Source organism: Paenibacillus hubeiensis (assembly GCF_032334105.1).
Lineage (GTDB): Bacteria > Bacillota > Bacilli > Paenibacillales > Paenibacillaceae > Paenibacillus > Paenibacillus hubeiensis.
In genome coordinates this window covers 57,672-115,342 of record NZ_JAVYAE020000004.1, presented here as the reverse complement: position 1 = coordinate 115,342, position 57,671 = coordinate 57,672, and the positions used below count along the sequence as shown (strand labels likewise).

48 protein-coding genes and 1 other annotated feature (2 of these 49 cut by a window edge) are annotated in these 57,671 nt (G+C 52.1%); of the genes, 33 read left to right on the top strand and 15 right to left on the bottom strand.

What is annotated here, in order from left to right; all coding sequences use genetic code 11:
* Positions 1 to 962: the 3' portion of a multi-tm2 domain protein gene (locus tag RSX24_RS13765; protein WP_343260943.1), read on the top strand. 289 nt of this gene lie to the left of the window's left edge; 962 of the gene's 1,251 nt are visible here — the last part of the coding sequence; its start codon lies beyond the left edge, outside the window; its stop codon occupies positions 960 to 962.
* A gap of 97 nt (positions 963 to 1,059) precedes the next feature.
* Here the strand turns inward: RSX24_RS13765 and RSX24_RS13760 are convergent, their stop codons facing one another.
* The 7 genes from RSX24_RS13760 to RSX24_RS13730 form a co-directional block, all read right to left on the bottom strand.
* Positions 1,060 to 1,713, bottom strand: coding sequence for a methylthioribulose 1-phosphate dehydratase (locus RSX24_RS13760; protein WP_236419695.1), 654 nt, complete (start codon positions 1,711 to 1,713; stop codon positions 1,060 to 1,062).
* Positions 1,714 to 1,715: 2 nt separating this feature from the next.
* Positions 1,716 to 2,393 (bottom strand): 2-hydroxy-3-keto-5-methylthiopentenyl-1-phosphate phosphatase, encoded by a 678-nt coding sequence (locus RSX24_RS13755; protein WP_339273191.1) that lies wholly within the window; start codon positions 2,391 to 2,393, stop codon positions 1,716 to 1,718.
* The gene (locus RSX24_RS13750) at positions 2,390 to 3,613 is read right to left on the bottom strand and encodes a 2,3-diketo-5-methylthiopentyl-1-phosphate enolase (protein ID WP_343260942.1); all 1,224 of its coding nucleotides are present in this window, start codon (positions 3,611 to 3,613) and stop codon (positions 2,390 to 2,392) included. The genes RSX24_RS13755 and RSX24_RS13750 overlap by 4 nt, the downstream gene beginning before the upstream one ends.
* Positions 3,610 to 4,470, bottom strand: coding sequence for a pyrroline-5-carboxylate reductase (proC, locus tag RSX24_RS13745; RefSeq protein ID WP_236419689.1), 861 nt, complete (start codon positions 4,468 to 4,470; stop codon positions 3,610 to 3,612). The genes RSX24_RS13750 and proC overlap by 4 nt, the downstream gene beginning before the upstream one ends.
* A 37-nt stretch (positions 4,471 to 4,507) precedes the next feature.
* Positions 4,508 to 5,755, bottom strand: coding sequence for a glutamate-5-semialdehyde dehydrogenase (locus RSX24_RS13740; RefSeq protein ID WP_236419687.1), 1,248 nt, complete (start codon positions 5,753 to 5,755; stop codon positions 4,508 to 4,510).
* A gap of 258 nt (positions 5,756 to 6,013) precedes the next feature.
* Positions 6,014 to 7,117, bottom strand: a complete 1,104-nt coding sequence (gene proB / locus RSX24_RS13735) for a glutamate 5-kinase (RefSeq protein ID WP_236419685.1) — start codon at positions 7,115 to 7,117, stop codon at positions 6,014 to 6,016.
* 99 nt (positions 7,118 to 7,216) lie between these two features.
* Positions 7,217 to 7,429: a binding site (T-box leader), on the bottom strand.
* Positions 7,430 to 7,538: 109 nt separating this feature from the next.
* Positions 7,539 to 8,747, bottom strand: coding sequence for a pyridoxal phosphate-dependent aminotransferase (locus RSX24_RS13730; RefSeq protein WP_343260941.1), 1,209 nt, complete (start codon positions 8,745 to 8,747; stop codon positions 7,539 to 7,541).
* Positions 8,748 to 8,996: 249 nt separating this feature from the next.
* Between RSX24_RS13730 and RSX24_RS13725 the strand changes: the two genes are divergently transcribed.
* The 4 genes from RSX24_RS13725 to RSX24_RS13710 all read left to right on the top strand — a co-directional run bounded on the left by RSX24_RS13725 (position 8,997) and on the right by RSX24_RS13710 (position 13,087).
* Positions 8,997 to 10,019, top strand: a complete 1,023-nt coding sequence (locus RSX24_RS13725; protein WP_343260940.1) for an ABC transporter substrate-binding protein — start codon at positions 8,997 to 8,999, stop codon at positions 10,017 to 10,019.
* A 223-nt stretch (positions 10,020 to 10,242) separates the two neighbouring features.
* A complete protein-coding gene (locus RSX24_RS13720) occupies positions 10,243 to 11,874 on the top strand; it encodes an ABC transporter substrate-binding protein (protein WP_343260939.1) in 1,632 nt (543 codons plus the stop codon).
* A 110-nt stretch (positions 11,875 to 11,984) separates the two neighbouring features.
* Positions 11,985 to 12,803 (top strand): carbon-nitrogen family hydrolase, encoded by an 819-nt coding sequence (locus RSX24_RS13715; RefSeq protein ID WP_236419676.1) that lies wholly within the window; start codon positions 11,985 to 11,987, stop codon positions 12,801 to 12,803.
* 59 nt (positions 12,804 to 12,862) lie between these two features.
* Positions 12,863 to 13,087 (top strand): hypothetical protein, encoded by a 225-nt coding sequence (locus RSX24_RS13710; RefSeq protein WP_343260938.1) that lies wholly within the window; start codon positions 12,863 to 12,865, stop codon positions 13,085 to 13,087.
* 345 nt (positions 13,088 to 13,432) lie between these two features.
* Here the strand turns inward: RSX24_RS13710 and RSX24_RS13705 are convergent, their stop codons facing one another.
* The gene (locus tag RSX24_RS13705; protein WP_236419672.1) at positions 13,433 to 14,350 is read right to left on the bottom strand and encodes a LysR family transcriptional regulator; all 918 of its coding nucleotides are present in this window, start codon (positions 14,348 to 14,350) and stop codon (positions 13,433 to 13,435) included.
* A 440-nt stretch (positions 14,351 to 14,790) separates the two neighbouring features.
* Between RSX24_RS13705 and leuC the strand changes: the two genes are divergently transcribed.
* The 22 genes from leuC (at position 14,791) to RSX24_RS13595 (ending at position 45,930) form a co-directional block, all read left to right on the top strand.
* Entirely contained in the window at positions 14,791 to 16,212 is a 1,422-nt protein-coding gene (gene leuC / locus RSX24_RS13700) for a 3-isopropylmalate dehydratase large subunit (RefSeq protein WP_236420093.1), read from the top strand.
* Between the two features lie 29 nt (positions 16,213 to 16,241).
* Positions 16,242 to 16,844 carry a 3-isopropylmalate dehydratase small subunit gene (gene leuD, locus RSX24_RS13695; protein WP_236419670.1) on the top strand — a complete coding sequence of 201 codons (603 nt, stop codon included), beginning with the start codon at positions 16,242 to 16,244 and terminating at the stop codon, positions 16,842 to 16,844.
* Between the two features lie 210 nt (positions 16,845 to 17,054).
* The gene (locus RSX24_RS13690) at positions 17,055 to 18,458 is read left to right on the top strand and encodes an N-acetylmuramoyl-L-alanine amidase family protein (RefSeq protein WP_343260937.1); all 1,404 of its coding nucleotides are present in this window, start codon (positions 17,055 to 17,057) and stop codon (positions 18,456 to 18,458) included.
* A 259-nt stretch (positions 18,459 to 18,717) separates the two neighbouring features.
* Complete coding sequence (locus RSX24_RS13685) at positions 18,718 to 20,127, top strand: N-acetylmuramoyl-L-alanine amidase family protein (RefSeq protein ID WP_343260936.1); 1,410 nt, start codon at positions 18,718 to 18,720, stop codon at positions 20,125 to 20,127.
* 33 nt (positions 20,128 to 20,160) lie between these two features.
* Positions 20,161 to 20,880 carry a GerMN domain-containing protein gene (locus RSX24_RS13680; protein WP_343260935.1) on the top strand — a complete coding sequence of 240 codons (720 nt, stop codon included), beginning with the start codon at positions 20,161 to 20,163 and terminating at the stop codon, positions 20,878 to 20,880.
* 80 nt (positions 20,881 to 20,960) lie between these two features.
* On the top strand, positions 20,961 to 23,702 hold the full coding sequence (locus tag RSX24_RS13675; protein ID WP_343260934.1) for an S-layer homology domain-containing protein: 2,742 nt from the start codon (positions 20,961 to 20,963) through the stop codon (positions 23,700 to 23,702).
* A 166-nt stretch (positions 23,703 to 23,868) separates the two neighbouring features.
* Entirely contained in the window at positions 23,869 to 24,567 is a 699-nt protein-coding gene (nth, locus tag RSX24_RS13670) for an endonuclease III (RefSeq protein WP_339273167.1), read from the top strand.
* A 20-nt stretch (positions 24,568 to 24,587) separates the two neighbouring features.
* On the top strand, positions 24,588 to 24,860 hold the full coding sequence (locus RSX24_RS13665; RefSeq protein ID WP_236420091.1) for an NAD/NADP transhydrogenase alpha subunit: 273 nt from the start codon (positions 24,588 to 24,590) through the stop codon (positions 24,858 to 24,860).
* A gap of 355 nt (positions 24,861 to 25,215) precedes the next feature.
* Entirely contained in the window at positions 25,216 to 28,890 is a 3,675-nt protein-coding gene (locus tag RSX24_RS13660) for a dynamin family protein (protein ID WP_343260933.1), read from the top strand.
* A gap of 273 nt (positions 28,891 to 29,163) precedes the next feature.
* Positions 29,164 to 30,936: an ABC transporter ATP-binding protein gene (locus tag RSX24_RS13655; RefSeq protein ID WP_236411859.1), complete on the top strand. Its 1,773-nt coding sequence runs from the start codon at positions 29,164 to 29,166 to the stop codon at positions 30,934 to 30,936.
* Positions 30,933 to 32,783, top strand: coding sequence for an ABC transporter ATP-binding protein (locus tag RSX24_RS13650; protein WP_236411861.1), 1,851 nt, complete (start codon positions 30,933 to 30,935; stop codon positions 32,781 to 32,783). The genes RSX24_RS13655 and RSX24_RS13650 overlap by 4 nt, the downstream gene beginning before the upstream one ends.
* 137 nt (positions 32,784 to 32,920) lie before the next feature.
* On the top strand, positions 32,921 to 34,108 hold the full coding sequence (purT, locus tag RSX24_RS13645) for a formate-dependent phosphoribosylglycinamide formyltransferase (RefSeq protein ID WP_236412896.1): 1,188 nt from the start codon (positions 32,921 to 32,923) through the stop codon (positions 34,106 to 34,108).
* Positions 34,098 to 34,556 carry a GNAT family N-acetyltransferase gene (locus RSX24_RS13640; protein ID WP_236411862.1) on the top strand — a complete coding sequence of 153 codons (459 nt, stop codon included), beginning with the start codon at positions 34,098 to 34,100 and terminating at the stop codon, positions 34,554 to 34,556. Before purT ends, RSX24_RS13640 begins: the two co-directional genes overlap by 11 nt.
* A 180-nt stretch (positions 34,557 to 34,736) precedes the next feature.
* A complete protein-coding gene (locus tag RSX24_RS13635; protein WP_343260932.1) occupies positions 34,737 to 35,492 on the top strand; it encodes a CAP domain-containing protein in 756 nt (251 codons plus the stop codon).
* 224 nt (positions 35,493 to 35,716) lie between these two features.
* Entirely contained in the window at positions 35,717 to 36,574 is an 858-nt protein-coding gene (locus RSX24_RS13630; RefSeq protein ID WP_339273160.1) for a GDSL-type esterase/lipase family protein, read from the top strand.
* Complete coding sequence (locus RSX24_RS13625) at positions 36,574 to 37,539, top strand: ABC transporter ATP-binding protein (RefSeq protein ID WP_343260931.1); 966 nt, start codon at positions 36,574 to 36,576, stop codon at positions 37,537 to 37,539. Before RSX24_RS13630 ends, RSX24_RS13625 begins: the two co-directional genes overlap by 1 nt.
* Positions 37,532 to 38,521 (top strand): ABC transporter permease, encoded by a 990-nt coding sequence (locus RSX24_RS13620; protein ID WP_339273157.1) that lies wholly within the window; start codon positions 37,532 to 37,534, stop codon positions 38,519 to 38,521. The genes RSX24_RS13625 and RSX24_RS13620 overlap by 8 nt, the downstream gene beginning before the upstream one ends.
* A gap of 75 nt (positions 38,522 to 38,596) precedes the next feature.
* A complete protein-coding gene (gene parE, locus RSX24_RS13615; protein WP_236411883.1) occupies positions 38,597 to 40,576 on the top strand; it encodes a DNA topoisomerase IV subunit B in 1,980 nt (659 codons plus the stop codon).
* Between the two features lie 12 nt (positions 40,577 to 40,588).
* Positions 40,589 to 43,054 (top strand): DNA gyrase subunit A, encoded by a 2,466-nt coding sequence (gyrA, locus tag RSX24_RS13610; protein WP_343260930.1) that lies wholly within the window; start codon positions 40,589 to 40,591, stop codon positions 43,052 to 43,054.
* A gap of 240 nt (positions 43,055 to 43,294) precedes the next feature.
* Positions 43,295 to 43,732 (top strand): MarR family winged helix-turn-helix transcriptional regulator, encoded by a 438-nt coding sequence (locus RSX24_RS13605; RefSeq protein ID WP_236411887.1) that lies wholly within the window; start codon positions 43,295 to 43,297, stop codon positions 43,730 to 43,732.
* A 231-nt stretch (positions 43,733 to 43,963) separates the two neighbouring features.
* Complete coding sequence (locus RSX24_RS13600) at positions 43,964 to 44,419, top strand: MarR family winged helix-turn-helix transcriptional regulator (RefSeq protein WP_236411889.1); 456 nt, start codon at positions 43,964 to 43,966, stop codon at positions 44,417 to 44,419.
* A complete protein-coding gene (locus tag RSX24_RS13595) occupies positions 44,416 to 45,930 on the top strand; it encodes a DHA2 family efflux MFS transporter permease subunit (protein WP_236411891.1) in 1,515 nt (504 codons plus the stop codon). The genes RSX24_RS13600 and RSX24_RS13595 overlap by 4 nt, the downstream gene beginning before the upstream one ends.
* 136 nt (positions 45,931 to 46,066) lie before the next feature.
* On the opposite strand, the gene RSX24_RS13590 is transcribed toward RSX24_RS13595, so the two are convergent.
* The 3 genes from RSX24_RS13590 to RSX24_RS13580 form a co-directional block, all read right to left on the bottom strand.
* A complete protein-coding gene (locus RSX24_RS13590) occupies positions 46,067 to 46,411 on the bottom strand; it encodes an MGMT family protein (protein WP_236411893.1) in 345 nt (114 codons plus the stop codon).
* Positions 46,412 to 46,568: 157 nt separating this feature from the next.
* Positions 46,569 to 47,297, bottom strand: coding sequence for an RluA family pseudouridine synthase (locus RSX24_RS13585; protein ID WP_339273146.1), 729 nt, complete (start codon positions 47,295 to 47,297; stop codon positions 46,569 to 46,571).
* Between the two features lie 3 nt (positions 47,298 to 47,300).
* Positions 47,301 to 48,164: a class I SAM-dependent methyltransferase gene (locus RSX24_RS13580; protein WP_236411899.1), complete on the bottom strand. Its 864-nt coding sequence runs from the start codon at positions 48,162 to 48,164 to the stop codon at positions 47,301 to 47,303.
* A 227-nt stretch (positions 48,165 to 48,391) separates the two neighbouring features.
* On the opposite strand from RSX24_RS13580, the gene RSX24_RS13575 reads away from it, so the two are divergent.
* The 3 genes from RSX24_RS13575 to RSX24_RS13565 all read left to right on the top strand — a co-directional run bounded on the left by RSX24_RS13575 (position 48,392) and on the right by RSX24_RS13565 (position 50,311).
* Positions 48,392 to 48,844 (top strand): flavodoxin, encoded by a 453-nt coding sequence (locus tag RSX24_RS13575; RefSeq protein ID WP_339273143.1) that lies wholly within the window; start codon positions 48,392 to 48,394, stop codon positions 48,842 to 48,844.
* A gap of 5 nt (positions 48,845 to 48,849) precedes the next feature.
* Positions 48,850 to 49,659, top strand: coding sequence for a hypothetical protein (locus RSX24_RS13570; RefSeq protein WP_343260929.1), 810 nt, complete (start codon positions 48,850 to 48,852; stop codon positions 49,657 to 49,659).
* Positions 49,660 to 49,744: 85 nt separating this feature from the next.
* Entirely contained in the window at positions 49,745 to 50,311 is a 567-nt protein-coding gene (locus tag RSX24_RS13565) for a nitroreductase family protein (protein WP_236411905.1), read from the top strand.
* 22 nt (positions 50,312 to 50,333) lie between these two features.
* Here the strand turns inward: RSX24_RS13565 and RSX24_RS13560 are convergent, their stop codons facing one another.
* Both RSX24_RS13560 and RSX24_RS13555 read right to left on the bottom strand, forming a co-directional pair.
* Positions 50,334 to 51,791: a 4-hydroxyphenylacetate 3-hydroxylase family protein gene (locus RSX24_RS13560; protein WP_343260928.1), complete on the bottom strand. Its 1,458-nt coding sequence runs from the start codon at positions 51,789 to 51,791 to the stop codon at positions 50,334 to 50,336.
* A gap of 198 nt (positions 51,792 to 51,989) precedes the next feature.
* Positions 51,990 to 52,142, bottom strand: a complete 153-nt coding sequence (locus RSX24_RS13555) for a DUF1540 domain-containing protein (protein WP_236412898.1) — start codon at positions 52,140 to 52,142, stop codon at positions 51,990 to 51,992.
* A 296-nt stretch (positions 52,143 to 52,438) separates the two neighbouring features.
* Here RSX24_RS13555 and RSX24_RS13550 point away from each other — a divergent pair, with 296 nt between their 5' ends.
* A complete protein-coding gene (locus RSX24_RS13550) occupies positions 52,439 to 53,251 on the top strand; it encodes an AAA family ATPase (protein ID WP_343260927.1) in 813 nt (270 codons plus the stop codon).
* Between the two features lie 82 nt (positions 53,252 to 53,333).
* Here the strand turns inward: RSX24_RS13550 and RSX24_RS13545 are convergent, their stop codons facing one another.
* Together RSX24_RS13545 and RSX24_RS13540 are read right to left on the bottom strand one after the other, a co-directional pair.
* Complete coding sequence (locus tag RSX24_RS13545) at positions 53,334 to 54,797, bottom strand: HAMP domain-containing sensor histidine kinase (protein WP_343260926.1); 1,464 nt, start codon at positions 54,795 to 54,797, stop codon at positions 53,334 to 53,336.
* A complete protein-coding gene (locus tag RSX24_RS13540; RefSeq protein WP_236411913.1) occupies positions 54,782 to 55,468 on the bottom strand; it encodes a response regulator transcription factor in 687 nt (228 codons plus the stop codon). The genes RSX24_RS13545 and RSX24_RS13540 overlap by 16 nt, the downstream gene beginning before the upstream one ends.
* 212 nt (positions 55,469 to 55,680) lie before the next feature.
* Between RSX24_RS13540 and RSX24_RS13535 the strand changes: the two genes are divergently transcribed.
* On the top strand, positions 55,681 to 56,397 hold the full coding sequence (locus tag RSX24_RS13535) for a YceI family protein (protein ID WP_343260925.1): 717 nt from the start codon (positions 55,681 to 55,683) through the stop codon (positions 56,395 to 56,397).
* A gap of 283 nt (positions 56,398 to 56,680) precedes the next feature.
* Positions 56,681 to 57,671 carry the 5' end (the start) of a glycosyl hydrolase 53 family protein gene (locus RSX24_RS13530; protein ID WP_343260924.1) on the top strand. 3,383 nt of this gene lie beyond the right edge of the window, so only the first 991 of its 4,374 coding nucleotides appear in the window; the start codon lies at positions 56,681 to 56,683; its stop codon lies beyond the right edge, outside the window.

Sequence of the window (57,671 nt, the reverse complement as noted above, 5' to 3'; positions counted from 1 at the left end):
ATCCCGGAGCTTATGCGGGAAACATGGGGGGCATGGATCCTGACGGAATGTACCACCAGCATGAGGGTGAAGCGGATTACCTTCATGCGGAAGCCCTGTACACACAACAGCCTATGTATCGCAAAGGCAGCGAGGGAGAGCGTTTTTTCACGATTCTGCTCTCGTTTATCCCGGGATTGGGCCATCTGCACCTGGGACTGCTGCACCGCGGTCTATCGTTCCTGATCGCCTTTTTCGGATCGTTCGCGATGATGGTTTTCGTCGCCTCGATCATCGACGAATCCATTTTAATGTTCCTGCTTGTCTTGCCTGTTATTTGGGTGTATTGCATGTTCGATGCCGTGCAGCACGTGCACCGCAAACAGGCCGGAGAGGTGCTGCAGGACCGCACATTGTTCGAGGAGCTCGAAATGGGACGGGATTCCGGGCGGCGCAGCAAGGTGCTGGCAACGCTGCTATCGGCTTTTCCCGGCGCAGGGCATTTGTACCTTGGCTTGCAAAAAAGAGGCATACAGCTGATGTTCCTGTTCCTTGGAAGCATTTATGTCCTGGACCTGCTCAGGCTCTCGGTTTTCCTGTTCATGATTCCGCTGATCTGGTTCTACAGCTTCTTCGACGGACTTCAGTGTTCCAGCCGTTATGGGCGTGAGCCTTTGAATGATCAGCCGATATTGAAGGATTGGGTGCGGCACCAGCGGCTGATTGGATTTGGAATCGTGCTGATGGGAGCCTATTACCTTACGATCCGGTTAATTATTCCACAGCTGAATGAACTGTTCCCCGATTTCTTCGTAACCTATGAGATCAATTCCTACATTAACACGATTATCGTCTCTTTGCTTCTGATTGGAGGAGGGCTGAAGCTTTTGTTCGGCAAGCAGCGTTCCTCCAGTGGATCAAGCGCAGGGGATCATGATTCGGATTCCTTGTTCTTGTTCAAGGATCGGCAGGATCGGTATTAAGCAAAAACACGCCTCGCGCTGGGTAAATCCAGCCGCAGGCGTGTTTTTTCATCGATCAGAAGAGTACAGCGTTCAAGGATAAGCAAAAATCATGATTTCAGTTCGCAGCATTTTTTAACAACAGTTGGCGATACAATACCTCGAACAAAAATTCAAAGGCTTCCAGATGACGTTTGGCTTCAAAGGCGTCCTTGCCCCAGGCATAAATGCCGTGATTGCGCAGCAGAATGCCCGGAACGTTGGCATCCAGCACGCCGGGCACCAGCTCCGCAATGGATGGAATATGCGCATGGTTAGGCAAAATCGGCACGCGTACTTCCGCATTTTCTTCCCAGATGTTAAATGCTTTGATCAACTCGATGCCTTGAATCGGCACTTGGCCCTGCGCCCCGAAAAATTCGCTGATGAGGTTGTTGAACACGGTATGCACATGAAATACGGCGCCGCAACCCGTCAGGCGATAAATTTCGCAATGAATGAGCGTTTCGGCACTCGGTTTAAGCTCGGTCGCTTCAATCGCTTTGCCGTGTTTGTCCACGAACAGGAAATCCTCCGGTGTGCGCAGGGATTTGTCTTTACCCGAAGCAGTTACCGCGAAGTAAAATTGCTCGGGGTCGAATTCGCCCACGCGCATCGAAAGGTTGCCGCTCGTTCCGGGGAACCAATTGCGGCTGGCGAACAGTGCCTTGATATCCGCGAGTTCCTCAAGCACCCGGCGTTTCTGTTCGGTCGTTATTTTCTCAAAGCCCATCTTTACAGCACTCCTTGTGTTTGCTTCTGTTTCATGTCTTCCATAATATCGTGGAACGTGGTGAACGGGACATGATCGACCCCAAGTTCGATGCACTTGTCCGTCAAAATGGAGCGGGAGTAGACCAGATCGGCGATTTTGGCGCCTTCGAAGTCGGTCAGGCTGTCCCCGATCAGAATGCGGTTATATTGGTCGGCTGCATAGGAGCGAATGACGGTCGTTTTGCACATGCCGCAACCATTTTCGCATGGAGGCTGACAGGGATGCGGCCATTCGATTCGGATGCGATCGCCCGAGAAATCCGCGCCGTTGCAGTATACATGATCCTGCGGAATATCAAATGGCGCAAGCAGAGGTTCAATGAAAAAATCCATGCCGCCGCTCGTTACGTTAAATTCGATGCCTTCATTGCGCACGTATGCCAGAAAGTCGCCGAACCCTTCACGAATGCCCGCTTGTCCAAGCACGAATTCGACGATTTCGTCTTTTTGCGAAGATGGCAGCAGGGCAAACATGGCACCTACGCCCTCACGCAGCGAAATTCGTTGCTCGACCGTATCTTTCATGATCGGTGCGATGCCTTCGGGGTTAAAATGTTTCATGATGGCGACGATATTGTCCGAAAGGGTGATCGTGCCATCAAAATCGCAAAAAATCACCGTTTTTTTGTCGCTTCTCATCGGCCTGCACCCCACAAATCAAGTGCGGTCTTCAATTCGGGATGCTCTGCGGCGTATTCGGTCAACGTGATGGAACGTCCTGCAGCCTCGATGGCCTGCAAAAAGGCTCGTCCTCCCGCTTCCGTGCCCATCGGGTGACCATGGATGCCGCCTCCGGCGTTGACGATGACATCGGTCCCGAAGTCGTTCAGGATGAGTGGAACCAGTCCCGGATGGATCCCGGCGGAAGGCACAGGCATGCTGGCGCGCACGGGCAATTCCGGGCTGAGCAGCTGTTCGGTAATGGCCATGTTTTCCTCTTTGGGCATCGTTACGGAGCCATAAGGGGATGGGAATAATACCAAGTCCGCTCCGGCCAGGCGCATCAGTTGCCCAAGCAGCACGGAAGCAGATATGCCATAATGCGGCGAAGGATACACTGCCCCGGCCAGAGCCGGATGGGCCATGATCGGTACGTTAATGTCAGGATCGCTGCTCAGCTCATGCAGCACGTCATAGCCGTAAGAGAGAACGTTAAAAAGCAATGCGTTTGCGCCGGCATGAATAGCCCGCTCGGCTTGCTGCTTCAGCCTGAACGTGGGTCCAGTCAAATTGGCGGCATAGAGCAGCTTTTTGCCGGTTTCCCGGCTCGCCTGCTCGGCAGCCTTCATGCAGACCTCGACTCTTTTCTCGATTGGCGTGAGCGGATTTTCGAACAAAATTTCGTCGTCCTTGATCAGATCGACGCCGCCGAGCGCTTGACGCAGAAACTGCTCGCGCAGTTCATCCGCGTTCAGTCCGATGACGGATTTGAAAATGCTCATCAAGAGCGGACGGTCATGCACGCCAAGCAGGTCACGCACGCCGTTTAATCCGAATTTTGGGCCCGGAAATGCCCGCAGGAAGTTGTCGGAGAACCCGAGACGCGTCAGCTTGATACGTCCATCCATCGAGATTTTGCCAAAGACCGTGACGAGCAAAGCCGGAATATCCCGGCTGAAATTGACGTCGGGGTACCCGATCGTGATGTCGGCATAACGCTCGCCAGGCGCCATGCCTTCGGCTTCATGAACGTGTACCTGAAGTACTTCGCCAAGATGTTTTTGCATTTCCTCGCGTTTGGCTTGAGGCAGCTCGGTCCAGCTTCCGACGGTCATGCCAACCGCGATCGATTCCGCTTTTTTGCGAAAATCGGCACGATCATCATGCAGACGATACGTGGCCGTACACATGTTACTCATTTCAAATCCCCTTCCAAAGCAGCCCCCATCTCCCGTGAGCGCTCTGCGCAGCGGTTCACGGCTGCAATTACATTTTCGAAAAAGTCGCCTTCATCCAGCGTTTTGAGCGCGGCTTGCGTCGCTCCGCCAGGAGAGGTCACGTCGCTGCGAAGCTTCATCGGTTCCATGCCGGTCTGCTGCACCATGCGGGCTGCGCCGAGCACGGTCTGAACGGTCAGGTCATGCGATTGCTGACTGGACAGTCCTCCGCGAATGCCCGCGGCGATCATGGCTTCCATCAAATAGTATACATAAGCCGGGCCGCTTCCGGAAATGCCGGTAAGGACCTCAAGTTTTTCTTCCGGAACAATCGTTACGATGCCTACGGCTTCAAACATGGTCATGACCGTGCTGCGCTGATCGTCCGTAATTTCCGCCGAGAACGCAATGCCGGTAGCCCCGAGTCCAATGGTGCTGGACGTGTTCGGCATGGTCCGGGCGATGGGTTGCTTCCGTCCAAGGATGCTTTGCATGGTGCGGATGGACAATCCGGCAATCACGGAAACAATCAGCTGATCCGGCTTCAGGATCGGGCCTAATTCACGCAAAGCCGCTGCTGCATCCTTCGGTTTCATGGCAAGCACGATGACAGGAGAATCCGCAAGGATATCCAAAGACTCCGATGCCGTTCCCGTATGCACCGCGTATTTGGCGCTCAGTTCTTCCTGGCGCTTTTTGTTGCTGCGGTTGAGCATCGTAATGTCTCTAGGCCGAACGACCAGGCGGGAAGTCAGTCCCCGGACGATGGCTTCCGCCATCGCGCCCGCGCCATGGAAAGTAATCTTTTGTTGCAGCAGTGTTTGTTGTTCTTGACTCATGGTTTATCGTTCCTCCTAGTCAGCTATCAGCTGTGTATTATTGCCGAATTTGGCCGTTTCCGGTAATGCGGTATTTCGTGGATGTCAGGGCAGGCAGGCCCATTGGACCGCGTGCGTGAAGTTTCTGGGTGCTGATGCCGATCTCGGCGCCATATCCGAATTCGAAACCATCCGTAAAGCGCGTGGACGCATTGTGGTACACGGCGGCAGCATCCACGTCTTGCAGAAACCGGGCCGCATGATCCGCGTTTTCGGTCACGATGCATTCGGAGTGCTTGGTGCCGTACTTCGCGATGTGACGAAGCGCTTCATCCAGGCTGTCCACGACACGAATATTCAAAATGTAATCATTATACTCGGTAGCGTAGTCCTCTTCCGTCGCTTCAAGTGCATCGGGCACCAGGCGGCGTACCGTTTCGCATCCTTTCATCGTTACGCTGGCTTCACGGAATTGTTCAGCCATTGCATTCAGATGCTGTTCGGCATAAGCGGAATGCAGCAGCAGGGTTTCCATGGAATTGCAGACAGACGGACGCTGCGCTTTCGCGTTCAAGGCGATCTCTGCAGCCATTTCAGGATTTGCCGTTTCATCGACATAGGTGTGACAGATGCCAGCACCGGTTTCGATGACGGGCACGGTGGCGTTGTTGACCACGTTGCGGATCAGGGAAGCTCCTCCGCGAGGGATGATGCAATCCAGCAGGCCGTTCAGCTTCAGCATTTCATCCACCGATGCGCGATCCGCATCTTCGACAAGCTGCAGCGCGTCCGGCGGCAGATCCGTCGCCGCCAGCGCCTTCGTCAGCACCTCAACGATCCGGCGGTTGGACGAAAGGGCGGAGGAGCCGCCGCGCAGCAGCACGGCATTCCCCGTTTTCAAGCACAATCCCGCCGCATCGACGGTCACGTTTGGACGAGCTTCGTAGATGATGCCGATCAGGCCGATCGGTACACGCAGCTTCTCGATGTGAAGGCCGTTTGGACGGGTGAACGATTCGAGGATTTCGCCGACAGGGTCAGGCAGGCCGACAATCTGGCGCAGGCCATCCGCGATGCCTTCGATGCGGCTTTTGTTCAGGGCAAGCCGGTCAAGCATGGATTCAGGCGTGCCTTGTTGTTTGCCGCGCTCCAGATCCTCCGCGTTTGCGGCAATGATGGAATCGGATTCGGCGATCAATGCGTCGGCCATGGCAAGCAGGGCCGTATTTTTTTGTTCCGTGGTCAGACGGTTGAGCTGCGTCAAGGCCGCTTGGGCTTTCGTTGCTTTTTCTCTTACTTCACTCATGATCAGTTCCCCCTTAATAGTAGTTCAATATAAGTTGCACCAATGATTTTTACACGGGACCGCTACGTAGTCAGAACCATCTTCCGATCGCTGTTATCTCCGGAATTTTTGGATCCCCTTTTTCATGGGGAAATCCGGTGATAAGCCTATGCTTCCGCTGCAGCTTTCTTTCAGAAAGCTTTTTAGAACGCTTCGCTTCTCCAGATTTTTTCTGCCCACTCCGTTATCGTATAAATGGTTGGTTCAACTGGATCTCATTTATTTTAATGTAATCCACTCGTCCCGATGAATCACTTCGAGGCGATGGATGCTGTTCAGCCGTTGGATCACTTCGCCGCTCGGCAGGCCGGCAATGAGGCGAAGCTGATCGTCGTCGTAGTTGACGATGCCCCGGCCGAGCAGCGTATCGTCAGGGCCGACGACCTCGACGACGTCTCCGGCATGGAACGAACCGAGCACACGCTTCACGCCGACCGGCAGCAGGCTATGGCCGCCATGCACCAGCGCTTCTTCGGCGCCTGCATCTACGACGACGGTGCCCAGAGGGGTGGACATGAAGCCGAGCCATTGCTTTTTGCGGGAGAGAGCCCCGAGTCGTGTTTCGAAATACGTTCCTTTACCCGTCCCGTTTACCGCATCCTGCATGTCGCCGGGTTCTTTGACGCTGCCTACGAAGACGGGAACGCCTCCGCGCGTGGCCACTTTGGCAGCATCCACCTTCGAACGCATGCCGCCTGTGCCAACGGATGATCCGGAGCCGCCTGCATATGCATAAATTTCCTCGGTAATCTCGCTGATGCGGTCATAGCGATAGGCGTTCGGATCTTTGCGCGGGTCAGCCGTGTAGAGGCCGTTGGTGTCCGTGATGATCACAAGATGCTGTGCTTTAACGAGATTGGCCACGAGTGCGGACAACAGGTCATTGTCGCCGAATTTGAGCTCGTCCACGGAGACGGTGTCATTTTCGTTAAAAATGGGCAAAACCCGCTGTTTGAGCAGCTCTTCCACGGTCATGCCCGCATTGCCCATTCGTTTGCGGCTGTGGAAGTCGGTACGGGTCAGCAAAATTTGCGCCGGGGTGACGCGGTGCGCCGCCAAAGCCTGCTGGTATGCCTGCATGAGCAGCGCCTGTCCGACAGCGGCGGCAGCCTGTTTCTCATGCAAAAGCTTCGGGCGCTGGGCATAGCCGATTTCGCGGAATCCGGCAGCGACCGCCCCGGAAGTCACCAGCAGCACTTCATGGCCTTGTTCCATAAGGGCGGCGATTTCTCGGGCAAAGAACGCGATGGCATCGCGGTTTAGTCCACCTTCATCCGATGTAAGGGAACTGCTGCCGATTTTAACGACAATACGTGAGGACATGCTTTCACTTCCTTAGACTGAATTGAATGCGTTGATTTCAGGCGATGGGCCCGGAACGAAAACGCTGATATAACAAAAAAACTCCCGACCCTTTGAATTCAAAAGGACGAAAGTTATCTTCCGCGGTACCACCTTTGTTGATGATGTTCCCATCATCCGGCTCGAGCCTTGTAACAGAAGGCACTGTCCTGCTTTCACAGGCCGTTCGGGGGTAGGATTCCAAAAGAAACCGCGGCAAATTTTTTCAGCCCGGCGAAATTTGCTCTCTGGGCGCGGTTTGTTCTTTTGTACTGGTCCCGTCATTACGTTTCATTTCATATGGATAAATGACAATTATCACAGTCATCACGATAAGGCAGACGTTTTTAATAACATACCACGGAAACTTGACAGATGCAAAGGGTACCGAGGCCTGTTTTGCTTATCGGAACAGGCCCAGTCTGCCGATTCGTTCAACCGCTTCGCATAACCGTGCTTCATCGCTGAGCAGTCCTGCCCGGACATAACCTTCGCCATGCTCGCCGAATCCGATACCTGGGGCGACGGCGACTTTGGCTTCCTTCAACAACAGGTCTGCGAAGGAGGCGGAGGTGAACCCTTCCGGAACAGGCAGCCAGGAGAAGAAGGAACCCCCGGGTTTGGACGCATGCCATCCGATGGAAGCGAGGGCATCGAAAAACGCGTTGCGCCGGGATTCATATCTGGCCACCAGATCGGTTACGCATTGCTGCGAGGAAGTCAGTGCCGCTGCAGCCGCTGCCTGGATGCCGCCAAACAGGCTGACGTAAATGTGATCCTGCAGCAGGTTGATTGTGGAGATGATCTCTGCATTGCCAAGCGCAAATCCGACCCGCCAACCGGCCATGTTGTACGTTTTGGACAACGTATAAAATTCGATACCGACTTCTTTGGCGCCTGGAGCTTGAAGGAAACTCACAGGTCGATGGCCATCGAACCCGATGGCCCCATACGCGAAATCGCTGGCAACGACGATTTGATTTTCCCTTGCAAACTTGACCGTATCTTCGTAAAAGGAGAGCGGTGCCGTTGCCGAAGTCGGATTGTTCGGATAGTTCAGGTACATAAGTTTGGCCTGCATGCGGTCCCCGGGGGAAATGGCCTCGTAATCGGGCAGAAATGCATTGGACTCCAGCAGCGGCATGAAGGACATGGGGGCTTTGGCCAGCGCAACGCCAGACCAGTAATCCGGATAACCCGGGTCAGGGACCAGGCAGACGTCCCCGGGATTCAGCAAAATTTGCGGCAGTTGAACAAGCCCGGTTTTGCCTCCGAACAAAATGGCAACTTCCGTTTCGGGGTCCAGATCCACCTTGTAATCTTCCTTATAACGCTGCGCGATGGCTTCCTTGAGGAAGGCGTAGCCGCTGAATGGGGAGTATTTGTGATAAAGCGGATTCTCTGCGGATTGCTGCAAAGTTTTGACGATATGGGAAGGGGTAGGCGTATCCGGATTGCCTTGCCCCAGGTTGATGACGTCATGCCCGTCGGCGATTTCCCGGTTTACGTTTTGCACAAGGGCAGCGAAAAATTGCGTCGGCAGCTGTCCCATGATATCGGCTGTAGGAATGGGGAAGGCAGAACGGCTTTGTATTTGCTCTTTTTGGCTCATGGTCAACATCACTCCGGTTCTTAGAATGGATCGTATCCCTTAATTTATCACGCCAATCCCGAGCTGTATAGAGGGGATAATGTATCATCTTTCTTTTCCGTACAGCATCGAAGCGGATTTGCACAAAATTCAAAGCTCAGCATTCAGGTTTGTCCATTGCTTTCGAGAATGCCATTATTTTATGATGATTTACGATAATGATAATCAATATCATTTAATTGAAGCGCATATTTATGGGGGGAAAGAAAAATGAAACAACAAGGCTTTCGCGCACTGAGCGCAACACTGATGATCGCGGCGTTATCCGCGCTGCTGGTTGCTTGCGGCAATCCGTCTTCCAATGGTTCAGGCGAAGGAGAAACAACGGCGGCCACGTCGAACGAGTCTCAGGCAACAACCGAAGCAGCCGGAAAAGAAGAGACTACTGCAGAAGCGGAAAACACAAGCGAGACCAGAATTTTTAAAGATTGGAGCGGTCATGAGGTAGAGGTTCCGACCCATCCGCAGCGTGTCATTTACCATGGCGAAGTTACGGGGGATCTGTTGGTCCTTGGCGTTGTTCCTGTAGGTATCCTCAAAAATGAAGGGACCGTGTTCGACGATCAAGTGGCTGAAGCGGAGGACGTCGGCTTTCCAATCAGCGTTGAAAAGTCGCTTGAGCTGAATCCCGACCTGATCATTTTCTCTAATGACGACGCAGCGCAGTATGACCGCATTTCAAAAGTTGCCCCGACCGTAACGTTTAATTCCTTCTGGCCGTTAGAGGAGAGAATTCGCTTTTTGGGCGATCTGTTGAACAAAAAGCAAGAGGCAGAGACCTGGCTGGCTGCCCATGCCAAAGCGACAGAGGACATGTGGAAGCAGCTGCGCGAGCACGGGCTTAACGAAGACGAAACCGCGTCGGTATTCACGATGTATCCGGGGAACCGATTGTTCGTGATGGCCGGTGCCGGATTGCCACAGCTGCTTTACGGAGAGGGCGGCATGAAACCGACTCCCGAGATTCAGAAGGTGTTGGACGAAGGGCTTGGTTTTATCGAGATTTCGCAGGAAAAATTGCCGGAAATCGCCGGAGACCGCATTTTCATTCTTAATGCTGTGGACCAGGAAGCGCAGCAATCGACGGAAGATTTGACCAAGAGCGAGGTATGGAACAACCTGCCCGCTGTGAAGGAGGGAAAGGTGTATCGCTTCGATATCGTCAAAGCATCGAGCGATGCCACTTCAAGAGAGTGGCTCTTAAAGGAGCTGCCGAAACAGATGCTTCAATAACAGACGTGTTAATCTGTATTGGAATAGAGGGCCTTCAACGTATTTTGTTGGACGGCTCTTTTTTCATTTCGAAACATGCGAATTTTACGCAGTCCTTCAGGTTCCTCTTCATGTATAGCTGTGTGAGCATATATGCTGGAATAATGACGGGTGCTGACGTATAATCAGAAGAAATAAATGGTTGATAACCATTCTCACTAGAAGATTCATGAGGTGAACGGCAATGCAAAAAATGAATGCAAACGGCGCTCCTTTATTTTTCGCGGCATTCCTGTTTCGATATCGTCATATCGAACGGTGCATCGAGCAATCCGGTCAAGTCATGCTTGAAGTGAGTTGTGACCGTCACACCCTCCTGTTCTGCGAGCAGGGAGAAGGCCGCATATATATTGGCCGAGAGTCTCATCCGTTTGTTTCAGGAAAAATCTATCCCTTGGCTCCGGGAGAAAACTATCAGCTGGAGCATGATCGCCCGAATGCCTTGAAATATATAGTGCTCCATTATGATGCTGTACATATGGTAACCGGTGATCCGGAACTGTACACACGTCCTCTTTTTGAAATGAGGGATCGGCTGAACGGATTTTCGCCGGCCCAGATCAGCGGCATGCTTGATTTGCTGCATTCGGGTCGACAGTATCGGACGGATGCGGAATATTGCCGACTGAACGTGCAATTTCATAAATTGATGGAACTGATCGTGACCCGGTACACGTTGCCCAAAACGGAACAAAGCCCGGAAGCCCGGGTACAAGGCACGATTCAATACGTGGACGAGCACTATGCGCAGGATATCAGCGTTCAAAAATTGGCCAGGCTTGCCAATCTGCGCCCCGCACAATTTACGGCATTGTTCAGGCAAATTACGGGCCGCAAGCCCCTTGAATACGTAAATTACGTACGCATTGAACAGGCCAAGGAATGGCTGGCGTTGTCCGATGAACCGCTGCGGGATATTGCAAGCCGGGTAGGTTTTCGGGATGAATATTATTTCAGCAGACGTTTCCGTAAGCACACCGGTTTGGCCCCCCGCCAATATGACAAATCCCTTCAACGGCAAACGCTTGTTCAGGATTGGGCAGGGCATGAATTGAACATTCCCCGGACCCCCGAGCGCATATTGTTTTACGGAGAGTCGGCAGGGGACCTGCTTGCGCTCGGCATTCCCGTCCTTGACCACGCATCGCACGACGCTTTGACGCCCCTCGATTTGGAGTGGACCGTACAGAAGCAGCCGGATTTGATTTTGTTCGACAGCAGCAACGAGCAGCTGTACCAGCGTCTTTCCCGCATTGCGCCTACGCTGATGTACAACTCCCATGCGGATTTGGAAGAACGTATGCGCAGAGTGGGCAGCTGGTTTGGCATGGGAGCGGAAGCAGAGGCGTGGCTGGGCGCTTACCATCGGAGATCGGAGGAGATGTGGGACAGCGTGCAGCCATGGATTCGGCCTGGGGAAACGGCATCGGTGCTGGTGCATCACCGGGGAGCTCGTTTGTTCGTCATGGGCAACATCGGACTGGCTCCATTTCTGTATCATCCAAAAGGATTTATTCCGGTGAGCAAGGTGCAGGATGCCATGTCCGCAGGCCGGGCATATAAGGAAATCTCAACGGAGTCGGTTAGCCAGTATGCCGGCGACCGCATCTTTGTCATGATGCCTGAGAGCGATACAGCGCGAATGGCGACGGAGCATTTGTTTGAAAGCGATGAATGGAAGGCGCTGCATGCGGTGAAAAGCGGGCAAGTATACAAACTGGAGGAGCGTGTTTGGAATATGGGAGATGCGCTGACGAGCTGCAGGCTGCAGTCCCTGCTGCCGGAGCTGCTGAACGGATTGGACGTGTCGGTCTAATCGCCCTGTTTGGCGCTTGACGCGATGGCCAGGCTTGTTCAAAAGGATGTTGCAGGCATTCCGGGAATCAAGCTATGATTACAAGTATTATGGTCGGAGGGGTGCTTGACATGACAGAACAACAACAGGCAGAAATGCGAGTGGCTTTGATTCAAGGCAATATCCAACTGGGGAACCCGGAAGCGAATCATGAACATATGCAAAGACGGCTCGAACAAGCGGTAGAGCAGTATCCAGATTTGGAGCTGGCCGTGCTGCCCGAGATGTGGAATACGGGCTACGCACTGGAGCAAATTCATGAACTGGCCGATCCGGAAGGAGAAAAGTCGAGAGCGTGGTTGTCGGCATTTGCGAAAAAACACCGCATTTCGATCGTGGGCGGCTCCATTGCCGAGAAACGGGGCGACCACATCTACAACGCGATGTATGCCTATAACAAAGAAGGGCAGGAGGTCCTTCGATATGACAAGCTGCATCTGTTTCGCCTGATGGATGAAGAAAAATATTTGCAGCCTGGCGCCGAACCGGAGCTGTTTGAATTGGAAGAGGGGCTGACGGCCGGTGCGTCCATCTGTTACGACATTCGTTTTCCCGAATTGGCCCGGACTCTTGCGCTGAATGGAGCAAAAGCATTGATTGTGCCTGCCGAGTGGCCTCATCCGAGATTGCATCACTGGCGCACGCTGCTGACTGCCCGCGCGATCGAGAACCAAATGTACGTGATTGCGTGCAACCGGGTAGGCAATGCAGGGGATACGTCCTTTTTCGGACATTCCCTCATTATCGACCCTTGGGGCGAAATTGTGGCCGAAGGCGGGGAAGAGGAAGAGATCGTGACCGGATTGATCCGGCCTTCGCTGGTGGATGAAGTGCGTGGGCGCATTCCTGTGTTCGAGGACCGCAGACCGGAAAAGTACTTTGGCAACTAAGAGTTCGAAACTTTGAAGACCAATCAGGTTAAAGCTTTGGGAGGATACCCAAATGTCCAATGTGCGATCACAAACCAAAGAAATTTTGCATCAAGCGTGCCATGACATGCGGGCTTGGACACAAAGAGATTGTGGGGCTGCTGCTTGAACGGGAGGTAGATTTTACCCAACCTGTCAGATTCAAAGGCAAGATGAGGTCATACGATGGAAGCCCGCTGGGTCGGGCAGTTGAAGTGGGAAATGACGAGATTGTCCGTATGATTCGGCAAGCCAACGGTGCATGAGAAAGCAACTGAGCTAGAAGATTGAAGAGAAGTGGGCGGAGCTAACGAACCCCAGCCACCTTATATGGTGGATTTCATGCTCCTTGACGGCTAACGAACTTTAGCCACCTTATTTGGCGCAAAAACAGCGGTGAGAGGGATGTTTTGCTTAAATAACGTGTGCTGAGTTCGTTAGCATTCTATATCCACGAAATTAGACTTCATATGGTGTCTCAGGTTCCTTACAGCTTCAGGAACATGTTGACGATACGCCTTTCAGTCGCTGTAGTGCCTCATTTGTTGCAAAATGGGCTGTAGTGCAGGGTAAATTCATTCGTTTGATGTTTGTATACTTCTTCACTTTTGTTACTCCTCCGATAACCCGGATACCGTGTCTTTGAACGTTTGGATAAACGCTTCCGCCGCCTTGGATAACACCCTGCCTTGGCGATAGGCAACCACGAGCGTGCGGCTGGGCACAGGTTCTGCGAGCGGAACGTAGACGGGCACGAATTCGCTCCGCGGGGCCCGCGCAATGAAACGCGGCACCAGGGTGATTCCCATGCCTGTGGCCACAAGGGATTGCACGGTTTCGATGTTGTTGCTTTCGAACACGACCTGTGGATCGAACCCAGCCTTTTCGCAAAGGTCAAAGGTCAATTTGCGGAATCCCTGTCCTTTTTTGAGCACGATAAAGGACTCATCGCGAAGCTCTTCCATCGTGACGGGAACCGGATGCTCGGGATCGGCGCGCTTCGCCAGCGGGTGATGAGGCGGAACGGCCAAATCGATGCGCTCTTCCCCGATCGCAACGTAAGACAGACTCGGTTCCTGGAGCGGCAGCGAGAGTAGGCTGAGATCGGCTTTGCCGCTCGCCGTCAGCTTTTCCAGCGCGCCGCCCGCATCCTCCAGCAGGGTGACTTCAATGTCGGGGTAAGCCTGTTTATATGCCGGAAGCACGTGAGGAAGCAGATGTGAGCCCGTGATCGGCATGCTGCCGACGACAACCTTGCCTTTGCGCAGCTGGGAGATGTCGGACATCTCCTGGCGGAGCAGCTCCACGGCATCGACGATTTTTTGCGCCTGCTCCACAAAAGTAACCCCTGCATGGGTCAATTCCACTGTGCTGGTATTGCGCTGAAAAAGCAGCACACCAAGCTCCTTCTCCAGCTTGGACAACTGCTGACTGAGGGATGGCTGCGCAATGTGCAGCTTCTCGGCGGCCCGGGAGAAATTGCGTTCGGCGGCGATCTGCAACGTATATTGAAGCTGTCTTAATTCCATCGTTCTTGTCATTCCTTTCGTTATGCCTACATTATAATCATTCCCCGCGAAGAAATCACTTGTCGGGATAAAACGCTCGCAGCTGCCCCGGCCGGGAACGGATTACGGAGCGCAGTCCCTTCAACATCTTTGGGGAAAATACGCAAAGGCCTGCCCCATAACGTTTATTTACACGATCAAATGTCTGGAAAAGCATTGACACACAAGCACCGACAGCGTACTATGTAATTATGATAATGATAATTGTTATCAATAAAACCGCTGCAGCTTGCAATGGTTTATTTGTGTTTCATCCTGTATAGGTAAAACCTATCGCATCTATAGTTTTTATATCTTGGAACAATGAAGAGACGAGTGATATATTTATGTCATTCAAGAGCCGAGCCAATTGAAGACGTCGAAGCTCTTCCAAGGACCGAACTTATGATGGGGTGAAAATGATGAGTAAAAAAACGATGTTTGAGAAAATCTGGGAAAACCACGTAATTCATCAGGAAGAAAACAAACCAAGCATTCTGTACATCGATCTGCATCTTGTACATGAAGTGACTTCGCCGCAGGCGTTTGAAGGTCTGCGCCTGAGCGGCCGCAAAGTCCGTCGCCCTGAGCTGACGTTTGCGACTATGGACCACAACGTACCGACGAAAGACCGTTACAACATTACAGATCCGATTTCCAAACAGCAAATCGATACCCTCTCCCAAAACTGCCGTGACTTTGGCGTGAAGCTGTATGACCTGGACACGCTTGATCAAGGGGTCGTGCACGTTATGGGTCCAGAGCTCGGCTTGACGCATCCGGGCAAAACGATCGTTTGCGGCGACAGCCATACTTCGACGCACGGAGCATTCGGTGCGCTGGCATTTGGGATCGGTACGAGCGAAGTGGAACACGTCATGGCCACGCAATGTTTGCAGCAGGCGAAAGCCAAAACGATGGAAGTGCGCTTCGTCGGCAAGCGCAACCCTGGCGTAACGGCCAAAGATATGATCCTTGCGGTCATCGCCAAATACGGCACGGACTTTGCGACAGGATATGTCATCGAATATACAGGCGAAGCGATTCGCGAACTGAGTATGGAAGAGCGCATGACGGTCTGCAACATGTCCATCGAAGGTGGAGCAAGAGCCGGCATGATCGCGCCGGATGAAACGACATTCGAATACCTGCGCGGACGCGAGTATGTGCCGCAAGGCGAGAAATTCGAAGAAGCTGTCGCATCTTGGAAACAGCTCGTAACCGATGAAGGCGCTGAATTTGACCGCGTCGTTGAAATCGACGTGGAAGCATTGATTCCGCAAGTTACATGGGGCACTAGCCCGGGCATGGGGACGGACATTTCTTCCCGAGTTCCCGTACCGGCTGAACTGCCGACCGAAAACGAACGCAAAGCAGCTGAAAAAGCGCTTGAATATATGGGACTTGAGCCGGGAACGGCCATCACTGACATCGAGATTGACTACGTATTTATCGGTTCCTGCACGAATGGACGGATCGAGGACCTGCGTGCGGCTGCGAAAGTGGCTAAAGGGCACAAAGTATCCAGCGGCGTTACAGCGATTGTGGTGCCGGGATCGGGCCGAGTTAAATTGCAAGCCGAGAAGGAAGGTCTCGATAAAGTATTTATCGAAGCAGGATTTGAATGGCGCGAAGCGGGATGCAGCATGTGTTTGGCGATGAATCCGGACGTACTGCAACCGGGCCAGCGTTGTGCGTCGACATCCAACCGGAACTTCGAAGGACGTCAGGGACGCGGTGGACGTACTCATCTGGTTTCCCCGGCGATGGCGGCAGCCGCAGCGGTCAAAGGCCGTTTCGTCGATGTGCGTGACTGGAATTTCAAAACGGAAGCAGTTATCTAAGAGCAGGGAACGAAGGGAGAACGGAAGATATGGAAGCATTCAAAACATTGCAAGGCATCGTGGCACCGGTTGACCGCGTAAACGTGGATACGGACGCAATCATTCCGAAACAGTTTTTGAAACGGATCGAGCGCACCGGATTTGGACAGTTTTTGTTCTACGAATGGCGCTTTGACGAAGAGGGAAACAACAATCCTTCTTTTGAATTGAACAAACCCCGTTATGAAGGGGCATCCATCCTCATTTCGCGCGCCAACTTCGGCTGCGGATCTTCTCGTGAGCATGCACCATGGGCGATCATGGATTATGGATTCCGCTGCGTCATTGCACCAACGTTTGCGGACATTTTCTACAATAACTGTTTCAAAAACGGCATTCTGCCGATCAAGCTGTCGGAAGAGCAGGTCGAGGACCTGTTCCAGCGCACCGCAGCGCATGAAGGTTATCAGCTGAACGTGGATCTGGAAAACAAAACGATTACGGATGCGCACGGCCTGCACATCGATTTCGATTTGGATGAACATCGCCGCCAGTTCCTGCTGCAAGGCTTGGACGACATTGGCCTGACGCTTCAGCATGATGATGCCATCACGGCTTACGAACAACGTCATGCCGCCAAACTTTTCGGCTAAACCAATGCTTTCCTCAAACTAAACCGTCGGACTGGACGGGGACATTCGTCTCTGATTCAGTCGGCGGTTTTTTTTTTCGATGCAGTCATTATGCCGTCGAAATATGACAACGTTGTAACCGGATTGCAGGACATTATCTGATAAACTGGTTAGTAGATTATGGAAAGATACATACGGACGTTCAAAAGAAAACAGATTGGTGGAGGATTTATGAAGAAATGGTCGACAGCTGTCTTTGCTTTGTTATTCCTCTGTTTGTTGCCTGTAGCGGCACATGCTGCTGACGTCACACCTTCCATTATCATCGATGGCGTCAGAGTGGAGCAAGCTGGAGCACCAGCCGAAAACATCGGCAAAACGGTGATGGTTCCCATTCGCATCGTGTCTGAAAATCTCGGTTATCAGGTGAAATGGGAGAAAGCCACCCAAACGGTATGGGTTGAAAAAAACAACAGCCATATCGAAATGAGCGCAGGCAAGACCTCGGCCACCGTGAATGGTACCGTAGTCAATCTGGATGCTCCTCCTTTGATCAGACAAGGCACGACACTGGTCCCCCTTCGTTTTATCGGTGAGGGCATGGGGCTTCACGTTGGCTGGGATAATGGTACCAAAACCGTCAGTTTGGAAAGCGTCCCGCCTATTGTAGAGAAGGACGAGCAGGAGGAGCCGAGTGAAACACCGATTGCACAAACGGCACTGCTGCAAAGCATCAGTTATGACAATGATCGCTTGAGCGTAGCTGTTGACGGCAGCATCGCTCCGAAGATATCGAGTCTGTCCGAACCGGATCGAATTATGGTTGACCTGCCCGAAACGGCGTTCTCGTCTTCGTTTATCGAAGCACAAGCCGGATCGCCGGATGGCAGCGGCCGGATTGCCGTAAATGACTCCGGCATGGTATCCCAAATCCGTTATGCGTTGTTCAGCAGTTCGCCTTCAACGGTGCGTGTCGTGTTTGACCTGAAGCAGCCTGCGACAGCCAAATGGTCGCTCGGAGATAACAATGTACTGCTGGTAGATTTGACTGGAAGCCTTGGAGAATCGACAGCGGAACCTTCCATACCGGGGAAGGAAGGAAAGCAGGTCGTCGTGATCGATCCGGGACATGGCGGAAGACAACCGGGCGCGGAGAGCGTAACCGGAGCGCACGAGAAGGATTTCAATCTTGCGGTGGCGCTTAAAGTGCAGGCTTTGCTTCAACAGTACGATGCCATTCAGACCGTGGTGACGCGTCAGGACGATACGGAGCTATCGCTTCAGCAGCGCGTTGACATCGCTGAGCTGAATCAGGCGGTGCTATTTGTATCCATTCATGGAAACAAGTTTACGACTCCCGTCCCGAATGGCATTGAAACGTTGTACACCCGCAAGGAAAGCAAGGCATTGGCTGACGTATTGCACAAACACGTAATGCAGGCCACAGGACTTAAGGACCGGGGGATTAAGACGGCAAGCCTTCATGTCACGCGGGAAACAACGATGCCCGCTGTACTGCTCGAGCTTGGGTTTTTGAGCAATCCCGCGGATGAAGCCGTTATGCTTACAGAGGAGTACCAGAATAAATGCGCGCAAGCCATCGTGGATGGAATCGTAGAATATTTGGGCAATTAGCTGGTAATTGTTTCTTGTGTATGATTTAAGAACGCTCGTTGTTTCAAGATGTTTGATGGATAAAACTGGGCGAAGTTTGACATGAAAATGTAGAAAAAGCTTGATTTGACAGCGTTTATTCTCAGATATGTTGGAATATATTCGCAACTTTTGGTGGAAGCGGACGTCTAATGAGGTGTCCGGTAATGCCTAGTTGACCTGGCGGATCAAGGTCATCTTAACATGCGGCAATAAAATGTGAGAATGGTAGGGGTGAAGGATGAAGAAGTTCGGTTTTTTGGCACTGTTATTTGTCTTTGGGCTCGTTTTCCCGGGCTATAGCCATGCGGCCGCAGACACAAAAATTGTTCTTGATGGGAAGGAAATCGTGCAGCCATCCGACGCCAAAGCGGAAAACATCAACAGCAAAGTGATGGTTCCGATTCGCGTTATTTCCGAAAGTCTCGGATACGGCGTGGACTGGCAGCAAAAAACAAGCACCGTAACGATTTCCAAGGATAACACCGTCATGAAGATGGTCGTTGGAAAGAAAACGGCAACCGTAAACGGCAGTAACGTTAGCCTTGATGCCCCGCCAATCGTAAAAAACGGTACTACACTTGTGCCTTTGCGTTTTGTAGGCGAACAAATGGGCCTTAAGGTGGGTTGGAACAACACTACGAAGACGGTAACATTAGTTACCCAGAACTCGGGCTCCGGAAACGGAACGATCACACCTCCGAATGCAGGAAATGAAAGCGGAAGTTCAGATCAGGAAGGTCTTGTACTGGTGAACGCCATCAGCTTCAGCGAAAACCGCTTCATGATCGCCACAAGCGGCAGCACGAAGCCGAATGTTTTCACGATGACAGGACCGGATCGAATCGTTATCGATTTGCCGAACACTGCTTTCGCAGATTCTTTCAGCGAAGGACAAGCCTTGGACAGCAATCAGAATGGACAGCTCGTGGTTAGCGGTTATCCGGATGTGTCGAAAATTCGTTATTCGCTCTATAACAACAGCCCATCCACCATTCGTTTCGTCATTGATTTGACAAGTGCGAAAGGCTATGAAGTGGAGAGCGACTCAGGCCTTGTCGTCATCAACTTGAACAAAGAAGGACAAAACACAACCACTCCAGGTACTGGGGACGGAAAAAAGGTGGTTGTTATCGATGCGGGTCACGGTGATCATGATCCGGGGGCCATTGGTGTTACAGGCAAAAAGGAAAAAGACTTTAATCTTGCAATGGCTTTGAAGGTTCAGGCCTTGTTGAAACAGGAATCAGGCATTAACGTTGTGCTGACGCGCAGTGACGATACGTTTCTTGAATTGAAGCAGCGCGTGAAAATTGCAGAGGACATCAAAGCAGACATCTTTGTTTCCATTCATGCGAATAGCGGTCCTGCTGCAGCGAATGGTGTAGAAACCTTCTATACGCGTTCGACCAGCAAAGCCCTGGCAGATATTATGCACAAACACCTCGTCCAGTCCTCGGGACTGAAAGATCGTGGAGTGAAAACGGCAAGTCTTCATGTAACCCGTGAGACAACCATGCCGGCGGTATTGCTGGAAGGCGGATTCCTCAGCAACGCAAGCGACGAGGCCGTCCTGTTCACCGAAAGCTTCCAGAACAGTGTGGCCAAAGGCATCGTAGCAGGGATCAAGGAGTATCTGGGAATCAATTAAGGGTTGTTCCTTATGATAGGAGGCGGAGTTAAGATGAACAAAAAGATATGGATTGCAGCATTGCTAGTAACAGTGATGGCAGTTGCTGCCGGATGTGGCAGTAAACCGACAGCAGCTCCAGCTCAGACCCAAGGTGAGACAACCGAGAACAATGTGACCGAGACAGAAGGCGAGACGCAAATTACGGATCCCGTAACGGCAGATCCGGAGCAAAACTCGACCGGAACGGATACGGTGACACAGAATGGATCGGAAGGCGGTTCTACGGGGTCTGCGAATACAACCGATTCTACGAATACTTCGGGCAACGGAACGAATGCGAGTTCACAAAGCTCCGAAACCAAAGGGAATTCCGAAAGCGTAAAGCAAGAAACGATCAAAGTGTTTTTCACGGACCCGGAAGAGCTTGAGCTGCACGAATCGACAGCCGGCATTTCATATGCGAGCGACCAGGATAAGTACAAGTCCGCATTCGAAGCGTTGCAGCAAAGCAGCGACGAGAAGCTTGTCCCGCTCTGGGCCAAGGAAATTGAACTCAAGTCCGTCACATTCAAAGAAGGCGCGTTAACGCTTGATATCCACATGCCCGATACGGCACGTTTGGGTGCAGGCGGCGAGTCTTTTGCTATCGAGGCTTTGAAAAATACGTATTTCCAATTCGACGAAGTGAAGTCCCTTGACCTGCTGGTTGACGGCAAACAGCTGGAAAGCCTGATGGGACATGTCGATCTGGAACATCCGATGACGAAATAATTCGGTTACGAAAAGGATGGCACGCTGTCAATTGTGAGTCTACGGGGAACGACCGTTTACATGAGAGAGGGGAATCATAGGTGACTTTTAAATATAACAATCCATCACACTCGAAAAAAGTAATGTCCGCCATGCTTGCAGGCATGATGGCCCTGAGCGGCGGAGGTGCCGCACTGGCTGCCGAATCCACCGAAACGGGACAAGGACAGCCAGCGGCAACCACCACTTCGGCCGCACCAACAGGCCTGTTTAGCGATATTAAAGCAGGATACTGGGCTGAAAAACATGTATACAAGCTGGCATCCCAAGGGATCCTTCTCGGAAATAACGGTCTGTTCCGTCCGGGAGACGCCGTAACGCAGCAAGAAGCCGTAACGATGGCCATCCGTTTCATGAATAAAGAAAACCAGTTGAATGACGGCACGACTGCAGCATTACCGACAAACATGGAAGTGAGCAACTATTTCAAGCCGTATGTCGCATTGGCGCTTCAACTGGGGCTTATTAATCAAACCGAAGAAACGGCTGCTGATGTAGCGAATACAACCTGGGGCCAAAAACCGGCATCCCGGGAATGGACGGCAAAGCTGCTGATCCGCGCTTTGGGCAAAAATGACGAAGCGAAAGCGCAAAATGCCCAGTCCACAGGATTTGCTGACAATGACAGCATTTCGGACAGTGCCAAAGGTTATGTAAACCTTGCTGTCAGTCTTGATCTGGCCAAAGGTGTAGACGGAAACAAATTCAATCCGACGGGGACCGTTACGCGTGCGCAGCTGGCAACGTTTTTCAGCCGCGGCGAAGGGTTGACGGACACGGCCTACCCCAACACGTACACCGGATATGTCACAGGTTTGAAAGAAAATCAAATCACGCTGGTTGCCAATGGAAAAACGATGAATTTCACGGTGAACTCCAGTACTCCGTATTTCACCAAAGACAGTGAAGTACGCGCTGCCGGACCCAATGTGCAATTGTACACCAAAGTGCTGATTGTCGGAGGATCGAATGGTGCTGCTTCCTATGTCGAATTGCTGGACGCTACCCCTCAAGTAGAGAGCGTGGAAGGCACTTTCGCGCGCGCTTTGTCCGGCAACAAAGTCGGCATCTTTGTCGGTGAAAACTACGAGACATATGCGTATGATGAGTCTACGGCATTCATCGACCAGAACGGGAATGCAATCAAGGTTTCCGACATTACCGCGGACAGTACGGTTGAAATTCAGCGCGAAACGTTCTCTGCTGACAAAAAAACCGTTGTTATTCGGGTGAAATCGGGCATCGTGAACAAAAGCGACAGCGGTACGGTAACCGAGGTCAATCCTTCGGGCAAAACGATCAAAATCACGAATGCTGCCGGCCAGTCGGAGCAGTACACGTACAATGACAACCTCATCATTCGTTATCGTGACCGTATTTTGCCTGTTGCCGAGCTTACTGCAGGCAGTGCCATCAAGTACACGGTGAAGGATAGCGTGCTGCAAACGGTTGAACTGTCGCAAGGCGTAGAACAAAACGTACGCGCTACGCTGGTAGAGATCGGTGGCAATCAATCCACGCTGACGTTTAAGCGGGAGGGTGGTTCTCTTGAAGCCAAATTGCTGGTTGACCAGCCTGAAGTGATCATTAGCGGCATCGAAAAAGCAACGCTCAGCGATCTGATTACCGATGCAGACAATGGGGATCAAGTCGAATTGACGTTGAACTCCGATGACCGCGTGACACGCATTCAGGTCGTGAGTCGTCAGATGGAGCCGATGAACGGCGCTTCAGTCGTATCGTACAACAGCAAAACGAAAGTGCTGACCGTGCTGGACAGCAACAAAAGACCGTACGTGTTCACGCTGGACGAAAAAACGAAGCTGGACTATAATGCAGCAAAACCAACGCTTGCCGGGCTGGAGACCCTTCTGAATGAAGGCCGCAAAATAGACCTGACATATGTGGGTACTCGCGCACTGTCAGTGAAAGTCATTTATAAATACGAGGGTACGCTGAGCAATATTGACACGGCGAACAAAAAGATCAGTCTGCTGTCCAATAACCAAACGGTGACGGTGGCGTATTACTCGGTGCCAACGATCGAAATTTATAACAAAGCGGGTGCCGGACTAAGCGATCTGAAGGTAGGCGATTCCGTTACGATCACGCTGAACGGAGCTCAAGATGCCGTGCAGAAGATTGCGCTGAATACAACAGCTCAATTCGAAATATTGTCCATTGAAACCAATGGCCGCATTCTAGTAAAATCCGATTTGTTGACCAGCCACTTCTATGTGGACCAAGCTGTGCTCACCGGAGAGAATGGTCAATCGATCACTGCGGCTCAATTGGCAGCAGGCAATCTGATTAATGTTACATTTGAAGGAACGACGGCAAAAGCGGTTCAGGTCGTTAAGCGTACACTGGGCCAAGTGACGGCGGTGGATGCAAGTTCTGTTACATTGAAGTTGTTCAATGGACAAACCGAAACCGTGCCTGTGAGCGGAACGATCAAAGTGCTGAAATCCGGTTCGACGCTGACGACGATTGGAAGCCTGACGGCAGGAGATCGCGTGGAAGTGACGAAAGATACGGACAATTCCACGCGTTTTCGTGTAATGACCGTAGCAAACAGGCAGTTCTGGTCGTATGATGCCGTGGGCAATCAAATTTTGGTAAAACGGGAGTCCACTTCCGACACCAATTACCGTTTCGCACTGTCATCGGGCACATATGTTCATCAGGGTGACACGACTTTAAGCGTGCAATCTCTCAAAGATAATGATAATATTGTATTGTATCTTTTGGGCAACGTGGTCCTGGAGATCCAAAAACAGTAATCAATTATTTTCGAGGATCAAAAGAATGACCGTCTTGATGCGGGATCTTTCCCGCATCAGGACGTTTTTTTTGCAAGCGAACCGGCGTCCACACCGCCCTGACTCGAATCGGGCATTTGATTAATAAGCCCATATTGTGTGGTGATTTTGCGGGAGGTAGCTCTTCATGAATGCAGCAACGGTAAGACATATCCTTGATACGATGGCAGCCATGTTTCCGGATGCGCACTGTGAATTGAACCATGAGAATGCGTTCGAATTGACCGTAGCTGTCTTGTTGTCTGCCCAGTGTACCGACGAAACGGTAAACAAAGTCACCGCAGACCTGTTCCAAAAGTACAAAAGCCCTGCCGATTATTTGGCTGTGCCTTTGGAAGAGCTTGAGCAGGATATTCGGCGGATCGGCTTATATCGGAACAAGGCCAAGCATATTCAGAACATGTGCCGGATTCTGATCGATCAGTACGATGGCGATGTGCCGCAGGAACACGATCAGCTCGTGACGCTGCCGGGAGTTGGACGCAAAACGGCGAATGTCGTTGTTTCTAACGCTTTTGGCGTGCCGGCAATTGCGGTGGATACCCACGTTGAACGTGTATCCAAGCGTCTGGGTTTGGCTGGCTGGGACGATTCCGTCCTTGAAGTCGAGAAAAAACTGATGAAGCGGGTACCTCGGGATGAGTGGACCATCACTCATCACCGATTCATTTTTTTCGGACGTTATCATTGCAAGGCGCAGAACCCCCAATGCGAAGTTTGTCCATTGCTGGACGTGTGCAGGGAAGGGAAAAAGCGTATGAAAACGCCCAAAATCAGGAAAGATAAGGTACGTGGCACCACCTCAAGGCAAAAATTAAATTCTTAATCAGAAGAGGATGAGTAATGATGAAATGCATTTCCGTGTACACAGACAATTTTGAAGCTTTCTCGGACATTTTCGAGCAAATCGTAGACCAGGATATGGCCGAGAATGAAGAAAAAGAAGTAGAAGGCATCACAGTAAGCCACTCCGGCGATGTGCCAGAACATTATTTGGAGCGCATGTCCGTTAAGCCAGAGGTTGTTGTCATGAAAGACAAAGTGAGAGGCATCACGATTTTGCAGCATGGCCAAGTTTTCGAAATTTTGCTGCCTTCGCTGGAGAACGCCGTTTCCTAATTCAGGAACGCATATTGAAATGTTGCATCAATGTTTCTGGGATATGTTCGCACGTCGGGACGGTCACACGCATTGCATGCAACATACTCCCCGTTCATTGGGGATACATAGAAGCAACCAAGCGGGATCGTCGACAGGAGATTCAGCGGCGGCAGACGATAAAACCGACAAGATCGGTTTTATTTTTTTGCAGTCATGTTGTATGCGTTTTCTTGTGGGCGGCAGACCGAGAATGTGACGTATGGGTGAAGGAAGCCAATTCAAATTATGGCAAGGTAATGTTACAATAACGTTTATGCAGGTCAAGTGATACATCGATATTTTCAAAGTTTACAGAGAGAGAGGAAGGCCAACCATGACCAGAACAGTTAACGCGCCCGACTTGGCCAAACCTCTGCTTCCGCTGCGGGCAGCGCTGGAACAGACAGGGGACCAGACAGCTGTACAAGCAATAACGGATCTGATCGGCAAGGCAGAGACAACGCAATTGACGATTGCGTTTTGCGGCCATTTTTCGGCAGGGAAATCGAGTTTGATCAATAGTTTGTGCGGGAAGCGCGTGTTGCCCTCCAGCCCCGTACCGACAAGCGCAAACGTGGTATCGATCCGAAACGGGGAACCGCGCGCACTGATCTATACTGCCGATAACGAAAGCGCTGACATGCATGGGAATTCACATGCTCCGCTTGAAGTATTTCCCGAGCAATTACAGGAGTATTGCAAAAACGGCGGAGCTTACCGCGCCATTGAAGTCTGGGACGATATCCCGATGCTGGGCGATGACGGCGTGCTGCTCGATACGCCTGGGGTCGATTCGACGGATAAAGGGCATAGTTTGGCAACCCATTCGGCGCTTCATCTTGCCGATGTGGTCTTTTATGTTATGGATTACAATCACGTACAGTCCGAAAGCAATTTGTCATTTGCCAAAAGCCTGTCGGATTGGGGTAAACCTTTGTTTCTCATCGTGAATCAAATTGATAAGCACAGAGACCGTGAACTGGCCTTTGATGAGTATGTACGCGGCGTAGAAGCCATATTTGAAGCATGGGAAGTGAAGTATGACGGGCTGCTGTTCACATCCTTGAGGGATAAGGAACATCTCTATAATCAGTGGCAGCTCATTCCGAACATCATTCGCCATCTGCTCGAACAGAAGGAACCGCTTATCCGTCACAGCTTGGCCAGTTCGGCAAGCCATGTTACCGAGCAGCATTTGCTCAGACGAGAGGAAGAGCAGGAAGAAGAGAAGTCTGGGCTGCTTGAGCAAATTGGAGGCCGTGAAGGCGTGGAGCGCCTGGAACGCCAACTGGCTGAGCTGAGCCGCGAAGAAAAAGAGCTGCGTACCAAGCCTTCAAGCGAACGCGAAACATTTCGCGGAGAACTGGAATCGCTCTTGTCGAATGCCAATCTGACGCCTGCGGATATTCGAACAGCGGCAGGTGCATTTCTGGAAAGCCGTAAACCGGGTTTCCGCGTTGGATTTTTGTTCGTGGGGAACAAAACGGAACAGGAGAAAGAACGGCGGTCCACGGAACTGCTGCGCATGCTCCGGGATCAGGCTGGCGGCCAGGTCGAAGTGCACATTCGCACGATGCTGCGGCAATTGGGCGAAAAGCACGGGTTATGGGATGCAAAATGGGAAGAGTGGCTGAATCAGGAGCTTCCCGTTTTGGATGAAGCGATGCTGGATCAGGTTCGCAAGGAAGGGGCCGAAGTGTCCCCTGAGTATGTGCTGCAATTCAGCAAAGAGCTGCGGGGCGAGATCGAGGCCCGCTATCGCCGGTCGGCCATGATGCTGGCCGACCGCCTGCTGGATGCGCTGGGCGCGCAAGGCGAAGCCGCGCTCCAGGCGCTGGACGCCAGCCGCGCAGCGCTGCTGGCGCAATCCGCCTCGGCGGCGCGCCTCGTGGCGCTGGAGCGCGCCACCGAGGCGGAGGCAGCAGGGCTGCGCAGCCTGCTGCCTTCGGCGGGCCCGCTGCCCTCCGGCGTATTGCCGGAGGTGCAGGGCCCGCACGTGCCTGCGCCGGGGCCGGGCGAAGCCCCCGGCCCGCAGGCGGGCACGGCCGCGTCCGTGGCTGCGCAGCCACGGACGGAAGCGCCGCCGCGCGCAGCGGCGGCGCACGGGCACCCGGCGGCTGGCGCTGAACGCCGCCGGCGCCTGGACGCTGCGGCGGCGCGGCTGGAGGCCGCCGCAGCGCTGGTGGAGCCGTACCCCGCCATGGGGTCGGCGGTACGGGACTTGCGTGCACGCGCGGCTTCGCTCGCGGGCGGCACGTTCACGCTGGCGCTGTTCGGTGCGTTCAGCGCCGGCAAATCCTCCTTCGCCAACGCGCTGCTCGGCGAAGCTGTGCTGCCTGTCTCGCCGCATCCGACGACGGCGGCGATCAACCGCATCATGGCTCCGGCCGATGGCGCGGAGCATGGAACCGCCCGGGTCCGGATGAAGACCCGGGCGGCCTTCCAGGAGGATTTGGCGTATTCGTTCCGCCTGCTGGGCCTGGGCGAGCCGGAAGCCGATTGGCAGAAGCGGGTCAAAGGGCTGTCCCCGCAGGACGTGCATCCGGCGGGACGGCCGCATTACAGCTTCCTCCAAGCCGCCGCCGCAGGCTGGGCGGAGACGGAGGAGCTATTGGGACAGGAGGTACACGTCGACCTGGAGGGGTACCGCAGCTTTGTAGCCAATGAGCGGAAATCCTGTTTCGTCGACAGCATCGACCTCCATTACAGCTGCCCGGTCACCGAACAAGGCATCGTGCTGGTGGACACCCCTGGAGCGGATTCCGTGAATGCGCGGCATACGGGCGTGACCTTCAATTATATGAAGAATGCGGATGCACTCATTTTCGTGACCTATTACAATCACGCGTTTTCGCAGGGAGACCGGCAATTCCTGCAGCAACTGGGACGGGTGAAGGACAGCTCCGCCATGGATCAGATGTTCTTCGTCGTAAATGCCAGTGACCTTGCTTCCTCGGAAGAGGAGCTGGAACAGGTGCTTGATCATGTCAGCACTCAGCTTCGCGCCAACGGCATCCGTTCTCCGCGCCTGTTCCCGGTGTCCAGCTTGATGGCATTGGAATCCAAAAGCGACGGCGATGCGGATCGTCTTGCCCGATCCGGGTTTGGCACGTTCGAAGAGGAATTCAACCGTTTTGCCGGACGCGAATTGGCCGATCTGGCCGTGGGCGGGGCTGCCGAAGAGCTGTCCAGAGTGGCGCAGCGTTTGGAGCAGCGCGCACAGGACGCTGCCCAGGGCGAAGAAGTGCTGCAGCGGCGCAGAGCCGAGCTGTCAGCCGGTATGGAGCAGTCCCGAGTTCGGATCGAGGCGTTTGCAGGGCGTACGATGAAAGAGGAGCTTGCGCAGGAAACGGGTGAGCTGTTGTTTCATGTCCGGCAGCGTTTGGGCTTCCGATTGGGCCAGTTTGTGGCTGAAGCCTTCCATCCTTCCGTGTTAAGGGAGGACCGCGGGAACCTGAAGGCAGCTTTTGCTGCTTGCGGCCGCGAACTGCTGCGCATGATTTCCGTGGAATTGGAGCAGGAATTGCTCGCCACGACGCTGCGTCTCGAGCAGGCCGGGAAGTCCTGGATCGCGAAGCAGCTCGCTGACTGCACCGCCGATCTGGAACGATTGCTGGAGGGCATGGATCTGTCGCAGGCGTTTGACGAGCAATGGGCAACGCCCGTGCTGAAAGAGATCCGGTTGGAGGAGCCATCCGGCTGGAAATCATACCAAAGCTATTTCCGTAATCCGAAACAATTTTTCGAAGGTGATGGCAGACGACGATTGCAGGAGGCCATCGAACCGGTCATTAAACAGATGGCTGCGGATGCGCTGCCGGCAGCTCAGGAGCAGCTCGTCGGATTCTACGATGACCGCGTGCGGGCGTCGCTGCGGCAGCAAGCCAATCTCTTGACGGAACGGGTGCAAGAAGCGGCAGCCGCCCTGAATGAAACGATGACAAGCGGCGTGCCTGCCGAAGAGTGGCATAACCTGTCCGTACAAGTTATGGGCTGGAGAAGCGAATAGCGTTTTCATAATGAAATATGTCCGGTCATATCGATCGAAAAAAAGGTTCCCGACCCGAAAGGTCAACAAGGGAGCCTTTTTTTGTACGAACAACCTGAAAGCCAGAGAATATTCAAACATTTGCTTGAAAGCCGGGTCTTATGTTTCATTTATGACGCATTAAGGGTAAAGCCGCCTGAATATGGGCAGTTATTCGCTTTGCCGCCGATGAGGTACGGTGATAAACTTCATAAATGTTCATATTAATTTGAACGAGATAAAAGGAGGAGAAACATGGATGTTCTCAGGCAGCTGCAAACCTTTTTTTGGGAGAAGCGAAAGTATCTGTTTTTATCGATCTTATGCCTCGCCATAGCGACCGCACTCGGCCTTGTCTATCCGAACTTGCTGAGAATTCTGATCGACGATGTGATCGTTCCGCGCAATTTTGAAGACGTTCCCATACTTGCCTTGGCGGTGTTAGGTGTCGTTATCCTGAAGGCGGGAATGCAGTTTTTACACGGGTTTTTCGGCGGAAGGCTGGGTAACTACTTGGCATACCGTTTGCGCAATGCTTGTTACGAAAAGCTTCAGTTTTTATCCTTCCGTTATTATGACACAGCCAAAACGGGAGACTTGATGTCCCGCCTTACCGGAGACCTGGAAGCGATCCGCAACTTCATCGGATTTGGTTTCGCACAGATTCTCAACATGTTCCTGATGGTCATTTTCGGGGCCATCATGATGATGACCATGAGCTGGCAGCTTACTTTGCTGACATTGATCTGCATTCCGCTGCTCGCTTATGTCGCACTGCGATTCGAATCCCGGATACACCCTGCGTTCCAGGAAATGCGCCTGGCCCTTAGCTCGCTGACGACCGCAGTGCAGGAGAACATTACAGGCGTGCGCACCGTCAAATCGTTCGCCCGGGAACCTTATGAAGTCGACAAGTTTTCGACGCGGAATGAGCGCTACAAAACGAACCAGATTCATGCTGCAACCTTGTGGAGCCGGTATTTCCCGATCATGGAAATTTTGGCCTCGCTAAGCGTGGTGCTGCTGCTGATTATCGGGGGACGCATGGTTATACAGCAAACGCTTACCCTGGGTCAACTGGTTGCCTTTTTCAGTTTGATTTGGTACATAATCGGTCCAATGTGGGGTCTCGGCTTCCATATCAACAACTATACGCAATCCAAAGCTTCCGGCGAACGCGTGCTGGAGCTGCTGAATACACCCGTGGATGTCCGGGAATCGGAAGATCCCGTCATTCTGAAGAATGATCAGGTCCGCGGGCATGTTACGTTCGACGCCGTCACGTTTGCGTACGGCAACAAAATGCCAGCGGTAAACAATATTAATTTTGATGCGCCTCCAGGCACGGTCATCGGTTTCCTCGGTGGAACGGGTTCGGGTAAATCGACCATCATCCAGCTCTTAATGCGTGCCTACAACGTCAGTTCGGGGACGATTAAACTCGATGGCATCAACATCAACGATATCGGCATTCGCAGTTTGCGCAGCCAGATTGCTTCCGTATTCCAAGAGACGTTCCTGTTCTCCTCCAGCATTCGTAACAATATTTCCTACGGACTGAAGGACGTCACGATGGAAGAGATCGAGCGTGCGGCCAAATTGGCGAAGGCGCATGATTTCATTATGGAATTCCCGGAAGGCTACGACACGGTCGTTGGTGAACGGGGCATGGGACTTTCAGGAGGGCAGAAACAGCGGATTGCGATCGCACGGGCACTGCTCAAAAATCCGAAAATTCTGGTGCTCGACGATGCAACCAGCGCGGTGGATATGGAAACCGAGCATGAAATTCAGTCCGGCTTCCAGGAAGTCATGCGTGGCAGAACGACGTTCATTATTGCGCACCGGATCTCCTCCTTGCGCCATGCCGATGAAATTCTGGTCCTTGATGAAGGCCGGGTGGTCCAACGAGGAACGCATCAGCAATTGATTCAACAACCTGGTCCGTACCAGGACGTGTATCATATCCAATATGCAGATTATATCGCCCGCGGCAAGCGTGAGGCTGGGGAGCAGGTGAATTCATGAGTTCCGAAACGGCGGCAGTCAGGCGCGAGACGAAAGGGGTCTCCGACAAAAAACTGAATGAACGTTTTGTTTATCAGGACGATGAAGTAATAGAAAAGCCATTTAATTGGAAGGAATTCGGGCGGTTGTTTGGTTACATGAAGCCTTACGCCAGACAGCTGCTGCCTCTCATCTTGTTGATGATGATTTTAGGGACGGTTACGAAGTTGTCGGTTCCGTTCCTGACGAGTCTGGCCATCGATAAGGCGATTGCACCCGCTTCAGGTGCGCCGAGCATGAATCTCCTCTATTTGATCGGGGGAGCCATCCTCGTATTGTATATCATTCAGTGGGCGGCCAATACCTATCGCATCAAATGGACGAATATTATCGGTCAGCGCGTCATCTATGACCTTCGTTCGGATTTGTTCAAACATATCCAGAAGCTTTCATTCAACTTTTTCGACAAAAGACCGGCAGGATCGGTGTTGGTACGGGTAACGAATGACATCAACTCCTTGCAGGACCTGTTTACGAACGGTGCGGTCAACGTCATGATTGACTGCGTGCAGCTTCTCGGCATCATCGTGATCCTGTTGTTCATTAACTGGAAACTGGGTCTGGCAGTCATCATTACCGTACCGATCATGTTCATCATTTCTACGAAGCTTCGCGTCCTGATTCGACGGGCATGGCAGGATGTTCGCATGAAGAACTCCCGCATTAACTCCCACTTGAACGAGTCCATTCAAGGGATTCGTGTCACTCAGGCGTATACGCAGGAAAAAGAGAACATGAAATATTTCGACAACATGAACTTGTCGAGCAAAAAATCCTGGGACAAAGCGTCCGCGATGAACCAGGGGTTTGGGCCGCTGATCGAGATTACGGGCGGTTTCGGAACATTGATCCTGTTCTGGTTCGGTGCCTATCTCATTCAACATGGCCACCTGACCGTCGGTTTGCTTGTTGCCTTTGCCAACTATGTCGGCAACTTCTGGGACCCGATCAACCGGCTCGGCCAAATGTATAACCAACTGCTCGTCGCCATGGCTTCATCGGAGCGTATCTTCGAATTTATGGACGAACAGCCAAGCATCGCGGATAAACCGGGAGCCAAACCGCTTCCTTCCATCAAAGGGGACATCGTGTTTGATAACGTCGTCTTTGAATACGAGAAAGGTCGCCAGGCACTGAAAGGCATCAGCTTCAAAGCCGAGGCCGGCCAGTCGATTGCCCTTGTCGGGCATACCGGTTCGGGAAAAAGCACGATCATCAACCTGATCAGCCGTTTCTATGATATTACGAGCGGTCGCCTGACCATTGACGGGCATGATGTGCGGGACATTACGGTGGAGAGCTTGCGAAGCCAGATCGGCATCGTGCTGCAGGATACGTTCATTTTCTCCGGGACGATCCGGGACAATATCCGTTTCGGCCGGCTGGATGCCACGGATGAAGAGATCGAGCAGGCTGCAAAAGCCGTTAACGCCCATGAATTCATCATGAAATTGCCTGGCGGCTACGATACGGAAGTCGAAGAACGCGGGAACGTGTTGTCCATGGGGCAGCGACAGCTTCTGTCCTTTGCCCGCGCATTGCTCGCCGATCCTCGCATTCTGATTCTGGATGAGGCGACGGCCAGCATCGATACGGAAACGGAATTGAAAATCCAGGATGCTTTGAAGCTTCTGTTGAAAGGAAGAACGTCGTTCATGGTTGCCCACAGGCTCTCTACGATCCGCAACGCCGATAACATCATCGTGCTTGATCACGGCGAGATCAAGGAAGAAGGAAATCATGAACAATTGATCCAGAAACAAGGGATTTACAGCGGGTTAATCGAAGCCCAATACAGATTTTTGTAAAAAATGATCGAATAAACACAAAAAATCTTGTAAAATTCACAAGAAAAATAGGGAGCACTCTTGCAATCTTTCACCAAAACCCCGAAAATAGAGAGAAAGATATAGAAGATTTCTCTTTGGGAGGATTGGAGAAGAACATGTGGGGTGCTCCTTTTACGGCTCAAGCCAAAAAGATGCTGCTTTTGGGCAGTGGTGAATTGGGGAAAGAGGTCGTTATCGAGGCCCAGAGACTCGGTGTGGAAACGATCGCGGTAGATCGCTACGAGAATGCACCCGCGATGCAGGTTGCTCACCGGTCCTATTGCATCAATATGTTGGATGCCGATGAACTGAAACGAATCATTCGCAAGGAACAGCCTCACTATATTGTGCCGGAGATTGAAGCTATTGCGACGGAAGCTTTGCTCGAACTGGAGGAAGAAGGATTTTGCGTCGTTCCGACAGCAAGAGCTGCCCGTTTGACGATGGATCGCGAAGGCATTCGCCGTCTTGCGGCAGAACAGCTCGGATTGCCGACAGCTGCATATCGTTTTGCCGACAGTCTGGACGAGCTTCACGAAGCGGTTCGCGAGTTGGGAACGCCGTGCGTGATCAAACCGCTGATGAGCTCTTCAGGCAAAGGCCAGAGCGTTTGCCATACGCTGGACGACGTGCAGGATTGCTGGAACATTGCCCTATCGGGGGCACGCGGCAAATCCGTACGCGTCATTGTGGAGAGCTTTGTTAAGTTTGACAGCGAGATTACATTGCTGACGGTAAGGTCCGTCTCGGGTACGGTTTTCTGCCCGCCCATCGGACATATTCAGAAGGATGGGGATTATGTCGAATCTTGGCAGCCTCATGCGATGACAGCCGAGCAGTGGGAACAGGCTTGCCACATTGCCAAAACGGTGACCGATGAGCTTGGCGGTTACGGTTTGTTCGGCGTCGAACTGTTCCTTACGGCCGAAGGCGTCGTGTTCAGCGAGGTATCTCCTCGTCCGCACGATACGGGCATGGTTACGATGGTCACGCAGGACAACTCCGAGTTTGCGCTCCATGTTCGCGCGATTCTTGGGTTTCCGGTGACAGATGTACACCTGCTTACACCTGGAGCCTCGGCTACATTGAAGGCTAATGATGAAACCGCCGATTTTGCAATCAAAGGTATGGAAGAAGCACTCGCTTTGCCGCGCACGCAAATCCGCGTGTTTGGCAAACCTGAGACCAAAGTAGGGCGCCGAATGGCAGTAGCACTGAGTGCAGCCCAGGATGTGCAAGAAGCTCGAAAAACAGCGGTACAAGCCGCAAATATGCTGAAAGTGGAGGTAAATCATGTCCAATAATGTAGAGGCTCCTGTACTGACGATCCGGGAATGTGAACTTCGCGATGCTGAAGCGGTAACGGGACTGATGAGAGAGGTCTGCTATCCGACAACGGCCAATGTCATGAGAGAGCGTATTCAGGGTTTGGAAAACAATCCGAACGCGTGCATGCTTGTTGCCGAAGTGGATGAACAAATTATTGGGATGATCGGCTTGCAGTGCGTGCAAAGCCATGCTTATCCGGAACCGGCTGCCCAGATTACTTCCTTGATCGTAGGCCAGAAGCATCGTGGTGGCGGAATTGGCCGCCGTCTGATGTCGCATGCCGAGGATTGGGGCAGGAAACAAGGCGGCAAACAGCTATTTGTGACTGGCGCCAATCGCGATGTGGCTTCTTCTGCGTACAGCTTCTACGAGCATATCGGTTTTCAGAAGAGAGGCTACCGTTTCAGTAAGGTTCTTTTATAGCATGAATAGGGCATCCGACAAACCATTGCTGTTGTCTGGATGCCTTCTTTTTTAATATAAAAATGACAAAAAAGTTACTTTTCCATTTTTTAATAGGTTCACAACACCAGTGACAGTTGTTATACTGCAAGAGTGTTAATTACATTTTTGTAACAATTAATTTCAAGGAGATGAATCAATTTGAAGAAAAACTGGTTGAAAACTGTTGCTGCTGGAAGTCTGACAGCTGCACTGGCGGTGGGAATTATGCTGCCGGCCTCTGCTGCTGCTGCAAATCCAACCACATATACTACTTCTACGGTCACTTATAAAATTACGGATGCGGCAAGCTTGAAAGCTGTCCTGGAACAATGGAAGAAACAAATCGAAGAACAGCTCAATCAAGGAACGACAGCTCAAAAACCGGCGGATCAAACAACGGAAACAACAAAGCCGGCTAAACCAGCTAATCCAACACCTACGAAACCTTCCGATAACGGAAGTACATCAAATAACGGCAGCAACAATGGAAGCACTGCAGGCAACACAGGCAACAATAACAGCAACAGCGGAAGCGAAACGTCCCAATCCGACTTTGCTGCGCAAGTGGTCAAGCTGGTGAATGCAGAGCGTGCCAAAGCTGGTCTTAGTGCTCTGACTTCGGATGCATTGTTGAACAAAGTCGCTGTAGCCAAAGTGAAAGACATGAGCGACAACAACTACTTCGATCACCAATCGCCGACATATGGTTCGCCATTCGACATGATGAAACAATTCGGAGTAACGTATAAAGCCGCTGGCGAAAACATCGCAAAAGGCCAAAAAACGCCTCAGGAAGTCGTGACTGCATGGATGAACAGTGACGGTCACCGCAAAAACATTTTGAGCGCCAGCTTCACGCACATCGGCGTGGGATACTACAATGGATACTGGGCACAGGAATTCATCGGCAAATAATAAAGACATCGGACTCATTCCGTAGTTACAAAAGGGGTATGTCCGTACAGCGAGGTCTGTGCGGGCATAGCCTTTTTTCGCTGTTAGAGCAAAAGGATACAGCGTGCGTCAAAATTTGCAAAATTGGCACAGAACATTTATGTTAATTAGACGAAGCATCATCTGAATGTAAAGCCATTTTTCAAATTTTAAGTACCTGGAGTACATGAGCGGAGATGTGATGAATGAAAAGAAGAACGGTGGACTCATCGCCTTGGATTTGGCGGATCATCAGCACGGTGTCCGTTTTGGCTACGCTGCTGTTATTATTCGGATTTGTTTACGCGATCAAGGATGTCATGTTTCCCCAAGGGGACGCCGGAACAGCCTCCGGGCAAACCTCTGGAAAACCGTCCCCAAGCGAAGCCGCACCGGTTCAAGACGGGAAAATTCGCATGGCCGTCATCGGCGATTCGCTTGCACGAGGGACGGGAGATGACGAAGGTCTTGGCTTTATCCGCCGAACCGCAAACCTGCTGCAACAGCAGGGTCATGACGTGCAGGTGCTGAACAATCTTGGCGTTAACGGGCTGAGAACCGATGCTTTGCTGAAAAAGTTGGATGAGCAGGGCGTGCGGTACGTGCTGCAGCAAGCGAATTTTATATTGTTGTCGATTGGCGCAAATGATCTGTTTCAAGGCGGTCAAGTGCTTCAGGGACAAGATCCGCCAACCCCGGAAAAACTGGCAGAGGTTCTTCCGGAAACCTCCAAACGTTTGCAGGACATTTTAAAAAAAGTAAAAGAAATTAATCCGCAGGCCCAGATTTCCTATGTCGGATTGTATAATCCGTTTGGTGACGTGAAGGAACTCAAGGTTCCGGGGAATACGGTCGTTGCGGCATGGAATGACGCTGCGCTGGAGATTTTGAACCAGGAAGACCGCATGTCGCTGGTGCCGACCTTCGACATTTTCCAGAACCATTTGGGCGAATATCTTTCTTCGGATCATTTCCACCCGAACGGGGACGGTTACCAGGCCATCGCGGTCCGCATTGCACAGGAGTACCAGAACGTCAATGAAACGCAAGGGGGTGCAAAGTGATGCCTGAGCAGCAAAGCGTACCGGTGCTCTCCGTTCAGCATATCAAGAAAAAAATCGGACGCAAATGGATTATCAAAGATGTTACGTTCGATGTGCAGCCTGGGGAAATTTTCGGTTTTTTGGGTCCGAACGGGGCGGGTAAAACGACAACCATCCGTATGCTCGTTGATCTGATCAAACCGACGGAAGGCAAAATTATGGTGTGCGGTTATGACGTGAACCGGGATCCCGAACGGGCACTGCAGTTTGTAGGTTCTATCGTTGAAAATCCCGAAGTGTATACATATTTGACAGGGTGGGAGAACCTGGAGCATTTTGCTCGGATGCAGCCCGGCGTAGATCATAAGCGAATACAGGAAGTTGTCGATATCGTTCGCCTGGACCAGCGGATTCATGATAAAGTAAGAACCTATTCGCTCGGCATGCGCCAGCGCCTGGGCATTGCCCAGGCTTTGCTGGGAAGACCGCGTCTGCTCATTCTCGATGAACCGACCAACGGGCTGGATCCCAAGGGCATAAAGGAGCTTCGCGCATTCATCAAGCAGCTTGCCGGCGAAGGTATGGCCGTGTTCGTCAGCAGCCATCTGTTAAGCGAAATACAATTGCTGTGCGACCGGGTGGCCATCATCAGTTCCGGAAAAGTGCTTGCCGTCGGAGGCGTGAATGAACTGATCGAGGACCATTCCCGCATGGCCATCTGGCATCTGTCCCCGCTGGAAGCCGGGAAAAACATGCTGTTGGAAGCCGGGATTACGCTGGTTGACCGGCCGGCCGAAGTGATGGACGACACCATTATTGCCGGTTTGGGACCAAATGCCGTCGTCGCCGAAATGGATGAAGATCAAATCCCCGCATTGGTCGACCGGATGGTCCGGGAAGGGATCCGGGTCGAGGGCGTTCAGCGGATTCAGCCGACCCTGGAGCAATTATTCCTTAAAATGACGGAAGGTGAATCCATTGAGTAACATCATGCCGCTTATTCGCAACGAAACGATCAAAATGGTGAAGAAAAAACGCCTTTATATCATTTTCATCGTGCTTGCGGTCCTGGTGCCCATGTTTACGTATGCCCAGATGAAATCTGCGGAAAATAACCGCGACAAATTCGGCGGCGATTGGCGTCTGGAGCTTCAGCAAGCCATTACGGACAATCAAAACTCGCTCGGCAGCGATCGCGTGCCGGAAGAATACAAAAAATATCGCACGGTGTATATTCAACAGATGCAGTATTATCTGGAAAACGACGTGAATCCCAAAGAGCCGAACGGCGTAACGTTTACGCGGGAGTTCATGAACAATGCGGTAGGTTTGTTCATTCCGCTGCTCATCATGGCGATCGCTTCGGATCTGGTGTCGGGAGAACGCACGACGGGAACGATTAAAATGCTGCTGACCCGTCCCGTCAAACGATGGAAAGTGCTTCTGAGCAAACTGGTAACGCTGCTCATGTTCGTTTCCATCATCGTTGTGTCTGCATACGTGATATGTTATGCCATTTCGGGCGTGGTCTTCGGATATAAAGGCTTTGGCATGCCGATTTTCACCGGTTTCAAAATTGTCGGCACCGATGTGGACATGTCGGGCGTGCATGCGGTGGAGCAATGGCTGTACTTGCTGATGCAGGCAGGACTGATCTGGTTCGTGAGCGTGATCGTTGCCGTTCTTGCCTTCATGGTGTCGGTGCTTGTTCGCAGTACGGCGGCAAGCATCGTGATCATGATGGCGGCGCTGATCGCGGGAACGATTCTGACCAGCATGGCCGCATCGTGGAATTCCGCCAAATATTTGTTTATGGTTAATTTGCAATTGCCTGATTATTTGTCCGGCGGGCTGCCTCCGATCGAAGGAATGAATTTGGGTTTTTCCCTTATTGTGTTAAGCGTTTGGGGCATAGCGTCATTGGTTGTGTCATTCCTTGTCTTTACGAAACGGGATATCTTGAATTAAAATGGACAAGGATAAGAAAACATCTGTTTGCATTTTTCGCTTTTTTTAGTTGCAAGTTAAGAAGGGGGAGCATGAATGGTCGAGCAAATCGATATGTCGGCAGGTTCGACAGGCGGGGGGCAAGGAACCTCGGGCTACGACGCGGACGACATTCAAGTACTTGAAGGGCTGGTCGCGGTCCGGAAACGGCCGGGTATGTACATCGGCAGCACCAGCAATTCGGGACTTCATCATTTGGTATGGGAAATCGTGGACAATGCCGTCGACGAACATCTCGCCAAATTCTGCTCCAAAATCGATATCACGCTGCATAAGGACGGGTCTGTCACGGTTCAGGATAACGGAAGAGGAATTCCGACGGGTATACATAAGACAGGAATTCCCACTCCCCAGGTCGTGTTTACGATTTTGCACGCAGGAGGAAAATTCGGTGGGGCAGGATATAAGAAATCCGGGGGGCTGCACGGCGTTGGCGCATCGGTTACGAACGCGTTGTCCGAATGGCTGGAAGTCGAAATTTACCGGGATGGCAAGATCCATCGGCAGCGGTTCGAATATTGGCAGGACAAAAAAGGAATCGAGCACGTCGGCGAACCTGTAACCGGGCTTGAAGTGCTTGGCAACACCAATCGCACGGGCACCAAAGTGACGTTCAAACCGGATGTCCGGGTGTTCCAGAACGGCATTCAGCTGAATTACGATACGCTTGCCGAACGTCTGCAGGAAATCGCATTCCTCAACTCCGGTTTGAAAATCGTGCTGAAGGACGAACGCTCGGGCAATCAGGATGAATACATGTATGAAGGCGGAGCGAGCCAATTCGTGGCGTTTTTGAACGAAAACAAAGACGTGCTGCATGATGTCATTCACTTTTATGCGGAAAAGGATGACATCGAAGTCGAAGTAGCCATTCAATATAACGCAGGTTATACGGAAACGCTTGCTTCCTTCGTGAACTCCATCCCGACCAGGGGCGGCGGTACTCATGAGACCGGATTCAAGACGGCGTATACCCGTGTCATGAACGAGTATGCGAGACGTACGAGCATGATCAAGGAAAAAGACAAAAATCTGGATGGCAACGATCTGCGCGAAGGCATGATGGCCGTCATCAGCGTGAAGATGTCCGAGGTCGAATTCGTCGGACAGACCAAGGACCAGCTCGGCAGCGCTTCGGCGAGAAGTGCCGTGGATTCGGTCGTCGCCGAAAACATGCAGCGTTTCCTGGAGGAAAATCCCCAGGTCGCGCAAACGCTGATCCGCAAGGCCGTATTGGCATCCAAGGCGCGGGAGGCTGCCCGCAAGGCCCGCGACGAGATGCGCAGCGGCAAAAAGCGGAGCGAAAGTTCCAATCTGAACGGCAAATTGACGCCGGCGCAATCCAAAGATTTTTCGCGCAACGAGCTGTTTATCGTGGAAGGCGATTCTGCCGGCGGATCGGCCAAGCAGGGCCGCGACTCCAAAATTCAGGCGATCCTTCCGCTGAAGGGCAAACCGCTTAATCCGGAGAAGGCAAAGCTGGCGGATATATTGAAAAACGAGGAGTACCGTGCCATCACTTCGGCGATCGGCGCCGGCATCGGTACCGAATTTGCGGTGGAGGACAGCAATTATTCCAAAATCATCATCATGACCGATGCGGACACGGACGGTGCGCATATTCAGGTTTTGCTGCTGACCTTTTTCTATCGCTACATGAAACCGCTCATTGACGAAGGCAAAGTATTTATCGCCCAGCCTCCACTTTACAAGCTCACCAGCAAGTCCGGCAAAATGTCGACCGTGCGTTACGCATGGACGGATGAGCAGTTGGCGAACTACATGAAGGAGCTTGGCAAAAATGTGGAGCTTCAACGGTATAAGGGACTTGGAGAGATGAATCCGGAGCAGCTGTGGGAGACAACGATGAATCCGGAAACGCGGTCCTTGCTTAAAGTGGAGATCGTGGATGCGGCAAAGGCCGAACGTCGTGTTTCCACCCTCATGGGTGACAAGGTTGATCCGCGCAAGCGTTGGATTGTCGAAAATGTCGACTTTACAGAGTACGAAGAATAGAAGGTGTCTGGAATGAGTCTATCAGAGCAGTTTTTGCCGGCCTTTCTGGAAGAGGTCGTAGGTGACCGTTTCGGTCGCTATTCCAAATATATTATCCAGGATCGCGCCATCCCGGATGTGCGCGATGGTCTGAAGCCGGTTCAGCGGCGGATTTTGTACGCCATGTACGATTCGGGCAACACACCGGACAAACCCTATCGCAAATCGGCGAAAACGGTCGGGGACGTGATGGGGAATTACCATCCCCATGGAGACTCTTCGATCTATGAGGGTATGGTACGGATGGCGCAGCCTTGGAAAATGGGCCATGTATTGGTGGACGGCCACGGCAACTGGGGCTCCCAGGATGATGACCCGGCAGCGGCGATGCGTTATACGGAAGCCCGGTTGTCGCCGATTGCAATGGAAATGCTGCGCGATATCGAGAAACGGACGGTGCTGTTCAAGGACAATTTCGATAATACGGCCAAAGAACCGGTTGTACTGCCATCCCGATATCCCAATTTGCTCGTGAATGGCGTCAGCGGCATTTCCTCCGGTTTTGCGACGGAAATTCCGACCCATAATTTAAGGGAAGTTATCGATGCTTGCCTGGCTGTTATGGAGAAGCCATCGATTGGACTGGAAGAAATCATGATGTTCCTGAAAGGACCGGATTTCCCGACAGGCGGATTGATTATGGGCGGCGAAGGCATTATGGACGCGTACCGCACGGGTCGGGGCCGCATTTATATCCGCTCCAAAACCGATATCGAAAACATGCGCGGCGGCAAACAGCAGATCGTTATTACGGAAATTCCGTATCAAGTGGTCAAATCGCGTCTCGTGACCTCGATGGAGAACATTCGGCTTGAGAAAAAAGTCGAAGGCATCGCCGAGGTCCGGGACGAAAGCGGGCGTGAAGGTCTACGCATCGTCGTCGAGTTGAAGAAGGATGCCGATGCACAGGGCATACTGGCCTATTTGCTGAAAAAGACGGATCTTCAGGTGACGTACAATTTCAACATGGTTGCCATCGTCAACAAGGCGCCGCAGCAGCTCGGGCTAAAAGCGATGCTGGAAGCTTACATTGCGCATCAGCGGGAAGTGGTCACGTACCGCACCCGATTTGAACTGGAGAAAGCCGAAGATCGCGCCCACGTGCTGGAAGGGCTCGTCAAAGCGCTTAACATTTTGGACGAGGTCATTGCGGCCATTAAAGCATCCAAAAACCGCCAAGACGCGCAAAACAACCTCATGTGGATGTTTGGTTTTACGGAACGGCAGGCCGACTCGATTCTCACCCTGCAGCTCTATCGCCTGACCAACCTGGAGATCACCTCACTGGAGAAGGAGCTCGCCGATCTGATGAAAAAAATCGCGCAGCTTCGTGGCATTCTGGAGAGTGACCGCAAGCTGATCGGCGTCATTCGCAAGGAACTGCTGGAGATTCGCGAGAAATACGGCATCGACCGCCGCTCCGCCATTCAGGGCGAAGTCGAAGAACTGAAGGTAAACCTTGAAGTTCTGGTGAATGCAGAGGATGTATTTGTGTCATTGTCCAAAGAAGGGTACATCAAACGCACGGGAATGCAATCTTTCACTCGCTCTGGCGGGGAACGCAGCGGAAGCGGCGTGAAGGAGGGCGATTATATCGCCCAACTGCTTGAAGTGAATACGCTGGACAATTTGCTTGTGTTTACGCAAAAAGGCCAATACTTCCTGCTGCCTGTGCACCAGGTTCCCGAATTCAAGTGGAAGGACCCGGGTACGGCGATCGTGAACGTGATCCCCCTTGGGAAAGATGATCGAATCACCAACGTGCTGCAGATCAAATCGTTTGATGAGCCGAATCACAGCCTTGTATTTGTCACGCGCAAGGGACAGGTGAAACGTACCGAACTGAAAGAGTACGTGACGAAACGTTCCGGAGCCGTAGCTGCTTGCAAAGTGGGCAAAGACGATGAAGTTCTCTCGGTGCATCTGAGCACGGGAGATAAGGACATCTTGTTGATTACCAAGGAAGCGATGGCTATTCGTTTCCGCGAGGACGAAGTGAACGCCATGGGACGGGTGTCCGGCGGGGTAAGAGGCATTCAGCTCAAGGATACGGATGAAGTGGTTACCGCTCTTTGGGTGGAAGGAGAGGAAGGCGAAATCGCGATATTGTCCGATCTGGGATACGGCAAACGCTCCTTGCTTCTCGATTACGCTCTTCAGAGCCGTGGCGGCAAAGGCGTGGCTACCTTCGAATTCAAGGAAGGCAAGCGGGTCAAACCGAACGGCAGCCGCATCGCCGGGGCTTTCTACTGCCGTGAAGAACGCAAAGTGAACGTAATGACCAAAGAGGGCCAGGTATTCACGCTGTCCTCCGAGAGCATGCCGATCCAAGAGCGGAAGCATATCGGCAAACTGCTCGTACATGTAGACAAAAAGGATGAGGTCGTGGAGCTTCTGAAGGACTTGGATGAAACCAATTCGCATGACGTTCCGTCTTGACCCTTTCCTTGCAAAGACGTTTCGCCTTGCAAAAGCGCAGCAGCTTTTGTCGGGCGGATCGTCTTTTTTTGTTGTTCGGACACGGATTAAAAGAGAGACTTCATGCGAAGTTTAACAACCTTCGTCGATTGTGGTCGATCGCTGGGAAATTGAAAAAATGCAGCAGGAATGCGGCTTTGAAGCGCGAAAACCTTAAGCAGATGAAGTGATTACCTGACCGCAGAGAGGAGCGATACCAACATGTATTATTCCGATTTCACCAAATGCTGGTCGAGGCTGACCAAGGATTACAAACTTCACATGGACCAGGAGCTGGCCCCTTCCTTAACGGAAGCACAATTGACTGCACTCGAGGTACTTGATGATCATGGGCGCATGAAACCATCCGACCTGATTCCATTTTTGGCGACGACCCCTGCAGCGGTTACGATGCTGCTTGACCGAATGGAAAAGAACGGATTGATCCATAGGGAGCGCGACGATCAGGATCGCAGAATCGTTTGGGTGTCCCTGTCCGAAAAAGGCAGGATCGAAACACAGCGCGGGCTCGCCATCCGCAATGAATTCATGAACTCTGTGCTCAGCAACATTTCGATGCATAATCAGCAGCTGCTGGTATATTTGCTGGGAAAAATGACTGCCCCCAAAAATAAGGAGCATGCCTTATCCACTTCATAAAATGATGGTCTTTGGGTAACCATAGGAAAACCTGCTCGTTTGAGGCAGGCTGCCTATGGTTATTTTTTTTGATAAGGCGGGTTTACAAGGATTTAGCCAATCTCCAAAAAATCGAAAAAAACCAATATGTAAAGAGTTGACTATGTAAAAAAAGATGCTTATAATAAATAATTGTTCCCCTGATATTTCGTGTGCGAAATATTATATTCCAAAAGTAAAAGGGTGAAACAATTGTCAGATACACAGGACACATATGAAGTTTTCTACATCATCAATTCGTTTCGACAGGTTAATCAAATGCTGTTTCGAGAATTCTGGAATGAAAACAAAGAAATTGAATTGACCTCGATCCAATTCATGGTGTTATCCATTTTGAAGGAGCGCCCTTCGATCGGCAACAACGACGTGGCCGAATTGTGCCATGTCGGCAGCAGTTCGATGAGCGCCGTCGTAGAACGTTTGGTCAAAGGCGGATACATCGTTCGCACCCGTTCCGACTCCGACCGCCGCTCCGTTGTGCTGCAGATGACGGACAAAGGGGAACGCGCACAAAAGGAAACGCATCGGCTGTGGATGGAAAGAGTGTCTCCGATTTTGGACATTCCCAAAGAAGATCTGGACCACCTGCTTCGGATTCATAATCTGATGATTGAAAAGCTACAAGGAAGAGAGATGAACAACGAATGAGTACAACAACTGCAGCTGCTCCATCATCAGCGATGGACAGCATCAAGAAGGGACCGATTGTTGCCGCGCTATTGATCGGAGCATTCGTGGCCTTTTTGAACCAAACATTGATGAACGTGGCTCTTCCGAAGATCATGGAAGACCTGGCGATTGGAGCCAACACGGCCCAATGGCTGACAACGGGCTACATGCTCGTCAATGGTGTTTTGATTCCGGTAACCGCATATTTGATTGCGAAATTTTCCACGCGCCAAATTTTTATTACCGCCATGTTATTATTTACTATCGGTACGCTGATCTGCGGAATTAGTCCCAACTTTGCCATTCTGATGGTTGGACGGGTTATTCAGGCAGGCGGCGCGGGTATTCTGATGCCGCTGATGACGGTTGTATTTTTGACCATCTTCCCGATCGAGAAACGCGGTCAGGCCATGGGTACGATGGGGATCGCGATGATCTTGGCTCCGGCCATTGGACCAACATTGTCGGGTTATATCGTCGAGCACTATTCCTGGAGATTGCTGTTTTATATCATCTTGCCATTCTCCATTATTGCAACAGCGATTGGTATCGCTTTTGTCAAAAACGTAACGCGCCAATCCAAACCGAAACTGGACTATCCGGGCGTTATTTTGTCCACAGTGGGATTTGGCAGCTTGCTCTACGGATTCAGTGACGCAGGTACAGACGGATGGGGCAGTACGGTCGTTATCACTTGCCTTGTTGTGGGCGCCGTCGCTCTGGTCCTGTTCGTCATTCGCCAGCTGATGACTGATCATCCGCTGCTTGAGTTCCGCATTTTCAAATACAATATGTACACATTGACCACGATCATCAACATGCTGGTGACGATGGCGATGTTCGCGGGTATGATCCTGCTTCCGATCTTCCTGCAAAATATTCGCCAGTTCACGCCGATCGAATCCGGCTTGCTGATGATGCCGGGTGCCATTTTGATGGGGATTATGTCCCCGATTACCGGACGGATCTTCGATAAAGTGGGTGCGCGCTGGTTGTCCGTTGCCGGACTCGCCGTAACGGCGGTCACAACCTGGGGTCTGAGCAGACTTGCGATCGACACATCTTACGGATACATGATGTTTATTTACACAGCGCGTATGTTCGGGATGTCCATGCTGATGATGCCGATTCAGACAGCCGGTCTGAACCAGCTTCCGCAGCGCCTGAACGCGCACGGTACGGCGATGTCGAATACGCTCCGGACGGTTGCCGGTGCAATCGGTACGGCCATTCTCGTTACGATTATGAGCAGCAAACTCAAATCCCATCTGGCTGATACGATGGCAGCGAACCATATTTCGCCGACGGATCAGGCAGCCATGTTGAATGCGACGGCAGACGCTACGATTTATGGCGTTAACTATGCCTTTACGGTAGCTACGTGGATGACGGTAGCGGCAATGCTGCTGGCTTTCTTCATCCGCAAAACCAAACCAGCCGTAGAGAACGAAGCAAGTACGGAACCGAAAAAATCCAGTGCAACAGCGTAATACAACCCTGTCCTGCAGGAACGTGGATTCAGGGATGAGGATCATCCCATAAAATAAAAAAATCCCTTCCGGGTTAGTCGAATTGGCTAGCCGGAGGGGATTTTTATTTGGGGCAGCGTACATGTTGCGCGCGCGATTATTCTTCATCGAGGGGAGGTTCCAGCAGGAAGTCGGGACCCGGATCATGGCCGAAGCGTTGAAGATCAATCGTGCCATCCAGTTGAAACTCTATGCCCTCGCTGATGAGCTCCGTTTCCTGCATCATACGGGAGTGCTCATCAGGGATGGAGATGGCGCCTTTGGCGTTTACGACGCGATGCCAAGGCAATCGCTCTTTACGGCTCATGGAGTGGAGAATGCGTACCACTTGTCTGGCGGCTCGCGGGCTTCCCGCAAGAGCGGCAATCTGTCCGTAAGTCATGACTTTGCCCTCGGGAATGGCGGCGATCATGGCGACGACTTGTTTGGTGAACGGTGTCACGAAAATCAGCTCCTTGAAGTTAGGTGATGGAGAAAGAGGGTATCGGAAAATGCTTTCGGCGATGCATCGTTCGAACAACCGGAACTTCGGTTGGAACATAGATAAGGAAAAAACCGTGCAAACCGGATATCGATCCGGATCTGCACGGTTGGAAAGTCTATTTGCCGAAGGTTTTCTCATAGAGATCGAGGGACCACTCGGACCATGGATACTCCCGTGGCGGCAGTGATCGGAGCACGACCTCTTCCTTCGTGACCGGATGTGGAAACGCAGCAATGGAAGACCAGAGCGCGATCTGTTGTCCGGGTTTGTTCAGGTGTGCGCCGTATTTCTGGTCGCCATAGAGCGGGCAGCCGACAGCCATCATCTGAACCCGGATTTGGTGTGATCTGCCTGTGTGCAGCTCGATATGAACGAGACTGTGTTTCTCCGTTTGACCGACGACCCAATAGTCGAGCACGGCATCTTTGCCGCCCGAAGTGCCTTTGGGCACAACCTTGACCGTATTGGTACGGGCATCTTTATAAAGCGTATGCTTCAGCGTGCCGTTCAGCGCGGGCAGTTTGCCGTGTACGACCGCAGCATAGATTTTGCGAAAATCACGCCCGCGCACCGTATCGGACAGGCGGGAAGCGGCTTTGGACGTTTTGGCGAAGATCATCGCGCCGCCAACCGGACGGTCCAGCCGATGGACCAGACCGAGATATACGTTGCCGGGTTTGTTGTAGCGTTCTTTCAAGTCCTGCTTGAGCAGTGTAAGCAAATCCGGGTCGCCCGATGCGTCTTCCTGCGTAGGCACGTTCACCGGCTTGCTGATGCCAAGCAAGTGATTGTCCTCAAAAAGCACAGGGATATCCGCACCGGACAAATGTTTGTGCGCGGACATGGATCAGGACTCCCAACGGCCAAGGATGCCGCAAGGCAGGTTCAGGCCGCTGCGCGTAATCGGAAGGCCGATTTCTCCGGCGTTGATCGTGCCTCCGTATTTGGCGGACATGGTCATCGTCAGCATGTTGCGCAGAACGGTTGGGGAAATGCCTGTCGTATAGGAATTAATGAGCATAAACAACGGGTTGTCCGAAATAATCTCCATGCAGGATTCGAGGAACGGATGCAGGTTCTGCTCCAGCTTCCAGGTTTCGCCGTTCGGGCCGCGCCCGTAGGACGGCGGATCCATGATGATCGCGTCGTAGCGGTTGCCGCGACGGATTTCGCGCTGCACGAATTTGAACACGTCATCGGTAATGAAGCGTACCGGGCGGTCGGCCAGGCCGGACAGCTGTACGTTTTCTTTGGCCCATTGCACCATGCCTTTGGCTGCATCGACGTGAACGACGGAAGCCCCGGCGTACGCGGCTGCGACGGTGGCGCCCCCTGTGTAGGCGAACAGGTTCAGCACAGAAATCGGGCGGTTCGCGCCTTTGATTTTATCCATCATCCAGCTCCAGTTGGCTGCCTGTTCAGGGAACAGCCCGGTGTGCTTGAAGCTGGTCGGTTTGATATGGAATTTGAGGTTTTCGTATCCGATCGTCCAGCGTTCGGGAATAGGCTTTTTCATATCCCAGCTGCCGCCGCCGGAAGAGCTGCGGTGATAGTGCCCGTGCACTTGACGCCACTCGTTCGTTTCTTGTTTTTTCGGCCAAATAATTTGCGGATCCGGTCTGCGCAGAATGATGTCGCCCCAACGCTCGAGCTTCTCGCCGTCTCCCGTATCAATTACTTCGTAATCCTTCCAATTCTGTGCTACGTACATTGTGGTTTATCCATCCTTCAAAAGTCATTTGGATACTATTGTACAACAAATGATCACCTGCACGCCAGCTAAGGCGCGGATGAATTGCTTGGCCACAAAGCGCGAGCAGAATTGAGAAGGGAACTAAAATAATATTTGACAATGATAATCATTATCATTTATTATTTTGATGATATCGTATCGTTGGATTGACATGACATGAACCTATAAAAGCGAGGGGACAATAGATGGCTAAGTTATTGGTTGCATATGCAAGCCTGACAGGAAATACGGAAGAGATTGCAGAGCTGGTCGTGGAGGGAATCGAGCAGGCAGGACACGAAGCGGTTCTCAAGTCCGTGACGGACTGCAACGCTGCCGACCTCATGGATTACGATGCATTTCTCATTGGAGTATATACCTGGGGAGACGGGGAAGTACCGGATGAATTTCTGGACTTTTACGAAGAACTGGATGAGCTTGACCTGAGCGGCAAGCGGGCGGCGGTGTTTGGCAGCGGAGATACGGCTTACGAGCAATTCTGCGGTGCCGTGGATGTGGTGGTGGATAAGCTGAAAGAGCGCGGGGCGGACGTGCATTCAGAAACGCTGAAGATCGAATACAGTCCGACGGAGCAGGAGAAGGTGACTTGCCGCGATTTCGGCAAAACGTTCGCTGCCGACGGATTAAGGGTGTCCTGATCATCATGTTGAAGCATAACATTCAAGCAGCTTCGGAACGTGAAACGACACGTCTTTCCGAACGTCTGCTTGAAGATTACAGGCTGGAAGAAATGCTGCGCAGCCCGCATCGGTTTCTCCGCCCGGAACCGAATGCCGACCAGCCTGTCACCCTGGAATGGAGGCACCGCGTGCAATACGCGGTCAGCCACGCAGTCAATGCGTTTTACAGCATGGAGCCGGGGATTCGCAAGGAAGTGCCCATCCAGTATTTGCTGGAAAAATGGTGGCCCAAAAAAACGACCGGTTTCGATTCCGTATTGCATTATTGGGACGTGAAAAACCGGATTACCGACGAGTTGTCCCTCGTGGCGGCCATGAACGAAGATCTGGATTATCCGTCCATCGTGTTCGAACAGTGGAAAACGGAAATACCGTCCATGTCCATGCATTTGTCCATGATTTTTCAGACGGTCTGGCAGCCTGCCGGTTGGGACTCGCTGCTGATCCAGAAATACATGGTCGTTTACGACCCCAATGTGGTTGAAGCATTCCAGCATATGGCTACCTTATTTTGCTGGGAAGCTTTCGGGCAGCTGCCGGGCATGATCGAAACGTATTGCCTGTTAGAGGGGCGCAAAATCCGCCATCTCCCCGGGCCGAGGTCGCTGCAGCGCTCGCAGGATTACATCCGGCTTGTCCGGGAAAGCATTCCCCGAGCGAAGGAGTCGTGCCTGGATTCGGATCGGTTTACACCTCGGGATAAGGCGCGCATTCATGACGAAACGGACCGCTGGAAATGCGAAGGCGAGCCCAAGAAAAATTGGGTGATGTAACGTCACTTATAGTGGCGGAATGCTGACAGAAGCGTGCATGGATACGCCGATTCGAATGGACAGAGAACAAGGGAGGAGCGAAGAAATGTCGGCAGGTATGAGGCAAGATATGGGGCATGGCAAAAAGCGCACAGGCGGCTGCGAGTTCAGTCCGCTGCCTGTTCCGAAATCCGTAATCGCACGGTTGCTTGATCAAGCAGATCCTTCATTATACGTTATGACGCCGGAGCCCTGGCGGTTTATGCTGTTCTCCGGAGAAGGGCGCCAGCTCTACCTGGAGGCGGTTCGTCAGAGTTATCCCCCTCATCTGGCGGATCGTTACGGGGATTGGGCCGCGTATCAATACACCGAAGCCATTCCCGCGCATCTTGTCGTCGTGGCACCGTTTAACGCCCGGGAAGATGATCCGCTGCAGGCCAAAGCATGGAGCAGAAGGTTCAGCCAGCTTGCGGCGGAGCAGGGGCTGCAGGCAGTCTGGAAAACAAATGACTACCAGCAGCATCCCGTGTTTATGAATCTGATGGGTTTAACGAGCGCGGAACGGGTATTGGGCGTGTTCCACATCGGCTATGGGGACCGGCCTTCTTTCGGTGATCTGAGCGTGGGCAGACCGGCCTCGGAGCTAATGACCGTCTACGACCATCGGATGTAGTGTCCGCCGAATGGCCTAACGTTTAGCGGTTTGTATCCGTGATGAAATCAAGCACTTGTTTGCGGAAGCGATCATCGCCGGAATAAGCCGAAACCAGTCGGCCCGACGCTGTAATCGTGTTGCCGAAGAAGAAACGTTCGAACTGCTTTTGTCTCCCGCCGAATGATCCGGCGCCGAGTTCCCATATGAGACGAAATAAAGCGGTCCGTTCAAATGATGCCAAATCGCTGCCTTTCAGGTACGTTTCCAGGTGTGCCGCCGCAGCCGAGCGGAAGTCTTCTTCTTGCGGGATCATGATCATGCCGCTCGAACCGACGAGCTGCAAAATTTCGATGATGTCGGGATACAGTTTGGGATAGATGAGGTTTGCGGCCATTAGCGGTTTGGGGGCAGGCAAAATAAATCCGCGTCCGTCAGGAATGGCACCTTCCTCAGCCGCAACGGATAATGCTTTCAACGTTTCCAGGCCTGCCATCACGCGGGCTGTTTTTTCGATAACATGTGATTCGGAGCCCAAATCGAGCGTATCGGTCAACAATTGGATCGTTCCGAGCAGAAACTCGGTTTTGGCAATATACCGGCACAGCACTTGATGACCGGCATGAATGTGGAAATGGCTTTCCCGGAACAGGAGGGGGGACAGTTCCTCTTCTCCGGCGAAAAAAATTCGGTCATTGGGCACCAGCACATGATCGAAGATCACCAAATTGTCCATTTCCTCGTATTTGGAGCTGAGCGGGTAATTGAAATCCGACTCCGCCGCGTAACTATCCCGGCATACCATTGTAATTCCCGGCAAGTCATTGGGCACCGCGAAGGCAAAAACAAACGGGTTCTCGTCTTCGAATGGTGCAGGCGAAGGAGAAGGATACACAAGGATTTCGTCCGAGGTGGCGCCTTGGGTCGCCATCAGAAACGCGCCGCTGACGATCAGACCCTCATGGGTGCGTTCCACGATTTTGGCGGCGATCGATTCTTCCGTGGAATCCAACTGACCCGAAATTTTGCTCGCATGCGGCTGGATGAAGGCATGGGAGAGGGTGATATCATTGTCCCGGCAGTAGGCGTAGTAATTTTTCAAATTTTCGGCATATTGCGGCGATGCTTCGTTAAGTACTTCTGCGGCAGTATAGAAGGCCATAATCGCTGTATTCATGTAATCCGGAGATCTCCCCAGAAAACCATGGTGGATGCCTGACCAGATGTTCATCGCTTTTCGGCGTCTGCGCAAATCGTTGACATCGGTGGGCGGAAGAAAAGACATGCCTACAGGGCTCCCGTCCGATGGGGAAGCATAGGTCATCACGTCGGCCCATTGCGGGTCATGCTGCAAGTCATACATTTTCGCTTGCGTGCGCATCAATCCGGAGAACGCGAAATGTTCGGAGCGTTTACCGCTCAAAAGCTCTCCCTTGTACCAGCAAGGGACGGTTTGTTCGTCGATGCGGTTGATATACTGCTGGCCGTTTTTAGCGGGCATACACATTCACCTCTTGGATCGATTCGGTCATGGGCAGATTTCCTGCTGCCGTAGTTTACGTGGGGAGGCGCCCGAATGTGCATCCGTGAGCAAAACCGGGGAACATTTTAAAAATAAAGCTTGATAATAATTATCATTCTTGTTACAATACAAAAAGAAAAGGAACCGGCCAGGGTCCCTTTCCTTCAAGAGAGATGTTTATTTTACTTCAAATGTTTTGCAATCTGTTTCAGCAGAAGTGTTCGCCTCTTTGTTGCTGTGGCTTACAATGTAGATGGAAGAAGCGCTGCATTTGTTGTCTTGAGCCCAGTAACGGCAGGAGTTAACTTCACACAATACGTCTTTTGCCATGATTGTTGACCTCGCTTTATCGGAATTGTCATTCATGGTAAAACGCTCCAGACTTAGCAAGTTGCCGCTTGCGAATCTGATCATTTGCTCTAGCATGAGATGCAGGGCTTTTTTGCGTTTTACAAGAATGCAAATTAAGAATAACAAATATTGGGCACGCTTGCAACAGGATGATCTGTAATCCATGGATGATTTGCATAATAACTGGACAGCCTTTGCAAAATGGGCTTCTTATGTTATTGTTTAATAGTAATAATTACGATTAAACCAGAATGAAATGAGGAGCATCCGAGATCATGGGCAAATCTATGAATTCCTACCGTATGCCGCGAGCTAAAGGCATGGATATGGCTGCATTTTATACAAGCAAAGAATGTGAGCGCAAAGCGAGACATATCGTATTTTCCGCAGAAAATGAAAGAATCGTCGAAGAATTTATTGCGATCCAAGGCATGAAGGAGCGATTTGCGGCTCACGATGTGCCTTTGCCGAACAGGTTGGTCATGTTTGGCCCGCCGGGAACGGGCAAAACGCTAACCGCTTCGTATTTGGCAGCCCGACTGCAGCTGCCGCTTGTGCTCGTCCGTCTGGATGCGATCATCCACAGTCACCTTGGAGAGACCGGCTCTAACGTCCGCAAGCTGTTTGAATATGCCCGAACGAATCCGTGCGTGCTGTTCATGGACGAATTCGATGCCATTGCCCGTACCCGGGAATCGAATGATGAAGTGAAAGAAATGGCGAGGGTGGTCAACACCTTATTGCAATGCATGGATGAGTGGGAAGGGGAAAGTGTGTTTATGGCGGCGACCAATCTGGACGCACAGTTGGATCATGCGATATGGCGTCGTTTCGATACAAAAATAAATTATACCATGCCTGATCGCCAAAGCCGTGAGACGTATGTGGGCAAGCTGATCGGTTCCTTCGAACACGAACCGGGATTACCGGACTACATATGCAACCGCCTCGAAGGCTGCAGCTTCGCCGACGTGGAGCAGATCGTTCTCAAAGCCAAGCGAAAAGCGATCATTGCCGGCCGTTCGCTGCATGAGCAGTTTGTGGCAGAGGCTTATGCCGAATACATGCCGAGACCGGTAACGACTTAGCTTTTGATCTTGAAGAAATGAACACCCCCGAAGATTTCGTCAGAGAATCTTTCGGAGGTGTTTTTGGTCTGCAATCGGTGTGTCAAGCATTGACCGGAGAACGGTAGGTTTGCTCGCGCTTGTGCTGATCCGGCGGGGTCCAGAGCGGAAGCCTTAGCGTAAAGATACTGCCTTCCGGGCTGCTGGAAGCGAGGAACAGTTCTCCGTCCTGTGCCTCGGCGAGCAGACGACTGTAAGTCAAACCAAGTCCGAGTCCGCGAGTCCGGCGTTTTTTGAGTTCGCCGCGGTAGAAGCGTTCAAAGATTTTGGGCTGGTCTTCAGGAGCAATGCCTGTGCCATAGTCCCGTACATCGATCGAGAGATGCTCTCCCTCGGCTTGCAGGCCAATCCGGAACGCAGGCGTTTGTTCATCCGACATGGCTTGAAGCCCGTTATTCAGCAAGTTGACGATGATCTGCTGAATGCGGAGCGCATCGCCGATCGCATACTGCGTGCCCGTTGACGCTTCCAATTCAATCTCGGGCATTTTGTCTTCGCAGGTGATCCTCCACTGATAGATGATTTCCCTTATCAGCAGATGGAGATCGATCCGTTCATGCCGTACCGCCACGCTGCCGGCGCTCATGGCGTTATAGTCCAGCAAATCGGCGACCATACGTTCCATCCGCTGAGATTCCTTCAGAGCGATATCGAGAAATTCCTTTCCTTCCTGGGGGCTGACAATGTCATCCCGTACGGCCATGACCAGACCCTTGATGGAGGTGACCGGGGTTTTCAATTCATGAGTGACCCCAGCCAAGGACAAGGCGCGCCATTCTTCCAATTGTTTCAGGCGAATGGACATATCCCGGAAGGAGCTGACAAGTTCATTCATTTCCTGTTCCTTCGTATCGATGTCCAGATTGACCTCATAATTGCCGATTCGGATCTGTTCTGCCGCATGGGCGACTTGCCGGATCGGTTTGGAGAGCTTGCGCGACAACCAATAAATGGTGAACCAGCCGCACAGAATCAAGGCGGCGAGCAGCAGCACCACGATGACAAACGTTTCCGTGCTGAACGTGAGCGACTTTTTGGACTGCATGACCCATACTTTGCCAAGGGTTTCATTCGAGTCTGTAATGTTGACGGTAACGCCGGCGTAGTTCTTGTTCCTTGGCGCATTCAAGTCATCCGACAGATGATAGCGGACATCGTCCTGCGTCATTTTCGGCCTGGAGTACATCAAATGATGGTTGTTGTCCAGCACCATGATGCAGAAATAGTTGTCCGTGTTGAACAGTTTGATCCGCTTGTCCACCAGCATATCGATGTCCGGGGGGATGAGCAGCTTGTTTCCCGGTCCGGTCACTTTTTCCGCGATCTCAAGGCCGAGCAATTCGGCGGTTTTCATGCTTTTCTCAATGGACGTACTGCGAATCCAATAGAGCGCTCCTGCTGCAATCAGGGTGAATCCGATACAAAGAATCAGAAAATAGCGAAGAGTCCAGTAGGACAGCATGGATGTTTTGCGTTTGGGCGGATTCGGTTTTAGTTGGCGATCCAAAATTGATACCCCATTCCCCGCAGCGTGCGAATTTCTCCCGTTTCCGATTCCCATTGGCCTAGAGCCTGGCGCAGCCGCTTGATGGACAAGTCCACGGCCCGGTCGCTTCCATCATAGTCGAGCCCCCATACCTGTTCGATCAAGTGGTCTCGCGTGAAGGTCCGGTTGGGATATTCGGACAGGAACAGCAGCAGCGACAAGTCTCTTGGCGTGAGCGCCACTTCTGCACCGTGCAGCAAAACCTGCTTGGCCGTCAGGTCAATCACCAGGCTGCCAAAATATCGCTTGCCTGCACCGCCCGCCGTCAAGTAGGGATTGCGGCGCAGCACGGCATTGACCCGTGCCACGACCTCTTCCGGCACAAAGGGTTTGCTCATATAATCGTCCGCCCCGGCATTCAAGCCGTTCAGGCGGTCCTGTATATCGTCCAGTGCAGTCAGCATGATGACTGGACATGCGCTTTTATCACGAATCATTCGCAGCAGCTCCCAGCCGTCCATGCCGGGCAGCATGACATCCAGCAGAACGAGGGAAGGCGTGCTCGCATCAAACATGCTGTGGGCCGTCGGCCCGTCCGCGGCATGTCGCACATCGAATCCTGCTTTTCTCAGATAGGCAGCCAGCACGCGTGCGATAGCTTCCTCATCTTCGACGATGAGTATGGATTTCAAAGCGGGTTCTCCTTTCCAATGCCTTCGATTATTATCGGCACACGGCCTGAACTGATTGTACATGATCACATTTCTCAAAGCCAAGGCCCCTTTTTTCAGAAAATTGAAGGAAAATTTCCCTTGGTTTTCGTTTTGACGTCATCTTGACACATTCGGTTGATAAGATACTTCCAACGAACAAACAAATAACCAATCATTGGAGGAGAATAGAGATGAATAAAAAGACGAAGACTTGGGTGATTTCCGGCGTGGCCGCGATAGCGGTGCTTGGTGGTGGGGGTTATTATTTCGCGAACAGCTATTTGGGCAACAACGTCGAGATCGAGCAGGTACTGCCAGCCAGCACTTCGGGTTCCGCGGTGAGCGATGGCGGAGAGACGAGCTCCACAACGGGCGAAGCTGCGGGAGCGGAGCAGCTGAATGGCGATTGGAACATTGCCGAAGGTTCGAAAGTGTATTTCTCCGTAACGACATCGCGCGAAACCGTCAACTTCGTGGACGAGCAGGTTAGCGGCTCCTGGACAGTGAATGTGGACGATCCATCCCAGATGTCCGCCAGCGGACAGATCGAACTGGATGGCCTGGATTCCGGCAACGCTCAGCGCGACGAGCACGTGAAACAGGCCGATTTCTTCGACATCGCAACGAATCCGCAGGCGACGTTTACAGCAACATCGTTTGAAGGCGTTCCGGCAGAATGGCCGGCAGGCCAAACGATCGACTTCAAAATGAACGGCACGTTAACGGTTAGAGGCATTGAGAAAGAAGTCACGTTTGATGTCAAAGCGGCGCAAGAAAACAACCAATTGCTGTTGTCCGCAACCACGGTCGTGACATTCGAAGACTTTGGCATGACGAACCCACACTCGGTCGTACTGTCCACCGAAAACGACATTCAAGTTCAATTGGAATTGAAACTGGACAAATGATCGGCCGAAGAAAACACTCTATTATCTGATGCAGCAGCCGCTTCGATCCCATATCCAGCTCTCAAGTAGAATAAGCCTGTTTCCGGCCGGCATCTGGCAGGGGGACAGGCTTTTTGCATTGGGCCTTGCGCGTGAAGGATAGGCGCATTTTGTTGCAATAACTGCTGTTTCCTTTGCAAAATGCCGTGTTCCTCTCCAAATAGAAGCGCTTACAATTAGAGGTGATTTAATGCATCACTTGTACAAATCAAGGCATGCCAATGCATGAGGGGGAGATCGGAAAGTGAACAAAAAGTACATATGCGGCTGTCTGGCCTTGCTGCTGATCATCTGTGATTGGGGATGGACGGCGCGGCCCGCTGCCGCGGCAAACGTGAATGTTGCCCTGAACAAACCGGTATCGGTAAGCTCGGAATACCAGGAGTACGGCAGCAAGAAGGAGCATTTGGTAGACGGGAGTCCGGATACACATTGGATGGCCAAGGCGGCAACGTCGGCGGAAAGTCCGCAATGGGTCATGGTTGATCTGCAAGAGGCGTATGCATTGTCCGGCGCCGAGGTGACCTGGAAGGATTCGGATGTGGTCGTTCGGTATGCCGTCGAGACATCCGTGGATGGGGAAACGTGGACGAAACAAGTGGACCGTACGGACAATGATCGTGCAGAGAGCACGGCCAGTCTGGAGTTTCAGGCATCGGGCGCAAGATACGTGAAAGTCAGTATGCCATTTTACAAAGAAACCGGTGCTTGGGCTGCCATCTCCGAGCTTCAAATCTGGGGACAGGAAGAAGGCACGGAGCCTGCGGACATTACTTCTTATGATTCGGTTAGCGTGTCGACGCTGAGAAGGGTAACCCCTGAGCTGCCGAAAGAGGTAAATGCCCATTATTCCAATGGCAAACGAGCGGCCGTGCCCGTCGACTGGGCTGCGATCGATCCGGGGCAGTACGATGCAGCAGGCAGCTTTACCGTAACGGGGACGGTGTACGGCGCCTCCGTGCAGCCTTCCGCCACGGTCACGGTGCAGCAATATCGCGACGATTATGCGCGCGGGGTGGACATTTCCACGCTTACGGCGATTGAAGACAATGGCGGTACATATGTCGACAGTGACGGTACGAAGCGGGATTTGCTCGATATTTTGAAGGATCGGGGGGTGAACTATGTTCGCCTTCGTTTATGGAATGATCCGCAGAAGTCGAATGGCTACAACGACAAGCAAGATGTCATTCGGATGGCTACACGGGTGAAGGCCAAAGGCATGAAGCTGTTGG

Bases quoted from the DNA above. Each gene is read 5' to 3' on its own strand.
- parE (WP_236411883.1), top strand. From the start codon at position 38,597: ATGGTCGAGCAAATCGATATGTCGGCAGGTTCGACAGGCGGGGGGCAA.
- RSX24_RS13625 (WP_343260931.1), top strand. From the start codon at position 36,574: ATGCCTGAGCAGCAAAGCGTACCGGTGCTCTCCGTTCAGCATATCAAG.
- RSX24_RS13660 (WP_343260933.1), top strand. From the start codon at position 25,216: ATGACCAGAACAGTTAACGCGCCCGACTTGGCCAAACCTCTGCTTCCG.
- RSX24_RS13630 (WP_339273160.1), top strand. From the start codon at position 35,717: ATGAAAAGAAGAACGGTGGACTCATCGCCTTGGATTTGGCGGATCATC.
- RSX24_RS13755 (WP_339273191.1), bottom strand. From the start codon at position 2,393: ATGAGAAGCGACAAAAAAACGGTGATTTTTTGCGATTTTGATGGCACG.
- purT (WP_236412896.1), top strand. From the start codon at position 32,921: ATGTGGGGTGCTCCTTTTACGGCTCAAGCCAAAAAGATGCTGCTTTTG.
- RSX24_RS13750 (WP_343260942.1), bottom strand. From the start codon at position 3,613: ATGAGTAACATGTGTACGGCCACGTATCGTCTGCATGATGATCGTGCC.
- RSX24_RS13740 (WP_236419687.1), bottom strand. From the start codon at position 5,755: ATGAGTGAAGTAAGAGAAAAAGCAACGAAAGCCCAAGCGGCCTTGACG.
- leuC (WP_236420093.1), top strand. From the start codon at position 14,791: ATGAGTAAAAAAACGATGTTTGAGAAAATCTGGGAAAACCACGTAATT.
- RSX24_RS13715 (WP_236419676.1), top strand. From the start codon at position 11,985: ATGACAGAACAACAACAGGCAGAAATGCGAGTGGCTTTGATTCAAGGC.
- leuD (WP_236419670.1), top strand. From the start codon at position 16,242: ATGGAAGCATTCAAAACATTGCAAGGCATCGTGGCACCGGTTGACCGC.
- RSX24_RS13605 (WP_236411887.1), top strand. From the start codon at position 43,295: ATGTATTATTCCGATTTCACCAAATGCTGGTCGAGGCTGACCAAGGAT.
- RSX24_RS13585 (WP_339273146.1), bottom strand. From the start codon at position 47,297: ATGTCCGCGCACAAACATTTGTCCGGTGCGGATATCCCTGTGCTTTTT.
- RSX24_RS13720 (WP_343260939.1), top strand. From the start codon at position 10,243: ATGCAAAAAATGAATGCAAACGGCGCTCCTTTATTTTTCGCGGCATTC.
- RSX24_RS13565 (WP_236411905.1), top strand. From the start codon at position 49,745: ATGTCGGCAGGTATGAGGCAAGATATGGGGCATGGCAAAAAGCGCACA.
- RSX24_RS13760 (WP_236419695.1), bottom strand. From the start codon at position 1,713: ATGGGCTTTGAGAAAATAACGACCGAACAGAAACGCCGGGTGCTTGAG.
- RSX24_RS13580 (WP_236411899.1), bottom strand. From the start codon at position 48,164: ATGTACGTAGCACAGAATTGGAAGGATTACGAAGTAATTGATACGGGA.
- RSX24_RS13570 (WP_343260929.1), top strand. From the start codon at position 48,850: ATGTTGAAGCATAACATTCAAGCAGCTTCGGAACGTGAAACGACACGT.
- RSX24_RS13550 (WP_343260927.1), top strand. From the start codon at position 52,439: ATGGGCAAATCTATGAATTCCTACCGTATGCCGCGAGCTAAAGGCATG.
- RSX24_RS13705 (WP_236419672.1), bottom strand. From the start codon at position 14,350: ATGGAATTAAGACAGCTTCAATATACGTTGCAGATCGCCGCCGAACGC.
- RSX24_RS13535 (WP_343260925.1), top strand. From the start codon at position 55,681: ATGAATAAAAAGACGAAGACTTGGGTGATTTCCGGCGTGGCCGCGATA.
- RSX24_RS13665 (WP_236420091.1), top strand. From the start codon at position 24,588: ATGAAATGCATTTCCGTGTACACAGACAATTTTGAAGCTTTCTCGGAC.
- proB (WP_236419685.1), bottom strand. From the start codon at position 7,117: ATGTCCTCACGTATTGTCGTTAAAATCGGCAGCAGTTCCCTTACATCG.
- RSX24_RS13575 (WP_339273143.1), top strand. From the start codon at position 48,392: ATGGCTAAGTTATTGGTTGCATATGCAAGCCTGACAGGAAATACGGAA.
- RSX24_RS13725 (WP_343260940.1), top strand. From the start codon at position 8,997: ATGAAACAACAAGGCTTTCGCGCACTGAGCGCAACACTGATGATCGCG.
- RSX24_RS13730 (WP_343260941.1), bottom strand. From the start codon at position 8,747: ATGAGCCAAAAAGAGCAAATACAAAGCCGTTCTGCCTTCCCCATTCCT.
- RSX24_RS13710 (WP_343260938.1), top strand. From the start codon at position 12,863: ATGTGCGATCACAAACCAAAGAAATTTTGCATCAAGCGTGCCATGACA.
- gyrA (WP_343260930.1), top strand. From the start codon at position 40,589: ATGAGTCTATCAGAGCAGTTTTTGCCGGCCTTTCTGGAAGAGGTCGTA.
- RSX24_RS13690 (WP_343260937.1), top strand. From the start codon at position 17,055: ATGAAGAAATGGTCGACAGCTGTCTTTGCTTTGTTATTCCTCTGTTTG.
- RSX24_RS13655 (WP_236411859.1), top strand. From the start codon at position 29,164: ATGGATGTTCTCAGGCAGCTGCAAACCTTTTTTTGGGAGAAGCGAAAG.
- RSX24_RS13650 (WP_236411861.1), top strand. From the start codon at position 30,933: ATGAGTTCCGAAACGGCGGCAGTCAGGCGCGAGACGAAAGGGGTCTCC.
- nth (WP_339273167.1), top strand. From the start codon at position 23,869: ATGAATGCAGCAACGGTAAGACATATCCTTGATACGATGGCAGCCATG.
- proC (WP_236419689.1), bottom strand. From the start codon at position 4,470: ATGAGTCAAGAACAACAAACACTGCTGCAACAAAAGATTACTTTCCAT.
- RSX24_RS13555 (WP_236412898.1), bottom strand. From the start codon at position 52,142: ATGGCAAAAGACGTATTGTGTGAAGTTAACTCCTGCCGTTACTGGGCT.
- RSX24_RS13560 (WP_343260928.1), bottom strand. From the start codon at position 51,791: ATGCCCGCTAAAAACGGCCAGCAGTATATCAACCGCATCGACGAACAA.
- RSX24_RS13680 (WP_343260935.1), top strand. From the start codon at position 20,161: ATGAACAAAAAGATATGGATTGCAGCATTGCTAGTAACAGTGATGGCA.
- RSX24_RS13640 (WP_236411862.1), top strand. From the start codon at position 34,098: ATGTCCAATAATGTAGAGGCTCCTGTACTGACGATCCGGGAATGTGAA.
- RSX24_RS13685 (WP_343260936.1), top strand. From the start codon at position 18,718: ATGAAGAAGTTCGGTTTTTTGGCACTGTTATTTGTCTTTGGGCTCGTT.
- RSX24_RS13595 (WP_236411891.1), top strand. From the start codon at position 44,416: ATGAGTACAACAACTGCAGCTGCTCCATCATCAGCGATGGACAGCATC.